Genomic DNA, 57,671 nt, shown 5'->3' on the forward strand with positions numbered 1-57,671 from the left:
CCGTAAACGGTTGTTTATTGCCATAAGTGTTTTCCATTTTAATTTTATAGAGTAACTTTGCGTTTTTCCCGAGTTCTTTGGTTAACGCTACTTTCAATAATTTAACATAATGCTCTTCCAGCCATTCGTAGAAAAATTTGCTTGGAACCTGAATGTAAAGTGCATTGTCAGTAAGTTCGACTGATTTAATCGGTTCAAACCAAGTTTTAAAGGCTTGCTCTTGAATGTTGTCCTTTATAAATAAAAGACAGTTTTCCCATACCGATTGCGCAGTTTTACTCATATTTTGTTTTAAATTATTGTAATTAGTTATAGGTTTTTAAACAAGAAAATTGATGAAAATATTCATGTTTTACGGGTCAACAAATATGTGAATAAAATTCGTTAAAAAAAATTTATATCATATTGATTTTTTAAAAATATTATTGTATAAAGAAGTATCTAATATAGATTAACAGCAAAAAAAACAGATGAAAGAACATCAGATTCAAGTTAGAGTTCGGTACTCCGAAACCGATCAAATGAGTGTAGTTTATCATGGTAATTATGTGCCTTATTTTGAGATGGGACGCGTGGAATGGCTTAGAAACAAAGGGATTTCGTATAAATCACTTGAAGAGAACGGAATTGCCCTGCCAATAGTTTCTATGACGATAAATTACAAAAAGCCAGCACGTTATGATGACTTACTTACAGTCGTAACCAAGTTCAAAAGTCAGAGCTCTGTGAAGATAGAATTTGATTGTGAAATTCGCAATGAAAACGAAGAGTTGTTAACAACTGCACATTTTTTGCTAGTTTTTGTGGATATAAATTTAGGAAAGCCTATTGCGCCTCCGGAATACATTTTGGAAATTTTAAAAGACTAAAAATTTTATACTTTTTCGATTTCAACTTCAAACATACCTTTAAAAATGTCGAACAGTATTTCGGCATTTTTTTTTCGGGTAGCAATTTCAATTTGACAACTTTCGTCCATTTGTTGTGATATGATTTCCACATTTTTCTCTTTGATTACCCGCATTACTTTATTCATGTTTTTATAATCAAAAGCAATTAAGAAATGAATATTGATGGTTTTTTCAATGATTTCAGCTTCTTCCAATGCCATTTGAGCTGCGGTTCGGTATGCCGAAATTAATCCACCAACCCCCAATTTTACACCGCCAAAAAACCGAACAACCACAATTAAAATATTAGTCAGTTCAAAGGATTGGATTTGTCCGTAGATGGGCATTCCTGCAGAATTACTGGGTTCGCCATCATCATTAGCACGATACTGAATCGTGTCAGTCCCGAGCTGAAAAGCATAACAAAAGTGTACCGCTCCAAAATGCTCTTTTCGTAATTTCTCTAAATGCAATTTGATTTCCTCTTCGGTGGTTACCGGAAAAGCATAGCCAAAGAACTTGCTGTTTTTTTCTTTATAAAGAATTTCAGGAGAAGGATTTGCTAAAGTTTTATAAGTATCGCTAACAGTCAAAACTTAAAAAGGCAGGTGTTTTTGGTCAAACATATTCACAACATCATCAGTGCCAACCTGTAAATTCCAGACGTGCAGTCCTAAACTCTCGGCAACGTCAGTGTTACTTTTTTTATCATCCACAAACAAAGTCCGTTTCGGAGACAAATCATGCTTGCGGAGCAAAGTAGTGAAGATTTCCGGGTCAGGCTTGCGCATACCCATTTCATAGGAATAATATACTTTTTCAAAACAACGATAAAAATCACTGTAAAAAGACATGCCCACCATGTGTTCAAAACGGCTGATGTGTATAGAATCGGTATTGGTCAGAAGGAATAGGCGATAGCGGCTGGATAGCATTTGTAGAAACTCCAATCGGTGCAACGGAAAATCGCCAATCGAGGCATTCCAAGCTTTGCGAATGTCATGAACAGTGGCGTTGGGAATAAATTTAAAGAAAGTTTCTATGAATTCTAATTCCGAAATTTTACCTTTTTCAAACAAATCATTACAGGCCAGTAAATCTTCATTTGGACCATCCAAACCTAATTTTTTAAATTCCGCAATGGATGCTTCTTTTTCAAGATTGATGAATACATCTCCAAAATCAAAAATTATAGTATTAATCATGGTTCAAAAAAAGTTTAAGTTGATCGTCTTTTATCTTTTCTGTTTTGGAAATCCCATTCATAACAGGGGCTTTAACACCTTCTTTAAATGAAATGGCACCACTAAAAACTCTAGCTTCATCCCAAAGATTACTATCAATAAAACTCTCTAAGGTTTGTTTACCACCTTCGATTATTACAGACTGGAGTCCATATTTGTATAAAATACCGACAATTTTTTTGGTTAGCTGGATATCAAAGATAACACTTTCATATATAAGATTCTCACTAAATGTTAAATTTTCTTGCTCTGTGATGACGATGGTTTTGGTTTTTTTGTCTTTGAGATTGTAGTCTTCAGAGATTTTTCCGGTTCGGTCTACAACCACTCGAATAGGATTATTACCTGACCACTCGCGAACGTCTAATTTTGGATTGTCTTCTAAAACGGTGTTGGTTCCTACCAAAATGGCCTGCTCTTCGCTTCTCCATTTATGCACCAATTGTCTCGAGAATTCATTGGAAATCCAAACGGGCTCTTTTTTTTCTTTCGTTAAAGGCGCTATAAAACCATCTGAACTTTCCGCCCATTTCAGAATGATATAGGGACGTTGCTGGTTATGAAAAGTAAAAAAACGCTTGTTCAGTTCGTGGCATTCGTCTTCTAAAACACCCACGGTAACAGTTACGCCATTTTCAATTAATCGTTTGATGCCGGTTCCGGCCACCTTGCTGTTAGGATCAACAGTTCCCACCACCACAGTTGGAATTTTATGAGCAATAATCAAATCACAACAAGGCGGTGTTTTGCCAAAATGACTGCAAGGTTCCAACGAAACATAGATAGTAGCTTTGGATAAAAGAGACTTGTCTTTTACTGAATTTACGGCATTGACTTCGGCATGGGGTTCACCGGCTTTTCGGTGCCAGCCTTCGCCAATAATCTTGCCGTCATGCACAATCACGCTTCCCACCAATGGATTGGGATAGGTGGTTCCCAGCCCGTTTTTGGCCAATTGGATGCAGCGTTTTATGTAAATTTCGTGTATCTTCACAGCACAAAAATAAGACATTACTTTTAGAATGAATAGCATACGAATCAGAGAAATCCAAAAGGAAGACAACGCTCCAATGGCTGCGGTTATCCGGGAAGTTTTTATTTCCGATGATTATCCGAAAACAGGAACTGCATTTGCCGATTCCCAATTGGATTTTATGTTTGAGACCTATGATAAACCGCGAGCCATTTATTTTGTGGTAGAAGAGAATGGTGAAATCATCGGTGGAGCAGGGGTGAGCCAATTGGAAAATACTACTGAAAATATCTGCGAGTTGCAAAAAATGTATTTCCTAAAAGCCGCTCGTGGCAAAGGAATTGGTTTGCAAATGATTGAAAAATGTTTGGCCAAAGCCACCGAATTCGGATATGAAAAATGCTATCTAGAAACACTGCCCGAAATGGTAGTAGCACAAAGCTTATACAAAAAAGTTGGTTTTGAATACCTTTGCGAACCATTAGGAAACACTGGGCATACGACTTGTCCGGTTTGGATGTTAAAGAATTTATAGATGCTGCTCAAAAACTACAAAGCTATTTTCCTTCAGGAACTTTCTTCTTTATATGATGAAAAGGAAAGCGAGAGTTTTTACTATCTCATATTGGAAAAACTACATGGGTTAAAGCGAATAGATTTGGCACTGAATCCAGAAATCGTAATGGATGGCAATCATTTAAAACAATGGAAAAGTATCGTTTCCGATTTGAAAGTTCACAAACCAATTCAATATATTCTGGGCGAAACCGAGTTTTTTGGTTTGCCATTTTTAGTCAATGAAAATGTTTTAATTCCGAGACCGGAAACGGAAGAATTGGTCGAGTTGATTGTATCAAATAACCGAATAACCGAATTAACAAATCCACTAAAAATCCTTGACATCGGAACGGGTAGTGGCTGTATTCCTATTGCTTTGAAAAAGAATTTGGCGAATGCTGCAGTGTATGCGATTGATGTTTCCGAAGGTGCTTTGGCTACAGCCAAAAAAAATGCGGAACTCAACCAAGTAGAAGTCACTTTTCTGCTTAAGAATATTCTGGAAACCGACGGTTTAGAACAGCAATTTGATGTTATCGTTTCCAATCCGCCTTATGTTCGGAATTTGGAAAAAGCCGAAATCAATCCCAATGTTTTAGAATACGAACCGCACTTAGCTCTGTTTGTAGAGGATGATGATGCGTTACTTTTTTATAGAAAAATTGCTCAATTGGCGAAGAAAAATTTGAACCCAAATGGTCAATTGTATTTCGAAATCAATCAATATCTAGGAAATGAAACCGTTGCATTGCTTCATGAGTTAGGTTTCAAAAACATCCAACTCATCAAGGATATTTACGGTAATGATAGAATGATTAGTTGTAATTATTCGTAGCGAAGGGCTTCAATAGGGTCAAGCTGTGAAGCTTTTATCGCCGGATAGGAACCGGAAACTACAGCCACTATAAAAGTCGTAATCACCGCCGCCATGATGGCCAACCATGGAATCACAAAACTAAAATCAATCGCCACAGCAATTAGGTATCCGGTAATGATTCCGAGAATAATTCCAACCAAACCGCCCAGCTGACCAATGATTAAAGTCTCAACAAAAAACTGAAAGGCAATAGTGCTTTTCTTGGCGCCTAGCGCTTTTCGAACACCAATTTCACGGGTTCTTTCGGTTACCGAAACCAGCATGATATTCATCAAGGCAATCGAAGAGCCAAAAATGGTAATGATACCGATAATCCAGGCAGACCAACTTAAAACGCCGGTGATTTCAGCAATTTTATTAATCAAATCATCGCTTCGGGAAATTCCGAAATTATTGTCTTCTACCGGATTCAGTTTTCGCACTTTTCGCATGGTGATGATGGCATGATCAACCGCTTCGTCCAGCAATTCGTTTTTGTCAATCATCGTGCTGATGGTGTAATTGATATTGGGTGCCGAAAACATTGAACGTGCCACCTGAATCGGAATCAGCATACGCAAATCCTGACGGTTTCCAAAGGAAGAGCCTTTCTCTTTTAATACGCCGATGACTTTGAACTTGGCGCCTCGAACCGAAATGATTTTACCAATCGGATTAACATCTTTCAGCAATCCTTTGGTAGCAAAATCAGAACCTACAATACAAGAATAAGTGTTGTTTTGAATGTCGAAATTATTGAAATTTCTACCTTGAGTTACTTCTAATCCTGAGTTCGTAAGGAAATAATCATCTACGCCCATCACCGAAATTTCGGGATCGGTTTTTTGATTTTCATATTTTACTTCGGCCGTTGAGGTAGCTGTAAATGATAAGGAAGTATGTGTAAACGGATAGTCATAGGTTTCTTTGAAAGCCCGTGCTTGCGGATAAGAAATAATCGGATTGATTTTTTCCACTTCGCCGCCGCCATGACGTCGGTTGGTGTTTTCGTATTGATTGATGTTGAATGTATTGGAACCCATCGAAGCAAAATTGGTTGACAGCGTATTTTGCAAAGCAGAAACCACGGTAAGAATACCAACCAAGGCCCAAATTCCCAAGGCAATAATTAAAATCGTAAGAATGGTGCGCAACAATTGTGTTCGTATCGAACTGGTGGCAATTTTTATGTTTTCTCTGAATAATCCAATCATGATGGTAATTTGACACGAAATTACGGTTTTTGTTACAAGAATATTGCTTGGGTTGTAGAAATTAGTTTTAAAAAATAAGATATTTGCAAAGCGAATTTCTAATTCATAATTTCAAAATGGCACAAAAACCAAGTATTCCAAAAGGCACCCGAGATTTTTCACCTGCAGAGGTTTCTAAGCGTAACTATATTATTTCGATTATGCGTTCGCATTTCGAGAAATATGGTTACCAACCTATAGAAACGCCTTCGTTTGAAAACTCAGATACTTTGATGGGGAAATATGGGGAAGAAGGGGATCGTTTGATTTTTAAGATATTGAATTCGGGAGATTTTTTAGATAAAGTTACTGCGGAGGAATTACAAACTATAAACTATAAAAAGCTTACCGGGAAAATCTCCGAAAAAGCCTTGCGATACGATTTAACTGTACCGTTTGCCCGTTATGTAGTACAACACCAAAGTGAAATTGAGTTTCCGTTTAAGCGCTACCAAATTCAACCAGTGTGGCGTGCGGATCGTCCGCAAAAAGGGCGTTTCAGAGAGTTTTACCAATGTGATGCCGATGTGGTGGGTTCTACCTCCTTGTGGCAGGAAGTGGAACTGGTGCAATTGTACGACTCGGTTTTTGCAGATTTAGGATTGAACGGTGTGACCATCAAAATCAACAATAGAAAAGTGCTTTCCGGCATTGCGGAAGTGATTGGCGCTTCGGATAAACTGATTGATTTTACGGTGGCTTTGGACAAACTCGACAAGATAGGAGAGGAGGGCGTTAAAAAAGAAATGCTCGAAAAAGGCATTTCGGAAGCGGCTTTAATCAAAGTACAACCGTTGTTCAATTTTACCGGAACGATTCAGGAAAAATTAGAAAAACTTTCAGGATTACTGGCTACCTCCGAGGAAGGAAAGAAAGGCATCGAAGAGTTGCGTTTCATTTGTGATAACGTGACTAAACTGGGTTTGCAAAAAGCCCATTTAGACTTGGATGTGACTTTAGCCCGTGGGTTAAATTACTATACCGGCGCTATTTTTGAAGTTACAGCTCCAGAAGGTGTTGCTATGGGTTCCATCGGTGGTGGTGGAAGATATGATGATTTGACTGGTATTTTTGGTTTGAAAAATATGAGTGGCGTGGGGATTTCTTTTGGTTTAGACCGAATTTATTTGGTGTTAGAAGAATTGGATCTTTTCCCGAAAACCGTTACTACAGCTACTAAAGTGTTGTTTTTGAATTTTGGCGAAAGCCAGGAATTTGAAGCGATGAAAGCCGTTACCACGTTACGCAATCACAACATCAAAGCTGAAATGTATCCGGATGCTGTTAAGATTGACAAACAGTTCAAGCATGCGGAGCGCAGAGGTATTCCGTTTGTGGTTAAAGAAATTGCTAATGGTATTTTTACACTAAAAGATATTATCGGCGGTGAACAACTGCAGTTAGACTACTCCCAATTAGCACAAAAGCTGCAATAAACAAGCAACCGTATATTTTTTATTAAATAATTATATCCTGACTATAAGATTAGTATAATCCGTAAGAAATAATTGTGTCCTGACTATAAGATTAGTATAATCCGTAATAAAAAATTATACCATGACTATAAGGTTGGTATAATCTATAAGAAATAATTGTGTCCTGACTATAGGGTGGTATAATCCGTAAGAAATAATTATATAAATACTATAATAATTGTATAATTATTTATAATTTTGAATTATAACTTACTATTTTTCAAACGTATGGAAACTTCTATCCACATTGGCAACCTGATTAAGCACTATATTGACCAAAATAATTTGGTTCGAACCACTATTGCCAAGCAGATGGCTACGCCTAACACGGCTATTTATGCTTATGAGAAGCGCAAGTATATTCATTGTCAAACGTTGATGCGTCTTTGTGGAGCCATGCGCTATAATTTTTTTATGGATATTGCTAATTCAATGCCTAAAGACTTTGGGTATGACCCTAAATTGGTTTCGGATAAAGATGCTTTGATTGCCCAACAGGCCACCGAAATTAATAAATTGACATTGGAAAATAATTTGTTAAAGGAATTGATAATGGGTCGAAAATAAAAAAAGCTCCTTTTGGGGAGCTTTTTTTGGGTGTCAAATAAAAAAATGAAGGGGATTATCTAACTAAGATTTTCTTAGTTATTTCTCCTTTATCGGTAATTACCTTGATGATGTAAGTTCCTGTACTTAATCCAGAAACCGGTAATTGAATGTTAGCTTGGTTTTGGTTTTCAATGGTCCAGTTGGTTACATTTTGTCCCAATAAATTAAACAACGATACTGATTTTACAGTAGCATCCTGTAACTCATTTTGGATGTTAATCATGTTATCCGCTTGAGAATGTGATACCACTATGCCATTATTGATTTGGTTATCAACTACGCCAAGCGCGTTGCTTACGAATCGCAATGAGAATCGGTCTTCGTAAGTTCCTGCCGGTAAGTTGATTTCAAAACTTTGTGATTTAATGCTATTGTACTGTGCCGTTACATTATCATAGATGTAGATTTCCTGATTTGGATTAAAGTTTTCTTGCCCATCAATAACAAATTTCACATTTCCGGCGGCGGCTGTTTTTACGCCCAAAGGATAAATATTGGCAGTATTAAAGTAACCGTCACCATTGATGTTCAATTTTGAAGTACCATTGATGAAGTACATGTCGCTAGGTTGAATTTCAATTTGTTCTGCATCGTATTTAGGATCGATTCCAGCAGTAGCATACTGATTCATGAAACCTAATAAGATTTGACGGTGATAATTATCGGTTGAGTTAAATCCTAATCGTAGTTTTGTAAATTGCTCTTCTGAGAAAGCGTCTTCTGTATTGTTGAAAGCAGGATCGTTAGGGGATGCCACAGTATTATTGATGTGTCTGAACATGGTGTTTGAAGTCACATCGTCTTCTTTTACAAAAAGCCTTTGACCGTTATTGAAAGTAATAGTACCTCCTGTTGCAGAACCTTTCACAAAAAATCCTTGCCCAACCGGGATAAATCTTTCCGGTGTTTTGCTGCTGGTACCTATGCCACTTACTCCTGATGGAGCTACCGGAGGTGTTCCGCCAACCAATGTTCGGGTAGCATAACCCCCTTGGTACTGAATTGTATTGTGAGAAGTATTAGTACTGTAATGTTCCCAGAAATATAATGTACCGGTGATAGAAGCGCTATTGTCATTAATAAACTGAGAAGCATCAATAGCAGAAGCATATGGATTTCCACAAAGATTTAAATTGTTAGCCGCTACAGTTGATGTAATAGTTCCATTATTAGGTTTGCCGGCAAAAGTATAATTTTGAGTTGCTGTTCCTGCGGCACTTCCTTTCAAAGTATACCCTTGACCAGCCAATAAAGTTCCGTTAGGACCTACCGAAGACCAGTTAGCATAACTGTTGCTGGCATTTTGGAATTTAAAAATCCAATAGCTGCTCAAAGTGATAGGTGTAGTAGCTGAACCATTTACACTACTTGTCCATTGAAGGTTTTGAATGTTATTTGGATCCGTACCATCTCTCATCACACCAGCTACTGTGTAACCGTGATTGATGGTTGTACTGTTGATAGTACTTACCGGCGATGACCAATAGTTATAGTTGAATTTGTTAGATTGTCCTTGTTGGTCTCTTTCTATAGAGCCAGAGCTAGTCACATCTAAATCACTGTTAGTGGTTTGTACCAATTGCGATTTTCCAACTAAATCAATTTTTCCGTTTAATTGTAAGTACCAATCGTTTTGAATTTTGGTATCATTAGTCATGCTTACCGTTACACCCGGATCAACAAACATCGCTAAGTCAGTATTGTTGGCTGTTTCGGTAATGTTGTGTTTTACCTGAACGATTGACCAATCCTGATCCATAACATCCTGACCTCTAACATCATTTGTAGGGCTGTTAACCGCTGTTGCAAAAGTGCCGGTTCTTTCAGTTACGAAAGGCATTGGGGCTTGTTGCACATAGATATTTTTGTGGTTGTACATTTTCATTCCGGTTCCGGTATCCGTAGATGTAGTTGTTAAATCATCAATAATGTCATCTTTAAAGGCATCCATTCTGTAATAGCGTAACAAATTAGAAAAAGGCAATGCACTTACATCTTTTGGTACAATAGTACCTCTAACTTGTGAACTGGTGTTTTGAATTTCCTGGTAAACCATTCTTTGTACCTGCGCATCAGTAAGTGCTACATTGAATATTCTAACTTCATCAATTTTTCCTTTGAAATATTTATCATAAGGAGTGTTAGGGTTTCTACCAATCGTTAGTTTTGTAGCATCGGCAGCGATACTTCCTGAATTAGCTTGTGTGGCTACTAATCTTCCGTTTAAGTATAGTTTTAATGTTGATCCATCAAAAGTGGCAGCCACATGATACCATTGCGAAGTGCTTAACACCACATTATAAGTTAAAGTGTTCCCGTTAACATAAGCTTCTACCTTTCTGGCCGCAGAAACTCTAATATGGAATCGGTCTTGACCTACTACCACACCATCGGCGCTATAGGCACTGTTCATATCTATCCATGCCATTAAGGATGCTTTTGGTAAACCTCCTAAAACTGAAGCGGCTTCTGCGTAATCATTTCTTCCGTCAAAATCCAATAATAGTTTTCTGTTTAAATCTCTTGGAGAACCAATAACAGCAGTATTGGTATCAAAAGAGTCTAATATTCCGTCTTTGTCAATATCCGTTGAACCATCTATTTTCCCGTCATTATTTGCATCTAAGCTGCTGTATAGTCCTGTTTGTATATCTTTAATGCCATCATTGTTAGCATCTAATTGTAAATAATCTGCAACTCCGTTAGCATCCGTATCTTGAGCATAAGATCTTGAGATGGTTCCGAAATTGGTTGAGTTATCATATAAATCTAATATTCCGTCTTTATCGGTATCTACTAAATCTCCTTTCCCATCGCCATTGATGTCACCATCACCGTTTAAAGTTCCTGCTTCATCCACATCAAAAAAGGAATCATTATCACTATCTAAATCTAAATAATTTGGAACACCATCCCCATCGGTATCAGCTACTGAAAAAGTTCCGGCCGCGATTTGTGCGTCTATAGCGTCAAGAACACCGTTTCCGTTTGCATCAACCCATGTGCTTGAATCTAATTTAGAAGAGCCATTGCTATACGATCTTAATCCTGCTTCTTCAACATCTGCTATACCATCGTTTTCGTCATCTAAATCAAAGATGTTGGCAATTCCATCTCCATCAGAATCCACATAAGTTTGTGTAATTAGAATGTCATCCATGGCAAAGTCATTTCCACCTCCACCCGGAGCATTGTTTCTGATTTTGATCATGAAATCAGTGATGTTGCCCAAATTAACACTTGTAGCATAATTTAACCAATTGGATAAAGAAGGACCACAACTATTGTCTAAAGAGTTTGATGCCGAACATCTGCCGATATTTCCAGTGTTGTAGCTTGCGATTAAAGTTGCGCCGGTAATGTCTCTGAACTCAATGGTTATGTTAGGCAAAATGGTTGTGCCCAAATTTCCTTGTCTCATTAGGTTCATTACCCAAAAGCTAAAAGAGGTTGGAGTGTTAGGAAGAATTCCATTAATAATAGCCTGATAAAAATAAGTTCCGGCTGTATTATCAGCATTAAAGATGGCCATTCTACCATTTACATCACCCGAAGTGTGATCAAGTTGATCAGTCCAGGCTAAGTCATGGTGAATGTTTTCCGGATCTGCTGCTACGCCATTAGAATTGGTTACGATATAATTTACGCAATATTCACCATCATCTAATACGCCTGAAGAGTTAGTTCCACAACTGTTTGTGTTTGTGGTGATATTGTCCTCATAACAAGAAGTCGTTGAAGCTCCGGGAATATTAATGTTTATTTGGCCTTTTGTAGTTCCTGCTCCAAAAGTTTCATTTAAGAAAGTATACTGAATTAAATTATTTAATGGATAACTAAGCGCATCAGTTTGTTCTTGAATATCAGATATTCCATCATTATCATCGTCTGAATCTTTGTTGTCAGTTACTCCATCTCCATCTGTATCTAAATAAGTCTGAACTCCTAATCCAGTGATGTCAAAATTAAATGGATTCATTCCGGTAGCATTGGTTACTATTGAAAAAGTAGCTGTTTTGGTTCCTTTAGTTGTTGGGTTAAACGCAATTTGGAATGTTGAAGTTCCTCCAGGAATAATAGATGTGCTTGGTGCAGCCGACATGTTAAAATCACTGGCGTTAGTACCTGTAAATGTTGCAGTTCCAATAGATATAGCCCCTGTACCCGTATTTGTGATGGTATAAGTTACGGTTACTGAACCACTGTCAATTGATACACTTCCAAAATCTGTTTGTTTAGTTTGAGTAGGAGTGGTGTCTCCATCAGTAATAGCTAATCCGTTTGGATTGGTTACTGTAATAGTCATTGTACCTCCAGTTCCTTTAACGGCATAAGTATAAGGGTTTTTAGTACTATCACCATTAACGATACTAATTGTTGCATTTCTAGTTCCGGAAGCACCTGGTGTAAATAAAACGGTAAAAGTTGTGCTTCCAAAAGCAGCAACAGTAGCACTTGGTGCGGTTTGGATGCTGAAATCAGTAGCATTGGTTCCGGAGAAAGTAATGGCTCCAACGGTTAACGGCATGTTACCGCTATTAAATATTGTAAAAGTTCGGGTGTTGGTTGAAGTACTAAAATCAGTCCAGTTGGTGGTTACTGCCGGTGTAGCACCATTGGCAATGGTTGTTGCATTACCTTGTATAGAGATTCCTTGAACTACGCCTGTTCCTTGTACTTTGAAAGTAAAAGGGTTTTTGGTGCTGTCACCATTAACAATGTTTACGATTGCGGATCTGGTTCCAGTAGCGCCTGGTGTAAATAATACTGTAAAAGTAGAACTTCCAAGAGAAGGAATACTAGAACTCGGTGCTGTTTGAACAGAAAAATCAGTAGGGTTTGTTCCGGTAAATGTAATAGCTCCAATGCTTAAAGGGAGCGTACCCGAATTATAAATAGTATAAGTTCTGGTAACAGTAACGGTGCTGAAATCTGTCCAGTTGGTAGTTGAAACAGTAGTGGAACCATGCGTGATAGCAGTGGCATTTCCTTGTAAACTGATTAATTGTGTTGAACCAGTTCCTTTAATAGCAAAGGTATAAGGGTTTTTGGTACTGTCATTATTAACTAAACTAAGGGTGGCATTTCTTGTTCCGGAAGCACTTGGTGAGAATAAAACGGTAAACGTTGTACTTCCATAAGCAGCAACAGTAGCACTTGGTGAAGTTTGAATGGTAAAATCAGAAGCATTAGTTCCAGAAAAAGAAATAGCACCAATTGTTAAAACAACATTTCCACTATTAGTTATGGTAAAAGTTCTGGTACTGGTTACTGTACTAAAGTCAGTCCAGTTGGCAGTAGTTGGAGTTGCCGCACCATTTGCAATGGTTGTAGCATTACCTTGTATCGTAATTCCTTGTACAACCCCGGTTCCTTTTATCGCGAACACATAAGGATTATTACTGGTGTCATTATTTGCTATCGAAATAGTAGCATTTCTGGTTCCCGCTGCTGATGGGTTAAAAGTTACCACGAAAGTAGTACTTGAACTAGGACCAACAGAACTGCTTGGAGAAGTTGTTACAGTGAAATCACTTGCGTTAGCTCCAGAAATTGAAATGGTTCCGATGCTTAATATACCTGCTCCGGTATCATTGATAGTGAAAGTTCGGGTTGAATTGGTTGAACCAAAATCAGTCCAGTTTGTTGTTGAAGCGGTTACACTTCCATTTGTAATGGCTGTTGCATTTCCGGTAACATTCATGGCCGAATAGTTTACGGTTGCTACCACACCTGTTCTAGGAGTTGATGAGCAAGAACCATTAACCGCTTCTGCATAAAATGTTGTTGTAGATGAAATAGATGGAGTTGTAAAACTGGTCCCAAAACCTAAAGAACTTCCTCCGGTCAATGCTGAATACCAATAAAGAGTTCCTGCCGATGGAGTAGCTCCTATAATCACTGTTCCGGTACCGGTTCTTGAACCAGGAACTGTAGCTGTTATAGTTGGAGTTGCATAAATAGTCAATGTTTTTGTTGAAGTGTCATTACTACACCCTGATTGTGAAGAGGTAAGTGTTAATGTTACATTCCCAGCAGAAATATCTGCAGCACTAGGGGTATAAGTACAGGTTGTTAACGAGTTGGCATTGGCAAAAGTACCGGTTCCACTAGATGACCAGGTTACACTTGTATAATTTGTTGCACTCGAACCCGCAGTAATATTAACGGCGCCAGCAGTTGAACATGTTGTAATAGCAGTTCCTGCTGTTGCTGTTGGACCATAGATGGTTATTAATTTTGTAGCCGTTACGTTGTTGCAAGGAGTTAGTCCTGTAGCTGTTAAGGTTAATGTAACCCCGCCGCCTAAATTATCAGCAGCACTAGGAGTATAGGTACAGGCTGTTAATGAATTAGCATTGGCAAAGGTTCCAGTTCCGCTAGATGTCCATGTAATGGCTGAATAATTGGTGGCGCTCGCACCAGCAGTAATGTTTACAGTTCCCGAAGCATTACACATGTTAATATCTGTTCCGGCAACGGCAGTTGCTGAAGAAGCAATTGTTAACGTTTTGGTTGTCGTAGCATTACAAACAGGATTTGTGGCCGTCAGTGTTAAAGTTACGCTACCAGCTGTTATATCAGCAGTACTAGGAGAATAAGTACAAGTTGTTAATGAATTAGCATTTGTAAAAGTACCGGTTCCGCTGCTGGTCCATACTATACTAGTTTGATTTGTAGCACTTGAACCCGCAGTGATGTTAACTGATGGATATACAGAACACATAGCGATAGCAGTTCCGGCAACCGCTGTTGAGGTTTGAACGATTGTCAGTGTTTTAGTTGCAGTAGTATTACCACATGGAGAGTTTCCAAATGCAGTCAAAGTTAAGGTTACATTACCAGCAGTAATGTCAGCTGCGCTAGGAGTATAAGTGCAAGTTGTTAATGAATTAGCATTAGTAAAAGTACCGGTTCCATTTGAAGTCCAGGTGACAGACGCATAATTTGTAGCACTAGATCCAGTTGTGATATTCACGGCTCCTGCGGTAGAACAAGTACTGATAGCTGTTCCTGCATTGGCAGTTGCTGAACCATTAATCACCACATTAGCAGTATTGAATAAACTAATAGCACTACTGCAGCTACTGCCAGAGGATAAGTTGGTTATTGTAACGGTTGTGGTTCCAATATTTAGTGAAGGTGTTGTAAAAGTTCCTGTTCCCGGAATTCCGGCAGTAAAACTCATGCTAGCGGTATTGCCAGTTGCTGTTGTCGCTCCAGAAAGATTGTATGTTACAGTATACGTTCCAGTTGTTAGAGTCGTAGAACTAAGAGTAACCACAGAGGTTGATGATCCGCAAAAAGGGCCAGTTGCAGAGGTAGCTGATGTTAAAGCATATGCTGGACAAGTCCAAGTTATTTTTATTTGACCATTTGCACCATCACCACCTTTATTTGCAGCAGCATCATTACCACCACCACCACCACCACCAGGTGGATTTCCGGCATTACCATCAGAAGTTGAAGCGGTACCTCCATTACCTCCATTTGCGCCAGCACCACCGGCACCACCGGCAGCTGAGGTACCGCCGTTACCAGTTGTTCCAGAGGTTACAGTAGTATTTCCTAAGGATGCTGCAGCTGTTCCTCCATTATTTGGACTCGTTGTAGAATTATTGTTTCCTTTACCACCACCTACAGCTAAAGTTCCAGTTGCATTGGTTATAGGTGTTGAGTTTGTTGAGGCAGTTGCATTAAACCATGAATTTCCTCCAGCTGTTGCTAGAGTTGTGCTATTAGCGGGTCCACCAGTACCTTTTGATCCTACAGTATAATAATATGTACTGCCTGGTGTAACTGTGTGGATTCCTTTGGCATAAGCACCACCACCACCACCGGTTCCACCGTTAGATGTGGTATTGTTACTGTTTCCTCCACCTCCACCTGCTCCCCATGTTTCAACGGTTACAGTTGTTACCCCAGCAGGAATAACAATTGTGCTTGTCCCTGGCGTTGTAAAGGTTTGAGTTGTTTGCGCATGTCCATAATTAACTGCCATTAGCAGTGTAATTAGTAAGATGCCTTTTTTTTCTAATTTAAGTAATAAACTTTTCATAACTCGGGGGTTTATGATTTATTATTTAAATGAAGTTTGACTGCTTCATTTGTTTTATTTGACAAACCAAAAGTAGGAAGTATTTTTAATTAATCGACAAAATGCAATAAATAATCGATGAAATGCATATTATTGAAATAATAACAAATAAAAAACCTACAAAATATATCAAAAACTTACAAAACACTCTTGTTAAAAATAGTTTTTGGGTTGATTACAAATCAGAACAATTAGGAAAGGAAGGAAATAAGAGAAAAGGGAGAAATAAAAAAGGCTTGGAAATTTCCAAGCCTTTTAATTTTTGTAGCGAGAGGGAGATTTGAACTCCCGACCTCAGGGTTATGAATCCTGCGCTCTAACCGACTGAGCTACCTCGCCAATATGTGACATTCCCTGAATGCGGGTGCAAATATAAAATTTAAATTTAGGGTTACAAACTTAAAACACTTATTTTTTTTATTTTTAAAAAACGCTTTTTTATTGATTTTATATTCTATATATTTCCAAAAAATTTGTTCTGATTATGGATAATAAAATTCGCTATGAGCTTGAGTTTCCTTTGAATTCGTCACCTCAATTGCTTTACCAATATATTTCAACACCTTCAGGGTTACAAGAATGGTTTGCTGACAATGTGAACTCTAGAGGTGAATTTTTTACTTTTATATGGAATGACATCGAAGAAAATGCTCGTTTGGCTTCCAAAAAAACTGGTGAAAAAGTAAAATTTAAATGGGTAGATGATGCTAAAAAGGATACGGAATATTATTTCGAATTAAGAATACTTGAAGATGAAATTACCAAAGATGTCTCTTTAATGGTGGTTGACTTTGCCATAGAAGATGAAGTAGATGAAGCTAAGTTATTGTGGGAAAATCAAATTTCCGACTTAAAACACGTCATAGGTTCCATATAAATATTTTTAATTACAGTATATTTGTCCCGCTAAAAACGGGACTTTTTTTATGGTAAATTTTAATGGTGTTCTCCAAGATTCTGAATTACAGTTAACAGTGGCTAATCGTTCATTTCTTTATGGCGACGGTGTTTTTGAAACCTTGAAAATTGTAAATAATAAAATTCTTTTTTTTGAAGATCATTACTTTCGATTGATGGCATCGATGCGAATTGTGAGAATGGAAATCCCAATGGCATTTACCATGGAATATCTGGAAGAACAGGTTTTGAATTTGGTAACAGCCAATAGATTGCAAGATTTGGCTCGTGTGCGACTTACTGTATTCAGAAATGAAGGTGGATTTTATACCCCAACGGACAACTCGATTTCCTTTGTTGTTGTGGCTACTGAGCTTGAAAACAAGCAATACCTATTCTCCAATAACAAATTTGAAGTTGATTTGTACAAAGACTTTACGGTTTCCAAACAATTACTGTCCACTTTAAAAACGAATAATAAAATCATTCAGGTTACGGCCAGCATTTTTGCCAAAGAAAATCAATTGGATTCCTGTTTGCTAATCAATGAAGATAAAAATGTAATTGAAGCGACCAATGGCAATTTGTTTATGCTGATGGGAAACAAATTAATCACACCACCGATTTCTGAAGGTTGTCTCAACGGAATTATGAGAAAGCAGATCATCGCTTTGGCTAAAAAAATAGACAATATAACCTTAGTTGAAGAGCCAATCTCTCCTTTTGATTTGCAGAAAGCCGATGAATTGTTTGTCACGAATGTCATTACAGGAATTCAGCCTATAACAAAATATCGTAAAAAAGAATTTGAAGTTTCGCTTGCTAAACAATTGTTAGAAAGGCTAAATGAAGTAATTGAAGCTTAATTCAGTATAGGATTTTCTGGTGCATTAGACCAAATCAAATATTCGCCACCCAATTCAATGATTTTTTCTTTCCAAAAATGCACGGAAGCTTTACCTAAAATGTTATTCTCATAAATGTTTTTGGACAAAATCCAAGAACTGGCCTGCATCTCGTTTTCCAGTTGTTCGGCGTCCCAACCGGTGTAGCCTAAAAAGAATCGAATATTTTTTTTCTTAATAATGCCAGTGTTGATTAATTCTTTAGTCAATTCAAAATCACCGCCCCAAAATATACCGTTGGATATTTCAACACTATTCGGAATCAAATGAGGTACATTATGGATGAAGTATAAATTATCTTGTTCAACCGGACCGCCATTGTATATTTTAAATTTGGAATCTATCTCCGGGAGTAAATCTCTGATTGCGTATTTCAGTGGTTTGTTTAGAATAAAACCTACTGAACCTTCTTTGTTATGATCCGCCAATAAAATTACAGATCTGTTAAAAGACAAATCACCAATAATAGATGGTTCAGCTATTAATAATTGACCTTTTTGTAATTTTTCTGAAATCATTACTACCAATTTTTTATTAAAACTAAGAAAAAGGATTTAAAAAAGCTAATTTTTTGGTCTAAAAACAAAAAAACCACATCAAATGATGTGGTTTTTGTATATCAGAAGAACTAATTATTAGTTTACTGCTCCGTCTAATTCAGCACCAGCTTTGAATTTAACTACATTTTTAGCAGCAATTTTGATAGTCTTACCAGTTTGTGGATTTCTTCCGTCTCTTGCAGCTCTTTTAGATACTGACCAAGATCCGAAACCTACTAAAGATACTCTTCCACCTTTTTTCAAGGTACCGCCTACATTTCCTAAAAATGATTCTAAAGCTAATTTCGCAGCAGCTTTTGTAATTCCTGCGTCAGCTGCAATTGCATCGATTAATTCTGATTTGTTCATAATGTTAGTTATTAATTGTTGGTTAAACATTTTGTTAATGATAACAAATTTAATAGGAATTCCTTACTACACAAGCGTTTTGGCGTTTTTTTCAAATATTTGTTGATAACTTAATTTATTTGTTGATAAACCGATGCTATTCATCGATTTTTTAACTCTAAAATGCCTTGAGACCTTACTCTGCTTGTGCTTTTTCGGAAAAGGCCACTCCATTAAGTAGTTCATGAGCCTGCATTTTTTTCTTTCCGGGAAGTTGTAGACTTAGAATTTGAATAAAACCATCTTTGACGGCTATTTTAATTTCTTTTTTGGTAGTGATGATTTGACCAGTTTCAAAGGAATGTTTTTCCGAAATGATTTTGGCTTCATAGATTTTCACATTCCATTCTTCGCCGTTATCTTTAAAGAAGCACCAAGCTGTTGGATAAGGTGATAATCCTCGAATTAAGTTATGAATTTCAACAGCCGATTTTGTCCAATCGATTTTACAATTTTCCCGGTTGAGTTTATAGGCGGTTTTTATTTCGGCATTATCTTGCTGTATTGTGGTGGTGATATTTTCTTTTTCAATCAAAGCCAAAGTTTCTACAACGGCGTCACTTCCTATAACCATAAGTTTATCATGAAGCACGCCGGCATTTTCCTCAGAAGTAATTTCGATTTCTTTACTCAAAATCATGGCGCCGGTATCAATTTTGTCATCTATAAAGAAAGTGGTGACCCCAGTTTTAGTTTCTCCATTAATAATTGCCCAATTGATAGGTGCCGCTCCACGATAATTCGGTAACAAAGAAGCGTGTAGATTGAAGGTTCCCAATTTAGGCATGCGCCAAACCGCTTCAGGCAACATTCTAAAAGCAACTACAACTTGTAAATTGGCATTCAGACTCTGTAATTCCGCTAAAAAAGTTTCGTCTTTTAGATTCGCTGGCTGCAATAACCTTAAGTTGTGTTCCAAGGCATATTCTTTTACCGCCGAATATTTAATCTTTTGGCCACGACCGGCCGGCTTATCTACGGCAGTGATAACGCCAACAACTTCGTAATTGTTTTGGATTATTGTATCTAAAATACCCACGGCAAACTCAGGAGTTCCCATGAAAACGATGCGTAATTTTTCCATTCTTAGTGTAAGGAATATAAATTATTCGATTTGATGCTGATGGTTTCGTCTTCCAACAGCTTTTGCAGGGCAAAGATAACATCGTCTTTCGGAAATTTGGTCAACTTTTGAATATCTCTGGAATTGAAATCCTGTATTTTCAATAATTCAATGATTTTGGCTGTCACCGTTTCCGGATTTTGTTGCTTCTTATTTTTGGTAATACAGTAAGAACAAATGCCGCAATCTTCTTTTAGGCTTTCGCCAAAATACTCCATTAGTATTTTATTCTTGCACCTTTTGCTGTCTTTACTATACTGCAAAACTGCTTGTAATTGTTCAATTTTTAGTTTGTTTTGCGCTTCCAGATATTTCGAAACGCGGTTAATGGTGCGCTCGTCCTCTCTGACTTCATTAAAGGTAATAGTCGCATCATTGTTTTTGGCAATCCAGTCAATAATATTTTTTTCTTTTAATTTTTGCAAAAGCGAAAGCACTGCTGTGTCTGTACTGTTTGATTTTTTAGCAATTAACGACGGATTAAAAGCAGTTTGAAGATCGTAAATTCCGGGATAGGTTCGCAAAATGGTCAGCATGATTTCCTCGTCATTCGGATTCAGACTCATGTATCGAATCACTTCTTTAGACGGAATGATAAACTGTATGCTGATTTTCTCTGAGAATTCCTGTGACAATGTAATGATGCCTTGCCGGTCTAAAAACTGTAAGCTATTATACGTTTTCAATATTGGAAAATTATATTTAGCACAAAACTGATTCAGGTTAAACCCAAACTGCTCATCAATGCCCTCGCCATAAGCAATTTGAAAATAATTACACAATTTGGAAAACACTAAATTCAAAAAAGCTTTATTGGGCAATATGCTGATGAACTGCGCTTCCGCATGCAACACATCAGACGGATTATTGAGCATAACGGCAAATGCTTTCTCGCCATCACGCCCGGCACGCCCCGATTCCTGATAATAGTTCTCCAGATTTTGCGGCAAATGCAAATGAATAATGGTTTTGACATTAGACTTGTCAATGCCCATTCCAAAAGCATTAGTAGCCACTATGACCTGGACTTTTTCCTCCATCCAAAGTTTCATGTGCTTTTCCTTGTCTTTATTGGATAAACCACCGTGGTAAAATGTAGCCGTAAAACCCAGATTCTCCAATTGATAAACAGTTTCCAAACACGATTTTCGATTCGTTACATAAATAATAGAAGGTTGTGGATTCTTCTTTAGTATTTGTTGCAGTAAATGCAGTTTGTCTTCGGTTTCAAAAACCATATAAGCGATGTTATCCCGGAAAAATGATTTGGAGAAAATTTGCGGGTTATCCAGTTTTAATTGTGTGATGATGTCTTCTTTCACTCGTGGTGTAGCCGAAGCGGTCAAAGCCAAAAAAGGCACTTTCGGAAAGAACTCCTTAAGCTGCACAATCTTCAGATACGCCGGACGAAAATCATGTCCCCATTGCGATACACAATGTGCTTCGTCAATCGCAATTAAGTTAATTGGAAGGTTTTTGATGCGTTCCAAAATCCAATCGTTTTGCAACCGTTCGGGAGAGAGATATAGGAATTTATAATTTCCAAACTGGCAATTGTCCAGTAAATCAATAATCTCATCGGGATGAATGCCACCAGTCAATGCAATGGCTTTTATGCCTTTGTTTTGTAAATTCTGAACCTGATCCCGCATTAAAGCAATCAGCGGAGAAATCACCAGGCAAATTCCTTCCTGCAGCATAGCGGGAACCTGAAAACAAATCGACTTTCCGCCGCCCGTGGGCATCAGGGCAAATGTATCTTTGCCTTCCAAAACCGAAGCAATAATAGCTTCCTGCGGTTCGCGAAAAGCGTCGTGTTTCCAGTATTTTTGAAGGATTTCTAATGCTTTCGACATTAATTTAATTATGAGTTGATTCAGTTGTTTGGTATAAATGTATAAAGAAACTATGGAAAACAAAAAATCAGCTATGAAAGCTGATTTAAAATATAGTTTACACGTTCTTCCACGGTTCCTCTCGGCACTTCAATCAATTCGTAACCGTAGTTTAGATAGGTTTCTTTCAGATGGTCGAAAATCAATTTGGCTTGCTCAAAGTTTTCATAACGCGCTTCATCACTTTCATAGATTTCTTCCCATGGTGGTAATACAAAAACTTTGGAATACCCGTGCTCTTTGCTGGCCTGATCAAAAAAAGCAGGATAACTATCGCCGATATAATGCATGTAAGCTAAAATATCCGGAATGCCACGATCCAAAAACACTATTTCAGATTGGTCGTTACTAGCCAAACGATGTTGTTTTTTTCTGCCTTCTAATAACAGTTCGCTAAAGAGTAATGGTTTTTCCAGAAATATCTGTTCGATTCCCTGTTTTTTGGCTTCTAGGGTTATCTCTCTTGAAATTTCGGGGAAACACGCATAGCCCTGCTCGATGAGTGCATCGATTATTGTGGTTTTTCCTGTACCCGGACCACCCGTTATAACTATGAGTTCCTTTTTCAAGTTTTTAGAAATAAGGCGCAAATTTATTGAAACAAATTAGAATACCGAAAGTGTTTCGGGTTTTTATTTTTAACCCAAAATGCGGATTTTTTTTAAATCACAGAATCCTAATTCTGAAATCTGAAATCAATACTGTATATTTGCTTTTATTTTGTTTGGAATGGATAAGAAGACCCAAGAATTTTACACGAGATTGCGCGAAGAGTTGAATAACACTTCAACATGGCCCAGCGAATATTTATACAAATTTATTGTACCTACCGATGCTAAAAAAATCGAAGAGGTAGAGAATGCTTTTGATAATATGGGTGCCGTTATTCAAACCACCCAATCTAAAACAGGGAAATACACCAGTCTTTCTGTTAATGTGATGATGGAAAGCCCGGAACACGTGGTGGAAAAATACATCGAAGTTTCTAACATCGAAGGAATAATATCATTATAATGGTAGAGAAATATATAAAAGAAAATGCCAATGATGTGGTACATCATTTGGAATACAATGCCGAAAGAGTACATTTAATTATTCCGGAGTATGGTCGTCATTTGCAAAAGTTGATTGACCAGGCTACTTTAATTGAAGACAAAGAAGAGCGCAACAAAGCCGCCAAATATATCATTCAGGTAATGGGAAGTTTAAATCCACATTTGCGTGATGTGCCTGATTTTCAGCACAAACTATGGGATCAGATTTTTATCATGTCTGATTTTAAATTGGAGGTAGATTCTCCCTATCCAATTCCGACCAAAGATGTGATTCATCTAAAACCGGAGCGATTGGCCTATCCTCAAAAAAATCCAAAGTATCGTTTTTATGGCAACAATATCAAGTATATGATTGATGTGGCCAACAGTTGGGAAGATGGTGAAATGAAAAATGCCTTGGTCAAAGTCATTGCCAACCACATGAAAAAATCCTACTTGAGTTGGAATAAAGACACCGTTACCGATACGGTTATTTTTGAGCATCTTTATGAATTGTCAGACGGGAAACTAAACTTATTGCAAAGCACCGAAGAATTGTTGAACACCAACGATTTGATGCGTACCAATAAAAAAATATCCAACAAAAACATGCCTCCTCAAAATGCTAAGATTAAAAGCAACAAAACAGGCAAGAAACCTTTTCAGAAAAACAATAATAACAATAATCCTAAATAAAGGTGCTAAGGCACTTAGGTGCTAAGGTGCTAAGAACAGTAACCTCAGAACCTCAGAGCCTCAGTCCCTCAGAACCTTAAAACAAAATATGGGAACTTTTAAAATAGAAGGTGGCATTCAACTAAAAGGAGATGTACAACCACAAGGCGCAAAAAATGAAGCATTACAAGTTTTGTGTCCGGCATTATTAACTTCAGAAAAAGTTAGAATTACCAATATTCCAGATATTATTGATGTTAATAAACTAATCGTTTTACTTGGGAATTTGGGAGTTAAAATCCAAAAAAACGGAGTTGGAGATTACACCTTTCAAGCCGATGAAGTCAATATTGATTATTTAAAAACCGAAGCCTTTAAAAAAGAAGGTGGCAGTTTAAGAGGTTCCATTATGATTGTCGGGCCGCTTTTAGCCCGATTTGGTTGTGGTTATATTCCAAAACCGGGTGGTGATAAAATCGGTCGTCGTCGTTTGGATACCCACTTTGAAGGCTTTATTAATCTGGGTGCTAAATTCCGTTACGAAAGAGAAGACCATTTTTATGGCGTAGAAACCAAAACCCGTTTGAAAGGCGCACACATGTTATTGGACGAAGCATCCGTAACCGGAACAGCCAATATCGTAATGGCTGCCGTTTTAGCCGAAGGAACCACTACTATTTATAACGCAGCCTGCGAACCTTATTTGCAACAATTGTGTAAAATGTTGAACTCGATGGGTGCCAAAATCACCGGTGTGGGTTCTAACTTATTGACGATTGAAGGAGTAGAAAAATTAGGCGGTTGCGAACACAGAATCCTTCCGGATATGATCGAAATCGGTTCCTGGATTGGATTAGCTGCCATGACTCGCAGTGAAATCACCATTAAAAATGTTAGCTGGGAAAATCTGGGAGTAATTCCAAGTGTGTTTCGAAAACTGGGTATTACTTTAGAGAAAAAAGGAGACGATATTTACATTCCGGCTCATACCAAAGGCTACACTGTGAAAACCGATATTGACGGTTCTATCTTAACCATTGCCGATGCGCCGTGGCCGGGCTTTACGCCTGACTTGTTGAGTATCGTTTTGGTAGTAGCAACGCAAGCCAATGGCGATGTATTAATTCACCAAAAAATGTTTGAAAGCCGTTTGTTCTTTGTGGACAAACTGATTGATATGGGTGCCAAAATTATGCTATGCGATCCGCACAGAGCCGTAGTGATGGGACACAATTTCCAATCACAGTTGAAAGCTACCGTAATGTCTTCGCCAGATATTCGTGCCGGAATCTCGTTGTTGATTGCAGCGCTTTCGGCCAAAGGAACTTCAACCATTCAAAATATTGAACAAATTGACCGAGGGTACGAACGCATTGACGAGAGACTTCGTGCGCTAGGCGCTAACATTGTTAGGGTTTAATCCAAAAACACTATAGAAATCAGAGGCGCTTATTGTGCCTCTTTTTCATTTTACCACCATGGAAACATACATAATAGTACTGCTTTGTATTGCTGCTTTTTTTGCAGGTTTTGTCGATGCGATTGTGGGCGGTGGCGGATTAATACAAACCCCGGTAGCTTTAATACTGCTGCCAAATTATGCTGTGGCTTCTATTATTGGCTCGTTAAAAATTCCGGCATTTAGCGGAACTAGTTTTGCCGCGTATCAGTATCTGAAAAAAGTACGGATGAATTGGAAGTTGCTTTTCGTTATGGCTGTTGTTGCTTTCTGCGCCGCTTTTTTGGGTTCCAATTTATTGACCTTGGTGCATAACGATTTTATGAAACCATTGCTCTTAGTAGTGTTGACTTTAATTGCTATTTATACGTTTACCAAAAAAGATTTTGGACAACACAAAATCAAAAATAGTACTGCCAATAAACAACTCATGTTTGCTGTTCTGTTGAGCATTTGTCTTGGCTTTTATGATGGTTTTATCGGTCCCGGAACCGGAAGCTTTTTAGTGCTGGGGTTTGTTTCCATTCTCGGGTTCGATTTTCTTCATGCTTCAGCGAATGCCAAAATGGTAAACCTGGCCACTAATTTTGGTTCGATTTGTCTTTTTGTGTTGAAAGGAAAAATTATCTGGGCTATCGCTATTCCCATGGCACTTTGTAATGCTTTTGGCGGTTGGGTAGGAGCCAAGTTGGCCATCAAAAAGGGAAACGGCTTTATCCGGATTTTCTTTTTGATAGTGGTTATTGGAACCTTAATCCGTTTTGGGTATGATGTGTTTTTTAAATGAAAAATTAAAAAATAGCCTTGAGAAGCCAACTTGAAAGATGCGGAAGCCAATTTGGAGGATACGGAAAAGAAATTGCCGCCTACGGAAAACTAAAAGCCGCTCACGGATGTCTTTTTGAAGCACACGGAAGCTCGTTTGTAAGACACGGAAGCCTCTTTGAAGGCTGCGAGGGCTTGGAAATGCTGAAAAGTTTATTTTTCGAATAGTTTTTGGGTATGATGTGTTTGTGAAATAGTTATTCCAACACATTCAAGAATTTCAAACCAAAAATAATTCCATCACCCTGATAGCCATTCTGGTAGGAGCGAAGGTAATCCACTCTCAACAATCGGTATTTGCCAAAACCCAGATTATCCAAACCAACGGAGAATTCCTGATATGGTTTTCTGTCCGGAATCGCCAAGTTGTGAAAGCCTAAAACCAATTGCGATTGCAGGTATTTCAGCAACGGAATCTTATTCATAAAATAGCCTTTGTCATTGTGCTCGATATGGGTTTCGAAAAAACTATCGTTGGTGCTGGCCACATAATAAGGCAAAAGATTAAAGACATTGGTATAATTTTCCGATTGCCCAATGTGCGTTTGATTTCCGTTGAAATGGCGGTAATCCGCAAACGAAATGTTATCGGCCTGGAAGAATTTTCCACCCTTTACATTCAGCTGCAGAAAGCCTTTGTTGCCAAGCGTCACATCATAGCCCACTTTTCCGGAAACAAAATCATATTCGTAGTTTTTATCGGTGGCGGCAAAAGTTTTCTCATACCCCAATGTCAGCGTTGGATAAGCATCATTTGGAATGTTGTATTTGCCATCGGGTCTTGATAAGTATTTTTGACCAAAATTAAAGCGAAGGGCAACATTGGTTTTAACCAAATTGTGTTTGCTTATTGCCGCTGAGGTTTCATCATTAGGCGAAAGCGGATTGTTGGAAGTGTATAAGTCATCACTCTTAATAACCGTGAAATCGGTGGTGTTGTACAGTGGCTTTCGTTCGGAATATTCCACGTTGCTATATAAATGAATGCCATTCACCACTTCTCTTTCGAAACAAAGGGCGGCAAAATTCTTTTCATACAACTTCATGAAATTGTTTTTAAAGAACAAGGTGCTCACCGAATTGACCAGGTTAGAAATAGGATTGTTGCTGTTGAATTGGCTCACCATACTTCCGCCGTTTATAGATAATAAACTTTTGTTGGTGTTGTTGAATTTATGGGCGAAATTGAAAGTGGCTCTTATCTTTTCTTCCGAAAAACCGTAGTCAAATCGGGTGCCGATGCTGGTGAAGCTTCTTTTTTCTTCGTTGCGCTTGAAGTACGACAAACCGGCATTGATTCTCCAGCCCTGAACCGTGTTAAACGAAGTTGATAAAAGCGGACCGTCATAATTGACAGACCATTTTTTAAATGAATTTTTATAACTGTAGCCACTGATAACATCCATTGGTTTAAATTTATTGTGCTTGGCATCGATGGAATCCAGATAGTGTTGCGATTTCTTTTTGGTTTGCAACACGTCTTTCTTTTGGTAATCGGTTGTTTCTTCCTCGGTCAATGGCACTGGGCGAATGGTGTTCCAAAAGGCATCTTCCTTTTTATTGGCATTGTCTTCAAACGACAGCACCTGATTGGTGAAAGTTTTTTTGGCAAACTCCTTTTCAAATTCAAAATTAGAATAGACATAAGTAAAACGGCCGTTTACTTTAATGCTTAACATGCCGGCTACAAAGTCGAGCGTCTGAGTATTTTTGACCCAAATTTTATTGGTGGCATTATAACTGAAGCTTTGTTTTAAGGTTAAGTTGTCAATAACCGGAGTCTGCATCTGATTGCCTTTGATGGATAAATCGGTGGCATAAATGGCATAAGAATCATCAACTATATAAATGTAACCTTCCATCACGGGTTCGTTGTCGCGTTTCGGTATGACCTTTATTTTGTTAATCTGCTGGCGGTTTTCGGTAAAGAAGGAGCCTTCAAATTGATACTTATAATAATTGAAAGCATTGTCAGCAATAGGAGAGACAACATTAATCTCAAACGGCAGGTAATTTTCATAGAAATCAAAATTTACCGAAGCCGCGTTGTTGAAACTAAAACCGTTGTCATTGCCACTCACTTTGGAAGCCACGATGACTTCTTTCATCTTATCCGGTTTTTGGAAGGTGATTCGGGAAACCGTTTCCGACAGATAAATAATGCCGCTTCGGGTAGAGTCTAATATTTCATCAAAGAAATCAAACTTCTGCCCCATGATTTTTTTGGGAGCGTCTTTTAATCTAATGATGCCTCTAGAATAGAAGTCGGCTTTGTAGTGTGCTGTTTTTTCAGAGTTGTCTTTTTTGTTTCTGATGGCGTTTCTGATGATTTCATTCGCCGGATTGTCTTTCGGATTAATGACTACTTCATTCAGGGTAATGTTTTCTTCCTGCATGACTATGTCCAATACAACGGGTGTTTTATCCAGCTCCACTATTCGCTTGATGGTTTTGTATCCCAGGTATTGAAAAATAATACTATGCGTTCCGGGGATTTTGATATTCAATTCAAATTTTCCCTGATCGTTTGTTGTGGTGCCTCTATAGGTATTCTCTTCGAAGATATTTACAAAGGGTAATGGTTTTCCATTGGCGTCAGCAACAGTTCCTTTTATTTGAGCATAAGAACTAATGGTTACTACTAAACATAGAAGAGCGAGTATTTTTTTTTGAAACATATACTAAGGATGAATTTTTATAAAAAGGATTGTAAGGCCAATTCGTAGCTTTTTAAGCCAAAGCCAATGATGATACCTCTGGCATTTGGGGAAATAAAAGACTGGTGGCGAAATGTTTCCCGGGAAAATGTATTTGATATGTGCACTTCAATAACAGGCGTGGTGATGGCTTTTACGGCATCGCCTATACCAACAGAGGTGTGTGTGTAAGCGGCGGCATTAAGTATGATGCCATCGTATGAAAAACCAACTTCCTGTAATTTGTCAATCAGTTCACCCTCTATATTGCTTTGAAAATAGCTGATGTCTATGGTGGAATATTTTCTTTTCAAATCTTTGATAAAAGAGTCAAACGACAGACTGCCATATATTTCCGGTTCCCTTTTGCCCAATAAGTTGAGGTTTGGGCCGTTTAGTATTATAATTTTCATACATTTTTAGGTTTATGTAAATGTATAAATAATCTTTGAGAGTTGAATATGCTGCCAAATATTGATTGTTTATAGGAAATCAACTTCAAATAGTGTGATTATTTGGGTTTTCTGAGGAAGCCCTATTTAGGTGTTGTTGTGGATAATTTATTATTCTTTTGTTTTTGAGTAAGTTACAGAATTATTTTGTTAATAAAATTGTTGACAACTCAACTGAGCCCTTTAAAACCGTAAATACTATTAAATATACTTTTGTTGTATTAATTTTAAAATTAAACAAACATGAAAAAAATTATTTTAACACTTGCAGCAGTATTCGCTTTATCGTTTGCTAATGCACAAGACAAAAAAGAAGGTTCTGAAGGTTTTTCTAAAGGAGATGTATTTGCAACTGGTTCATTCAGTTTGAGCTCGTCTAAATACACTTCAGCTGGAAACTACAAAGAAGATGGTTTTACATTTTCTCCTGCTGTTGGTTACTTCGTATCTGAAAACATTGCTTTAGGTTTAGGTTTAACTATCTCTAATGCAAGTGTACAAGCTACTGAAGCTTCTAGCAAATCTAAAGTAAACACTTTTGGTTTTCAAGCAATGGGTAGATACTACTTCACTCCATCTTCTAAATTTTCTGCATTCGGTCAAGCTGTAGTAGGTTATTCATCTACTAAATATGATGCGGCTGATGTAAAAGTTAATGGATTTGGAATTGCAGTTGGACCTGGTTTCCACTACTTCGTTTCTAATCACTTCGCTTTAGAAACTACTTGGGGAATGTTAAGCTATGCTTCAGCTAAAGCTGATTCTACTGGTGCTGAAACTTCAACAGATTTCAAATTGGGTGTAGATTTATCTGATATCAACTTCGGATTGGTTTACAAATTCTAATTTTAAGCCTTAAATAAAATTAAACCACGCCATTGGCGTGGTTTTTTTTGCTATTTAACGAAAAATACCGATATAATTTGTAAGATAACTTATAAATGATACTTTTGTCTTACTAATTTTAAAAGTAAACAAAACATGAAAAAAATTATTTTAACAATTGCGGTAGTAATGGCTGCAACTTTTGCCAATGCACAAGACAAAAAAGGCGGGTCAAGCAGTGACATGAAATTTGGTGTAAAAGCGGGTTATACTAACTCAACTTTCACAGGAGATACTCCTAGTGGATTAAAAGCAAACGGAGGATTTTACATTGGAGGTTTAGTTGACTTTTCAGTTTCTGAAACTTTCCACGTACAACCAGAATTGTTGTACTCTATTGAAGGAGCTAAAGACAACAAATTGAACTATTTAAGAATTCCTATCATGGCTAAGTATTACATCATGGAAGGTTTGAACTTGCAAGCTGGCCCAGAATTGGCTTTCAAAGCTGGTGGTGATGATATTAAAGATCAAGCAAAATCACTAGACTATGGTTTAGGTATTGGTGCTGCTTATGAGTTAGAATCAGGTCTAATGTTTGATGCTAGATACAACTTAGGTTTAGCAAACATTGATGATAGTGGTTCTGGTGGTAATGTGAAAAATGTTTCTTTCAACATCGGTTTAGGATACAGATTCTAATCTAAAAAAAAATCATATTGATAAAACCACGCTATTGGCGTGGTTTTTTTATTGCCAATCATTTCGTTTCTTTGTGGTATGAGCTGGAAAAATTATATAACAAGTTTTCAATCCTATTTAAAAATTGAACGTGGTTTGTCAAAAAATACCGTTGATAACTACACTTTTGATTTAGAACGCCTGTGTGGTTTTTTGGATGAAAATAATATAACTGTTACTCCGGAAAAAATAAATGAAGAAACGATTCAACAGTTTATTTATGGTGTGTCCAAAGAGCTCAATGCCCGTTCGCAAGCCAGGATTATTTCGGGTTTAAAGAGTTTTTTTTCCTATATGATTTTTGAAGATTACCGCTCTGATAATCCTATGGAATTAATAGAGGCACCAAAAATTGGCAGAAAACTTCCGGATACTCTTTCGGTAGACGATATTGATAATTTGATAGCAGCTATTGATTTATCAACTCCTGAAGGAGAGCGAAATAAAGCATTGCTGGAAACCTTGTATGGCTGTGGTCTTCGGGTTTCGGAAATCATCACGTTAAAAATATCAGATTTGTTTTTTGACGAAGGCTTTATTAAAATTACAGGAAAAGGCAATAAGCAACGTTTTGTTCCCATAGCCAAAGCTACTCAAAAGTATATCGAAAGCTATAAAAATACCATTCGAACCCATCTCATTATTGCTAAAGGATTTGAAGACACCTTGTTTTTAAACCGAAGAGGGAAACAACTTACCAGAGCTATGATTTTTACCATTATCAAAACATTAGCCGTAAAAATTAATTTAGCCAAGAATATAAGCCCGCATACCCTACGCCATTCTTTTGCTACGCACTTATTAGAAAACGGTGCTGATTTGCGCTCTATTCAAATGATGCTTGGGCATGAGTCAATTACCACCACGGAAATCTATGTGCACTTAGATAGAAAATATTTAACACAAGTCATGGCTACTTTTCATCCGAGAAAAAAGTAGTTTGTCGGTTTTTTTTGGTAATTTGCGCTCACAAAAAAAACAATAATCCCCAAATCTGTTTTTAAAATGAAGTTCAACAACCTATTAGTTGTAGATGATGATAAAGTGCACCACTTTATTATCAAAAAGTTACTTGAAAAAAATGATATCCAGGTAAATATGTCTTTTTTCGAGAATGGGCATGATGCTTTGCATCATTTAAAATCAAAACTCAAAAAAAAGAGTAATAGTACCGATTTAATTTTGTTGGATATTAACATGCCGGTTCTTGATGGTTGGCAATTTTTGGAGGAATTCAAAGAGATACAAAAAGATATTTCCAGTGAAATCATTATCTATGTTGTAAGTTCTTCCGATAGTTCTATTAATGAAGACAGGATTGAAGAATTTAAAGATGTTATTGAAAATTACTTCGTTAAACCAATGACTAGCGAAATGATTAAAACTATATTTCTAACATAAAAAAGGCGACCATTTGGTCGCCTTTTTTATATAGTAGTAGAGAGTTACTTAGCAATATTTACTGCTCTGGTTTCTCGGATTACTGTAATTTTCACTTGACCCGGATAAGTCATTTCGGTTTGAATTTTTTGTGAAATCTCAAACGAAAGATTAGCAGCGTTTTCATCACTTACTTTTTCGCTTTCTACAATCACACGCAATTCACGACCAGCTTGGATGGCGTAAGCATTTTTAACACCATTAAAGCCAAAAGCAATGTTTTCTAAATCTTTCAAACGTTGGATGTAAGAATCTAACACTTGACGTCTGGCACCAGGTCTAGCGCCTGAAATAGCATCACAAACCTGAATGATTGGAGAAATTAAATATTTCATTTCAATCTCGTCGTGGTGCGCTCCGATAGCGTTACAAACTTCTTCTTTTTCACCATATTTTTCAGCCCATTGCATTCCCAATAAAGCGTGCGGTAAATCACTTTCCGTGTCCGGCACTTTACCAATATCGTGTAGTAAACCGGCGCGTTTGGCCAATTTCACATTCAAGCCTAATTCGGCGGCCATAATACCACAAAGTTTAGAAACTTCGCGCGAGTGCTGTAGTAAGTTTTGACCATATGAAGAACGGTATTTCATTCTTCCCACGACTTTAATCAATTCCGGATGTAAACCGTGAATTCCTAAGTCGATTACCGTACGTTTTCCTACTTCAATGATTTCGTCATCTATTTGCTTGGTAGTTTTAGCAACTACTTCTTCAATTCTGGCTGGGTGGATTCTACCGTCAGTTACTAACTTGTGCAATGACAAACGGGCAATTTCTCTTCGCACCGGATCAAAACAAGATAGGATGATAGCTTCCGGAGTATCGTCCACAATGATTTCAACCCCAGTTGCTGCTTCCAGCGCACGGATATTTCTTCCTTCACGACCAATGATTCTTCCTTTTACATCATCCGATTCAATGTTGAACACAGATACGCAATTCTCCACAGCTTCTTCCGTTCCGACACGTTGGATGGTGTTGATGATGACTTTCTTAGCTTCTTGTTGTGCGGTTAATTTAGCTTCCTCAATCGTGTCTTGGATATGCGACATCGCTTTGGTTTTGGCTTCTGCTTTTAAGCTTTCTACCAATTGCTCTTTAGCATCTTCAGCCGAAAGTCCGGAGATAACCTCCAATTGCTCCACCTGGCTTTTGTGTAACTTTTCAAGCTCTTGTTGCTTCTTGTCTAACAACTCAATTTTTGAAGCATACTCATTGGTTTTGGCTTCGTAATCGTCGTTTACTTTTTTCGCTTTCGCCAATTCGTTTGAAACCTGAGATTCTTTGTCTCTGGTTCTTTTCTCTACTTCGGCTATCTTTTTGTCTTTGTTTAAAATCTCTTTTTCATGTTCCGATTTTAGTTCCAAAAACTTCTCTTTGGCCTGAAGTAATTTGTCTTTTTTAATGTTTTCTGCTTCCACATTCGCATCTCTCAAGATGGAAGAAGCTTCCTTTTTGGCGTTTTTAACCATGTTGGAGACATTGCTTTTTTCAAGGAATTTTGCAACTCCAAAACCTCCGGCAATACCTGCGATTAACGCAATTATAATTAATGTAGTTCCCATTTTTTTGTTAGTGTTTATATATAAAAAAAGCCTACATTAGGTGAATGCATAAACTCGTAAGGACAAGTTTTGAGCTAACTCGCTGGTCAAGGATCCACGATAAAAGTGGCATGCTTTAGTAACGATGACTGGCTCATTCTAAATTGTTAGTGTTGAGTTTACCAATTAAAATCTAATGTAGGCGGTATTGTAATCTATGCTAAGAACGTTATTTCTTTTCGAGATATTCGAATAATAAATCATTGATTTTTTTTAATCTTTCCAGAGTTTCTGTCCCATCAATGGAATTGTCGACTTGCTTTTGTTCTACTTGCGAAGCAAACTGTAAAGCGCACATGGCCAATACATCCTGTTTGTCGCGAACCGCATAGTTTTCTTCGAATTGCTTAATCATCGCATCAATTTTTTTTGAAGCGCTTCGCAGCCCTTCTTCCTGTGATAGGTCTACCGTTAACGGATACACTCTGTCAGCAATTGATAATTTTATTTTAAGCTTTTCATCCATGTTTTTAGTCTGATAACTGCGCAATGCAGTAATCTATCTCTCGAATTAATGAATTTATTTTAAGCTTGGTATCTCGTTTGTTTTCTTCACCGCCTAATAATGAATTCGCCATTTTGAGTGATTCGCATTCAGATTTCAAAGTGACAATCTCATCAGATTGTTTTTGAATCGTTGTCATTGCCTTTTCTAATTCCGCTTTTAATCCAATAGAATTTTTTTCTAAACTCTCTATTTTTGTAAAAAGTTTTTCAATTCTATTTTCAAGAGAATCAATTATTTCGGCAATTTCACTCATGAAATGTTTTGTTCATTACTTACTTCACAAAGTTAGGATTCTATTTTGTTTGCACAATAGTTTTGTCAATTATTTATTTCTTTTTTAAACGAAATTATAATATTTTGTTTTTTAATGAGTTAGGAAAAAAAGCAGCGCTTGTAATTTTTTACGCACTTTTTTGTATCTTAGCTAAAACAATCTTTTATGAGATATTTTTGGCTTATATTTTTTCTGACAACCACCGGATTTGGGCAAAATCAATACCCGAAAGACTATTTTCGCTCTCCTCTTGATATACCGCTGCAGCTTGCCGGAAATTTCGGTGAATTGCGTCCCAATCACATTCATTCCGGTTTTGATTTTAAAACACAACAGAAAGAAGGTTTCAATGTCTATGCCGCTGCCGATGGCTATGTTTCCCGAATAAAAATTTCACAAGTTGGTTACGGAAAAGCCATTTACATTACCCATCCCAACGGCTATACTTCGGTTTACGGGCATTTGCAATCCGGCTTTGGCGAAGTTGAAAAACTTATTAAAAAAGAGCAATACAAAGCTAAATCGTATGAAATTGATGTTGCTTTTAATCCGACGGATTTGATGATAAAAAAAGGAGATGTCATCGGAATTTCAGGAAATACAGGAGGTTCGGATGGGCCGCATTTGCATTTTGAAATTAGGGACACTCAATCCGAAAAAATCATCAATCCCATGTATTTTGGCTTTGACGCTGTTATCACTGATGAAAAACGCCCCTTGGTCACCAGCTTATTGGTTTATCCTTTGGATGAAAATTCGGTGGTGAATCAATCCAAAAGACCCATCAGCGTCAATTTAGCGTTGCAGGATGACGGAAGTTACATAGCCGAAAGTGTCTTGGCCAGCGGCAAAATTGGCTTTGGCATCACGGCAGTTGATTATGATAATGTTTCCTGGAATGCTAACGGGATTTACAGAGTGCAGACTTTTTTAAACGGGAAATACGATTTCAGTTATCAATTCGATACGTTTGCTTTTGATGAAACCCGTTATGTGAATGCTTTGATTGATTATACTCGCTATAAAAAACAAGGACAAAGAGTGCAGAAATTATTCATGAAAAATACTTATCCGCTCAGTATTATAAAACCGGGCATCGATAACGGAATGATAACAGTGGCTTCTAATTTTTTTCAAACCTATCGCATTGAAGTGGCCGATTTTAATGAAAATATCACCAAAATATTCATCCCGATTCAGTATTCAAATTTACCTGCCAAAGTGCAGGAAGAACCCATTACTTCAAAATATTTGGTCAAAGCCCAAAAGGATAATATTTTTGCTCTGGAAAATGTAACGGTTTCCATGCCGGCCAATACTTTTTTGGATGATTTCTACATGAATTTTGAGGTCAAAAACGGAATGGCTAAAATTCATGACGATTTAGTGCCAGCTTTTACCAATTTTTCAGTCACTTTTGAAGACAGCCTTACACCTCAAAAAGACAGAGAAAAAATGTTTATTGGTTTGGTTGACGGTAAAAAAATAAACTTCTACAATACTAAAAGAACGAAAAATTCGTTTACTATTTATACCAAATATTTGGGAGATTATAAGTTAGTAAGAGATGGGATGCCACCCAAAATAAAAATCGACAAAAAAATCGGTGGCAAATGGATTAGCAATCAAAACGAACTGCAATTCACCATTTCCGATGATTTGTCAGGAATCAAAAGTTACGATGGTTATCTGAACGGCCAATGGATTTTGTTGGAATACGAAAGCAAAACCAAAAAACTCATCCACCGCTTTGCCGATGGCATTGTAGCCGAAGGGAAAAACGATTTAAAAGTCGTCGTTACGGATAATGTTGGAAATTCTACTATCTTTGAAACACAATTTTTTAGAAGTCAAAAACCTTAATCATACAGTTTGAGAACAAATAAATACCTTTTCACGCTCCTTTTTTTTACTATAAGTATCATCGCATTTGCTCAAAACCAAACCGCCAAAGTGGCCGGAGTGGTGCTCGATGAAAACAACAAACCGGTTGCAGATGTCAACGTTAGCTATCAAACCAAATCCGTTACAACCGATGCCAATGGATTCTACGAAATTACGGTGCCGGCTAATCAAAAAGTGGTATTGGTCTTCACACATACTTCCTTAAAAAAGATTACCGCTACTTTTCAGCTAAAGCCAAATGAAAATTTAGAATGGCATGTGGTAATGACTGATAAAGCAGAGCAATTGAGTGATGTGGTAATCACCAGCAATAAGAGGCGTGTTCAGGGAATCACTTCTATAGAGCCCGAAACGATTCGCAAAAACCCTAGTGCCATGCCCGGTGTCGAAAGTGTTTTAAAAACGTTTGCCGGTGTCAATGCCAACAACGAGTTGAGTTCTGGTTACAACGTTCGCGGCGGAAATTACGATGAAAACTTAGTTTATGTTAATGAAATAGAAGTCTATCGTCCGTTCTTAATTCGTTCCGGACAACAGGAAGGATTGAGTTTTACCAATACCGATATGGTGCAGAATGTCGACTTTTCTGCTGGTGGATTTCAAGCAAAGTATGGCGATAAATTATCTTCGGTTTTGGATATTACGTACAGAAAACCAACCAAATATGGCATCACTGCCGAAGCGAGTTTCCTAGGCGGAAGTTTAACCGGAGAAGGCATTTCCAAAAACAAAAAATGGTCTGCCATTACCGGAGTTCGTTTCAGAGACAATTCACTTTTAGTAAACAGCCAGGAAACATCCACCAATTACCATCCGACGTTTATTGATGTGCAAACCAATGTGAATTTCACTCCCAATAAAAGATGGCAGTATAGTTTCTTAGGAAATGCTTCTCAAAACAAATACAGCTACCAGCCCTTAACCCGTCAAACTAATTTTGGAACCATTGACGAACCAATTGCATTGCAGGTTTTCTACGAAGGGCAGGAAAATGACAAATACCAGACCCTTTTCGGAGCATTTAAAACTACTTTTTCAGCCAATGATAACAATACATATAAGCTAATCACTTCTGTTTATCACACTCAGGAACAAGAATATTTCGATATTTTGGCGGCTTATTATTTGGGCGATGTGGATACCAATATCGGTTCGGAAACACTGGGACAAGTAACCTACAATCGCGGTATTGGCGAGCAACTCAACCACGCTCGTAACGACTTAGATGCTTTGATTTTCAATGCCGAAGTGAAAGGCGTACACCAAATCAACAACAAAAAACAACAAATAGAGTGGGGATTCAAATACACCCGTGAAAACATCCGCGATCGTATAGTGGAATGGGAAGTTATTGATTCTGCCGGATTCTCTATCAATCCACCGATTATCAATTTGCCACACAATGACCAGCCGTACAATCCTTATGTAGGACCATTGGTTCCGTATCAAAATGTGAGAGCTACCAATTTTGTTGATATCAACCGATTTTCGGGGTATGCTCAATGGAGTACCAAAACGAAATTAGGTGAAAATCAACTGTGGATTACCGCAGGTTCGCGTTTTCACAGTTGGGTAGTATCAGGCGATGGCATTGCTACCGGTAAAACCCAAACTGTTTTCAGTCCGAGAGTACAATTATCTTTAAAACCCGATTGGGAAAAAGACATGGTTTTCCGATTTGCTGCCGGTTTTTACCACCAACCACCGTTTTATCGTGAGCTAAGAGATATGGATGGCGTTGTCAATCCAAACGTAAAAGCACAGCAATCCATTCATTTTGTATTGAGCAATGACTACAATTTCAAAATGAATAATCGTCCGTTCAAATTGGTGACGGAAGCCTATTATAAGACCATGACGGATGTCAATACGTATACGCTTGAGAACGTTAGGATTCGTTATCGCGCCAATAATGATGCGACAGCTTATGCTTACGGATTGGATATGCGACTGAATGGAGAATTCGTTCCGGGAACGGAATCCTGGCTGAGTTTTGGTTATATGAAAACCGAAGAAAATCAAAACGACAGAGGCTACATTGCCCGCCCAACGGATCAACGCTTGAAATTCGGAATCCTGTTCCAAGACTATATGCCAAACATTCCGAATATGAAATTGTATTTGAACTTAGTTTATAATACAGGGCTTCCGGGAGGTTCGCCTTCTTATGCCGATTCCTATGATTACCAAACGCGTTTGCGCGATTACCGTCGTGCCGATGTGGGATTCTCTTATGTTTTGACCGAAAAAAACAACGAAAGACCGAATGGTCATTGGTTAAAGAAATTCCAGGATTTGTCTGTTGGATTTGAGATTTTCAACTTGTTCAACAATCAAAATGCGATTACCAATACTTGGGTGCGCGATGTGTATACCAAAAACCAATACGGAATTCCAAACTACATGACTACACGAGTTTTTAATATAAAACTGACTGCGAAGTTGTAGAAATAATTCACTATTTTTGAGAGTCCAATTTTAGTAAAATGAAAAAAAACCTTCCTTATATAGCAGTGATTCTTGTGGTGTTTTTTGCCAGTTGCAAAAAGCAGGAAGAAGAAAAACCTAAAGTTACTTACGATGCCACTTCTAAAACGAAACCAGTCGTTCCGGTGGATACATCACAGGTGGAAGTGGCTGATTTGCCTATCAACATGGAGGGAACGAATTATTTAATTCATCCGATTGGCGATTTGAATTACTACAAAAAAAATGGAAAATCGGCCAATGAATTCAGAAATACTGACGAAGAAACGAGTTTTACCGTTTCCAATTATGGCGAATACCAAATCACAGGATATTTGAAAAACCTGAAGTTTCAGGAAATAGGGAAGGACACCATTTACGCTCTGACTGACAAACCGATTTTGATTGAAACCGCTACTTATCTGAAGACTTTTGCCGATAAAACCAAGCAGCAATTGTTAGTCTATTCGCTGGCTGATATGGATACCAACAAAGACGGGAAATTAGACAACAGCGATATCAAATCGTTGTACATCAGTACCATTTCCGGACAAAAATTCACCAAACTTTCAGCTGATTTTCACGAGTTAATCGATTGGAAAATGGTAGAAGCTAAACACCTGTTGTATTTCAGAACTATTGAAGATACCAATAAAAACGGGGAATTTGATGCCGAAGATAACTTGCAGTATCACTTCGTAAACCTGCTGGATAAAGACTGGAAAGTACAGGAATACAAACCGATTTAAATCAGGATATCACTTTCTAAATCCGATTTTTCGATTTCAAAATCAAAGCCGAGTTTTGAAACCAATTCTATCACCAAACGTTTATACCAGTTTTCTGATTTGGGATGAATGTAGATTTTTTCAATCAGTTGGCAAATGTTTACATCAATTTTCAAACCGTCATTTATTTTAATGTTTTCCGAAGAAAGGTCAGCAATGATGCGCACTTCACGCTCGTACTGAAAGCTTTTTCGCTTAAACAAAAAAGGGAAAAACATATCGTCAAACGGAATGTACTCCTTTTTGTAATCGATATAATTCACCTCGCCGATGTATTGCTTGAAATTCTTTTCGGCTTCCAACGCTTTCTGCAAACGACCGATGGTGGATTGAATGGCTAAGCCTTCGCTGTTTTGTGTAAAAATCTGCCACATGGCAAACGATTCGTATTCGTTGATATGCCAACTACTCACCACGACTTTCTCGCGATGCGTTTTATAATACGCTAAAAATTCAGGATTGTTTTCGGAGAGTTTTTTGATTTCCTCATACGTAGGTTCGCTGAAAGTGCCTTCGTATTGGTCTTCAAATTTATCGGAGCGCGACAGGAACAATTGCTGCGAAAGCAGTAAGTCCAGAAATTTTGACAAGTCCAAATATTTCCAAACTACCGTATCAGGATCTTCAGGTAATTTAATATTTGGATTGTTTTTATACATTTTGTTTACTCAAATGATTGCATCGAAACCAATTTAGAATACATGCCATTTTTGGCTAAAAGTTCGTCATGGGTACCTTGTTCAACAATTTCCCCTTTTTGCATTACCACAATAACATCTGCTTTTTGAATGGTGGAAAGTCTATGCGCAATCACCACCGAAGTTCTGTTCTGCATCATGTTTTCCAAAGCTTGTTGCACTAGTCTCTCGCTTTCGGTGTCTAAAGCCGAAGTAGCTTCGTCCAAAATCATAATCGGTGGATTTTTCAATACGGCACGGGCAATGGATAATCTTTGTTTTTGGCCGCCGGATAGTTTGTTTCCGCTATCGCCAACATTGGTATAGATGCCTTCCGGTAAATCTTTCACAAATTCAAATGCATTGGCAATTTTTAACGCTTCAATAATTTCTTTATCTGTAGCATCTTGTTTGCCAAGCGCAACATTGGCTTTTATGGTGTCGTTAAACAAAATAGAGTCTTGCGTAACTAATCCCATCAAATCTCTTAATGACTTCATGTCTATCGCTTTGATGTCGATGTTGTCAATGGTTATTTTGCCTTCATTTACATCGTAAAAACGCATTAGTAAGTTGGCAATCGTACTTTTGCCGCTACCGGATTGTCCTACCAAAGCCACTGTTTTTCCTTTAGGAACGTGAAGCGAAAAGTGCTTTAAAACATTTTCTTCTTCATATTTAAAGTTGATGTTTTCTATGGAAATGCCACTGTCAAAACTGTCTTTTTGAACGGCGTCTTTGCTGTTTACAATTGGGTTTTCCTGTTCCAGGATTTCCATAATTCTGTCGGCTGCTGCTGTACCGCGTTTGACACTGTAAGAAGCTTTAGAAATGGATTTGGCAGGCGTAAGGATGTTGTAGGCCAGTCCCATGTAGGCAATGAAAGCGGCGCCGTTAAGCGTCTTTTCAATTAAAACCATATTACCACCATACCAAAGTAAAATAGCAATGACCATGATCCCCATAAACTCACTCACGGGAGAAGCCAAGTTCTGACGATTGCCGATGTTTACGGATAGATTGAAAAATCGGTTAGTAGAATTTTGAAACATTTTGTTGAAATACCCTTCCGCATTGTATCCTTTCACCACTTTAAGTCCGCCAAGCGTCTCTTCTATAGTGGAAAGGAATACTCCTTGTTCTTCCTGCATACGGGTTGATTTTCGTTTCAGTTGTTTCCCAATCAAGGAAATAATATAACCGGAAACCGGAATAAAAATAAAAACAAAAAATGTCAGTTTGGTACTGATGGTAAACATCATGATAATGGTAAACAGTATCGTTAAAGGTTCTTTAACAATCAGCTCCAGCATGGCTAACATCGAGGTTTGTACTTCGTTGGCATCACTCGAAATACGGGAAATCAAATCGCCTTTTCTTTTTTCTGAGAAAAAGGCATGTGGTAACTCCAGTGTTTTTTGGTAAATAGCATTACGCAGGTCACGCATAATACCGTTTCGTAAAAAGTTAATAAAAAACATAGCGAAATAATCACTCAGGTTTTTTAGTAAAAAGATCGAAATGATAATGGCTACCATTATGGCAAGAGTAAAACTTACTCCTCTTTCATCGGTGGTAGTTGTGATATAGTAGCTAAGAAAATCTTCCAGGTAATGCTTAAAATGAGCAATGTCTTCAAAGACCGGTTTTTCCGTGTTTCTTTTGGTTTGATCAAATAATACCTGCATCATAGGTATCAAGGCCATAAAGGAAAGTGTACTGAACAAAGCATACAAAATATTGAAGAAGATGTTCAGATAAGCGTACTTTTTATACGGCTTGAGGTAAGGGATTATTTTGGTAAAACTACTCATTAGTTCAACTGCATTTCAGAAATTATAGTTTTGATTTTGGCATCCAAATGGGCTTCGGCTGCCGGAATTTCGTCCAAACTTTCAATCGCAGTATTCACACTGAAATAGAATTTGATTTTAGGTTCGGTACCGCTTGGACGGGCACAAATTTTAGAACCGTCTTCTAAATAATAAATCAACACGTCTGATTTAGGAACGGATAACGTTTCCATTTCATTGGTCAACAGATTTCTGGCAGTAGAATTTTCATAATCTTCTACCATAATCACGCGTTGTCCGTTGATTTCAGAAACCGGTTTTTCGCGCATGTCAATCATCATTTGCTTGATTTGGTTAGCGCCTTCGATGCCTTTTTTGGTAATCGAAATCAAATGTTCTTTATAGAAACCGAAATCGACAAACATCTGCTGTAATTCTTTATACACCGAACTGCCTTTTTCTTTGGCTTGAGCGGCAATTTCGCACATCAGTAAAATAGCACCCACGGCGTCTTTATCGCGAACGGCATCACCCACCATAAAACCAAAACTTTCTTCGCCACCGCCAATGAATTTCAGTTCCGGGAAATCTTTGATAAACTTGGCAATCCATTTGAATCCGGTCAAACCCACTTTGCATTCCACATTATAAGCCGAAGCCAATTCCAACATCATTGGAGTGGAAACGATAGTGGAACCAATGAATTCTTTTCCTTGAATTTTCCCGGCTTTGCGCCATTGTTCCAAAAGATAATGCGTCATCACGGTCATCGTTTGATTGCCGTTGAGTAAAATCATTTTGCCATGGTTGTCTCTAACGGCAACACCAAGACGGTCGCTGTCGGGATCAGTACCGAAAACAATATCGGCATTAATTTTATCAGCCAGTGCCAGTGCCATAGTCAACGCTTCCGGTTCTTCCGGATTGGGGGAAACTACGGTTGGGAAGTTTCCGTTCGGTTCTGCTTGTTCCGGAACGATGTTTACATCGGTATAACCAGCTTTTTCCAGTACTTTCGGAACCATTTTAATGGAAGTTCCGTGCAGTGAGGTATAAGCGATTTTTAAATTTTTACGGGCTTCCGCCGAAGTATTGAAACTGGCATTAGCAACAGTGGAATCAATAAAAGCATTGTCCACAGCCACATCTATATATTCGATTAAACTTTCGTTGGCTTCGAATTGAATTTCACTGTATTTTAAGTCTTCAATCACTTTGATAATCTCGCCGTCCTGAGGCGGAACCAATTGCCCACCATCTTGCCAATAAACTTTATAACCATTGTATTCCGGTGGATTGTGAGAGGCTGTTAATACAATTCCGGCATGACAGTTTAAGTGTTTGACGGCAAAGGATAATTCCGGTGTCGGACGCATTTCTGAAAACAAAAAGACTTTAATGCCATTGGCCGAAAAAACATTGGCTACCACTTTTGCCAAAGTATCACTGTTGTGGCGGCAATCATAAGCAATAGCTACTTTTAGTTGTTCTCCGGGAAATGATTTTTTTAAATAATCAGATAAGCCCTGAGTGTTTTTGCCCAAAGTATATTTGTTAATACGATTGGTACCAACGCCCATAATACCGCGCATACCGCCGGTTCCGAATTCCAAATTCTTATAAAAACTTTCCTCCAGATTCTTTGGAGAAGTAGTCATCATTTCCTTGATTTGGTTTTGGGTGTCAACGTCAAAAGCTGGTGTAAGCCATTCGTTTACTTTGTCTAATATGTTTTGTTCGATATGCATTTTTAAAAATAATTTAACTTGTGGGAAGCTTACTTTGAATTACAAATTCACTTCATTGGAAATTTTATAACGTTCTTCATTGTTTTTGGTGCGAAGAATAATTTCACCTAAAAATCCGGCTAAGAATAATTGAGAACCAATGATCATGGCGGTTAAGGCAATATAGAAAAGTGGATTTTGTGCCACTAAAATGGTCGCTTCATGGAATACAAACAATTTCAACAGTTTGATTGCGATGATTAAAAAAGTGGAAATGAATCCGATGATAAACATGACTACGCCAAGCGCACCAAATAGGTGCATAGGACGTTTGCCGTATTTGGATAAAAACCAAATGGTAATCAAATCGAGGAAACCATTGATGAAACGGCTCATGCCAAACTTGGATTCTCCATATTTTCGGGCTTGGTGGATGACTACTTTCTCGCCAATTTTACCAAAACCGGCATTCTTGGCCAGTACAGGAATATAGCGATGCATTTCTCCCGAAACCTCTATGTTTTTGATGACTACGCTTTTGTAGGCTTTTAATCCGCAATTGAAATCGTTCAAGTGTACGCCGGATGTTTTTCGGGCGGCCCAATTGAATAATTTGGAAGGCAGGTTTTTGGAAACCACAGAGTCATAACGCTTCTTTTTCCAACCGGAAACCAAATCGAAATTCTGATTCAGGACCATGTTATATAAATCCGGAATTTCGTCAGGACTGTCCTGTAAATCGGCATCCATAGTGATGACAACATCGCCTTGGGCTTTGGCAAAACCAGCATGCAAAGCTTGTGATTTCCCATAGTTTCTCAGGAAATGTATGCCTTTAACATTGGGGTTTTCTTTGGAAAGATTTTCAATAATTTGCCAAGAATCATCGGTACTCCCATCATCAATGAAAATGACTTCATAGGAATAGTTGTTGGCTGTCATGACTTTGACAATCCATTGGTGTAATTCGGGTAAAGATTCCTGCTCGTTCAGAAGCGGAATTATTATGGATAAATTCATCTATAATCCTTGATTCGATTTTGTTTTGAAAATGGCTGCCAAAATTAGTCCAAAAACAGCACTAAATGCAATACTGAAAATAGAACCTTTTAACAATTGACCGATAGAAAATTGGTCGTTGGCCTGCATGTCTTTAATGGCTTGGTTAATGGCTTCCGTTGGTGCATTGAATTTCTGCATCATTTCAACGGCAAATTTTATGGTTAGTTCCTTAATGGTGTCTTTTGCAGCAGGATCAATAAAATTAAACAAAACAATATTGAATGCTACCCCGATCAATATAGCAATTACCGCCGATATAAAATACGTGGTAAACGCATCTTTAAAAGAGAATAGACCGTTTATTTCCTTTTTTGTTTTTATCAAAAGATAAACTCCGATTGCGATATAGATAGCTATATTTAACACGCCAACCCACCAAGAAGTGAAAAGTTTTAAATCAATAGTGTAAATTAAAGTAGTGATGAGTACTGAAACTAATCCTGTAACCACTCCGAATGTGATTCCGTTTTTCTTAATAATAGAGTTCATGATTTTTGGTTTTAATTATTTAACAAATATAAGTAATTCCGTTATTACTCAATATTAAGTGCGAAACATTTAAAAAAAGTTACATATTGATTTGATTTTTGAAAAAAAGTTGTATTTTTGCACACTCAAATTAAAAAAAGAATTAATTAAAAGTCGTAGCCAGTTTATACCTTCTAGAGTGGAAGCTTCAAAACGAACTACTTCATAACAATAACAAAGATTTATCATGAAAAAAGGAATTCACCCGGAAAATTACAGATTAGTTGCTTTCAAAGACATGTCGAATGACGATGTTTTTATCACTAAATCTACAGTAGAAACTAAAGAAACCATTACACACGAAGGTGTTGAATACCCAGTATTCAAAATGGAGATTTCTAGAACGTCTCACCCTTTTTACACAGGTAAGTCTAAACTTATCGATACAGCAGGACGTATTGATAAATTCAAAACTAAATACGCGAAACACGCAAAATAGTAGTTTCAGTGTTCAAATTTTAGGAAGACCATTCATGAAAATGAGTGGTTTTTTTATGCCATAAACTTTGTAACTTTGGCACACATCTTATAACAAGCTACTAAAATGAACTACATACTTTTTGACGGAACAGTTCGCAATGCTTTACTTCCGTTTACTTTTACCAGACCAGTTGCCGAAATTCGCGTCGGTATTTTGACCATACGCGAAAAATGGGAAAAGCATTTAGGTTATACCACCACAACACTAACAGAAGAATACCTGTCTGAAAAATTTCCGATGGTGGAAATGGAAGATAATGTCATGATTAACGCTTCTTTTTTGCCCAATGATGTTTTGGCTGAAATGGTAATCAGTTTAGAAAAAAATCAAGCCATTTTCAAAGGAGAAGAAGTCATTGCTTTTTATACCAATGATACACAAGATGAAATAGATTTCGATAGTTATGAAATCATAGAGTATCAGGAAGACTGCCTGAAAATTGAACATACGTGGGACATATTTGCCAAAAATGATGCTGCTTTGCGCGAAGATTTTGAATTAATCACAGAAGGCAGACACTCGCAGCCCATACCCAAAAGCGTAAACGTAATTGCTCCCGAAAACATTTTCATAGAAGAAGGAGCCAAGCTGGAATTCGTCACTTTAAACGCCTCAACCGGACCCATCTACATCGGTAAAAATGCTGAAATCATGGAAGGTTCCGTAATTCGTGGCCCGTTTGCCTTATGCGAGTTCGGAAGAGTGAAACTGGCGTCAAAAGTGTATGGTGCGACTACAGTTGGACCGCATTCGGTGATTGGCGGCGAAGTGAGCAACTCGGTTTTGATGGGCTATTCCAATAAAGGCCATGATGGATTTCTTGGCAATTCCGTTTTGGGCGAATGGTGTAATATTGGTGCGGACAGTAATAACTCCAATCTGAAAAATAATTACGAAGAAGTGCGTTTGTGGAGCTATGAAACCGAAGGTTTTGCCCGAACCGGTTTGCAATTCTGCGGGCTCATGATGGGAGACCACAGTAAATGTGGAATCAATACCATGTTCAATACGGGGACTGTGGTTGGGGTTTCGGCCAATATTTTCGGTGCCGGATTTCCACGCAACTTTGTGCCGAGTTTTTCCTGGGGTGGCGCTTCCGGGTTTACCACTTATTTAACTTCCAAAGCATTCCAAACTGCCAAAATAGTAAAGGCGCGCCGTCAAGTAGACTTTACAGAGACAGATGCTAGACTTTAGGCGCACGTTTTTGAAGAAAACAAAAAGTAAAGAAAAGAATAATTATTTTGAAATACAATATTTTAAAAGCCACAATTGCGAAAACAGTTGTGGTTTTTTTAATGGAAATATTGTGTAAATTTGCGCACTCAATTTTTGACAACGATTTCATTACTTGAGCTTATTTATGGAAAACAGAAAAAAAGTAGCGTTCTACACGCTGGGTTGTAAACTGAACTTTTCAGAAACATCTACCATCAGCCGAAACTTCCAGGACGAAGGATTTGACAGAGTCGATTTTGAAGAAATCGCAGATATCTATGTAATCAATACGTGTTCGGTTACCGAGAATGCCGACAAACAATTCAAACAAATAGTAAAAAAAGCCATGAAGCTCAACGACAAAGCGTTCGTTGCAGCCGTGGGTTGTTATGCCCAATTAAAACCGGAAGAATTAGCGGCCGTTGACGGAGTGGATTTGGTTTTAGGAGCGACAGAAAAATTCAAAATCACCGATTACATCAATGATTTGTCCAAAAACGATATGGGCGAAGTGCATTCCTGCGAAATTGAAGAAGCCGATTTCTACGTGGGCAGTTATTCTATTGGCGACAGAACCCGTGCCTTCCTGAAGGTGCAGGACGGTTGTGATTATAAATGTACTTACTGTACGATTCCATTGGCACGTGGCATTTCGAGAAGTGATGCTTTGGAAAATGTACTGAAAAATGCCTCCGATATTTCCAAACAAGGAATTAAAGAAATTGTACTGACCGGTGTCAACATAGGCGATTATGGGAAAGGTGAATTCGGAAACAAGAAACATGAGCATACTTTCTTAGATTTAGTGAAAGCCTTAGACGAAGTAGAAGGAATCGAAAGATTGCGTATTTCTTCCATCGAACCGAATCTTTTGAAAAACGAAACCATAGAATTTGTGTCACAAAGCAGAACGTTTGTGCCGCATTTCCATATTCCGTTGCAAAGTGGAAGCAACGAGGTTTTAAAGAAAATGAAACGCCGCTATTTGCGCGAAGTGTATACGGATAGAGTGGCGACCATTCGCGAAGTGATGCCGCATGCCTGTATTGGTGTCGATGTGATTGTTGGTTTTCCGGGCGAAACTGAGGAACATTTCCTGGAAACCTATAATTTCTTAAACGAGATGGATATTTCCTATTTACACGTTTTCACCTATTCCGAAAGAGATAACACTGAAGCTGCCGCAATGACTGATGTGGTGCCAATGAATGTGCGAAACAAAAGAAGCAAAATGCTCCGTGGATTATCAGTAAAAAAGCGTCGTGCGTTTTATGAAAACCAAATCGGAACCAATAGAACGGTTTTGTTTGAAAGCGAAAATAAAGAAGGTTACATCCATGGGTTTACCGAAAATTACGTAAAAGTTAAAACCCCTTGGAATCCGGAATTGGTCAATACTTTACACGAAATCAATTTGACTAAAATTGATGAAGATGGTTCTGTTCGTATGGAGTTTCTGAATGTAGAAGCTTAATAGTTGTAGTGAAACCGGATTTTGGTGATTCGAAAAACAGTGGCGCTGTATTGCTCAATAAATTCAAATTGATTTCGACCCAATTGTTTGAAATTGGCAATTCTGTCTGCTGAAATTTCATAATACATATTGGCGCCTTCCATCATAAATTTTTCTCCGTTTTTTCGATAGGCCGAACGAATCAGTTCAAATTCGGATAAATTCCAAGTAGTGAGATTGGCATCCAGGGCTTCCATATCAGTGCACAAACCTTCGGTAATCTCGGTTTTGGAGCCGTAATATTTATCGATGTGTTCAAAAAAAGCAATAATCTCTTGGCGAAAGGCGTCTGTGTTCATTTTATAAATATAGAAAAAATAATAAAAAAATCGCCCTGATTACTCGGGGCGATTTTTTATGCAGTAGGACTGCTTAGATTTTAATTCCCGGAGGAAGTAAATCTCTGTAGGCAGTGTTTTTTCTGAAGAAAAGCGCAATTTTCGGTAAAATCGGTACTACTTTTAGCTTCCTTTCGTACGCAATTTCCATGATGTTTTTCAATAAATCAGTGATGAATTCTTCATTTTCAAAGCCATCGAAAGTGTTTATTCTTGTTAGGAATATTTTCTTTTCTTGAAATGAATATTCTACAGAAATCAGTTTGCCATCTACCAATGTCTCAAATTGCCTGGCGAAGGTATTGTCCTTAATTTCCATTTTTTCCGAAAAAACAGTTGTGTTCATAATCAAGTAAAATAAAAGGATTATTTTTATGCAAATTTACTAATAAATAACGAGCTTCCAGTTAAATAATGTCTAAAATTCATGTTTATTTTATGCCCGGAATGGCGGCTAGTTCCACTATTTTTGAGCGGATTAAGTTGCCTGAGGATACCTTTGAAACGCATTTACTCGAATGGGTTTTACCCGAAAAGAATGAGACTTTAAAAAGGTATGCCAAACGGATGGCAGAGAACGTCAAACACGACAATGCCATTTTGGTAGGGGTTTCCTTTGGCGGAATATTGGTTCAGGAAATGAAATCCTTTTTAAATTCAAGAAAAGTTATCATTATTTCCAGTGTAAAATCGAATGTGGAACTGCCAAGAAAAATGAAAATTGCCAAAACTACCAAGGCTTATAAACTCATTCCAACCCAATTAGTCGAAAATATTGATCACTTGGCTATGTTTGCTTTCGGTTCTTCTGTTTTAAAGCAACGATTGAAATTGTATGAAAAATTTCTGTCGGTGCGCGATAAGGGCTATTTAGATTGGTCTATCGAGCAAATTATCAACTGGGAACGAACAGACGTTGATGCTGAAATTATCCACATACATGGCGATGCCGATGATGTTTTTCCAATAAAATATATTAAAAATTGTACGGTTGTCAAAGGCGGAACACACATCATGATTCTGACAAAATACCGCTGGCTGAACGATAATTTACCTAAAATTATGTTAGAAAACGAGTAATTGCGGCTCGATTTTTGTAGTTTTACAAGATAAAATAAAGGATTATGAAAACGAATAAAGCCCTATTATCGACACTTGCCGTTGTTTTAATTTCGGGATTACTGGTTTTCGGAATTGCCGGCGACAATAAAGACAAAGTTATGCACGAAGGCACTTCGATGTACTTTCCAACGGCAGTTGACTTTGCAGGAGAAACCACTCCCTTAAAAATTACCGATGTTCGCGAACGATTAGACAGAGAGTTGCTTATCAATGCCAATTTGGATGCGACTACTGCTTTGATTATCAAAAGAGCCAATCGTGCTTTCCCCATTATTGAGCCGATTTTAAAACAATATGGTGTGCCTGACGATTTTAAATATCTGGCCGTTATAGAAAGTGGGTTGATTAATGCTGTTTCTCCTTCGGGAGCCAAAGGCGTTTGGCAGTTTATGCCCGATACCGCCAAAGAAAGAGGCATGGAGGTGAACGATGTGGTTGATGAACGCTATCATTTAGAGAAATCTACCGAAGCGGCCTGTAAATATTTTTTGGCTGCCAAAGATAAATTCGGTTCCTGGACGTTGGCCGCCGCTTCTTATAACGGAGGGATGAACGGTTTGAGCAAAAAACTGGAAGAGCAAAAAGTCACCGATTATTACGATTTAGGTTTGACTGAAGAGACTTCTCGTTATGTTTTCCGAATTCTCGCTTTGAAACAAATCATGCAAAACCCGGCCTTATACGGATTCAGTATTTACGCCACCGATTTATATCCGCCAATTCCAACCAAAAGCGTGGAAGTGGATAGCACCATCAACGATTTGACCAGTTTTGCACAATCGCAAGGCATCAACTATAAAGTGTTGAAAATCCACAATCCTTGGTTAAGAGATAAAAAATTGTTGAATCCAAGCAAGAAAAAATACGAAATCAAGATTCCTTTAGAAGGCTATTAAAAAAGGCTTCAGTTAACAGTCACAGTCGACTTATAAATAAAAAACGTCCCGAAATTCTCGGGACGTTTTTTAATTTAATTTATTACTGCCAACTGCTACTGCAGACAGGTCACTAGATTTTCTTCATCTGTTCTTTCATCATCGTAATCTGATCTTTCAGCATATTTTGTTTGTCTAGTTTCTTGGCTTCGTTTAACAAAGCGGTAGCTTCCATTTTGCGTCTTCTTGACATGGCGATTCCGGCTAAGTTTAACTTGGCCACTGCCAAATCCATATCCATGCTCAAGCCCAATTCAATCGCTTTTTTGAAAAACTTCTCGGATTGGTGCAGGTTGGTTTGCGATAACATCAAACCGTGTAAATAGTTAAAATACCCTTGTTGCTTTCTAACCAACGCCGTTTCCGGATTTTTGATTTTATCCAACCAAACTTTTGCTCCGGCAAAATCCTGTTTCCGCAATTTTAAAAACGCCAATAGGATAAATTCATTTTTGTAGTAAAGAAAAATGGGAATAGCAGTCAGTAAAATCAAGAAAATCCCATTCCCGATATTGCCTTCCGTAAATTGCCAAATGGCGGTTGCTACCAGTAAGGCAGCTATAATTAATTTAATAAACCTGTGAAACATAATTTTGTATTTTTGTGGTCGCAAAGGTAATAAAAGGAATTGAAAATATTTTTATAAAACTACTTGCCAGAAAAAAAAAGGTTTGTATATTTGCACTCGGTTTAAAAAGAGCCGTTTTACCAAAGAAATTAATACACGATTTTAAAGATACAAAGCAATGAGCAAAAGAACGTTTCAACCATCGAAAAGAAAAAGAAGAAATAAACACGGATTTATGGACAGAATGGCTTCTGCAAATGGAAGAAAAGTCCTTGCGCGTCGTAGAGCAAAAGGAAGACATAAATTGACTGTATCTTCTGAACCAAGACACAAAAAATAATGATTACAATTAATCAATATCAAGCCGTTACTATTTACCAGTAACGGCTTTTTTTATACCATGTTCATAAATATTAATAACATTTAGGAGCTATTTCCCGCTGTTCGCTGCAATCTTTTTATTTTTAAAAAGAAAAGTAAAAAGGATTTCCACTACCATCGGGGCTAGGGTTTATCGGAAACAACAACATACAACTCATAACACACAACTTACAACACTAACTACACAATGCCAAAAGACACTTCCATCAAATCGGTTTTAATTATTGGTTCCGGACCTATCGTTATCGGACAAGCCTGCGAATTTGATTATGCCGGTTCCCAATCCGCGCGCTCTCTAAGAGAAGAAGGAATAGAAGTCATTCTAATCAATTCCAATCCGGCCACCATCATGACCGATCCTTCCATGGCGGACCATGTATATTTATTGCCGTTAACCACCAAATCCATCATCCAAATCCTAAAAAATCATCCGCAGATTGATGCCGTATTGCCTACCATGGGAGGACAAACCGCGTTAAATCTTTGCTTAGAAGCCGATGAAAAAGGAATCTGGAAAGATTTCAATGTCCGCTTAATCGGTGTCGATATCAATGCCATTAACATCACGGAAGACCGAGAGCAATTCAAACAATTACTCGAAAGAATAAATGTGCCCACTGCACCGGCCAAAACCGCCACTTCTTTCCTAAAAGGAAAAGAAATTGCCCAGGAATTCGGTTTCCCATTAGTAATTCGGCCATCATTCACCTTGGGTGGAACCGGAGCCGCTTTCGTGCACAAAAAAGAAGACTTTGACGATTTGCTAACCCGTGGTTTAGAAGCATCACCCATACACGAAGTCTTAATCGACAAGGCTTTGCTAGGCTGGAAAGAATACGAATTGGAATTACTTCGAGATAAAAACGACAACGTCGTGATCATCTGTTCCATCGAAAATATGGATCCTATGGGTATTCACACCGGAGATTCCATCACTGTAGCGCCAGCGATGACATTATCCGACACCACTTTTCAAAGAATGAGAGATTATGCCATTTTGATGATGCGTTCCATAGGGAATTTTGCCGGAGGCTGTAACGTACAATTTGCGGTGTCTCCTGATGAGAAAGAAGACATCGTCGCCATCGAAATCAATCCGCGTGTGTCGCGTTCTTCAGCTTTAGCATCCAAAGCCACCGGTTATCCGATTGCTAAAATTGCCACCAAGCTGGCATTGGGCTATCATTTAGATGAACTGCAAAACCAAATCACCAAATCCACTTCGGCTTTATTCGAACCAACTTTGGATTATGTGATTGTAAAAATCCCGCGTTGGAACTTCGACAAATTCGAAGGCTCAGACCGTACGTTAGGATTGCAAATGAAATCGGTCGGAGAAGTCATGGGAATTGGGCGTTCGTTCCAGGAAGCACTGCACAAAGCAACACAATCCCTAGAAATCAAAAGAAACGGAATCGGAGCAGACGGGAAAGGCTATAAAAACTACGAACAAATTATTGAGAAACTAACTTTTGCCAGTTGGGATAGAGTTTTCGTTATTTATGATGCGATTGCGATGGGAATTCCATTGAGCCGTATCCACGAAATCACTAAAATTGACATGTGGTTTTTGAAACAATACGAAGAACTCTATTTCTTAGAAAGAGAAATTTCACTATATAAAGTCGATACGTTACCAAAAGAATTATTACTCGAAGCCAAACAAAAAGGTTATGGTGACCGCCAGATTGCACACATGATGGGATGTTTGGAAAGTCAGGTGTACAAGCTTCGCGATGAAATGAACATCAAACGCGTGTACAAATTAGTGGATACGTGTGCGGCCGAGTTTAAAGCACAAACCCCATACTATTATTCTACATTCGAAGCAGAAATTCAAACGGCTACCGGAGAAAAATACGTTCACAACGAAAGTATCGTAACCAATAAAAAGAAAGTAGTTGTGTTAGGTTCGGGACCCAATCGTATTGGGCAGGGAATTGAGTTTGATTATTCCTGCGTGCACGGGGTTTTAGCTGCTAAAGAATGCGGTTACGAAACCATCATGATCAACTGTAATCCGGAAACGGTTTCCACCGATTTTGATACGGCTGACAAGTTGTACTTTGAACCGGTATTTTGGGAACACATTTATGACATCATTCGCCATGAAAAACCGGAAGGGGTGATTGTACAGCTAGGCGGACAAACTGCTTTAAAACTTGCCGAGAAATTAGACCGTTACGGAATCAAAATATTAGGAACTTCCTTTGATGCTTTGGATTTAGCCGAAGACAGAGGCCGATTCTCAGAGTTATTGGAAGAATTAAAAATACCATTTCCAAAATTTGGCGTAGCCGAAAATGCCGACCAGGCTTCAGCCTTGGCGGATGTGTTAGATTTTCCGTTGCTGGTGCGTCCATCGTATGTGTTGGGTGGACAAGGCATGAAGATTGTCATCAACAAACAGGAATTGGAAGAACACGTTATCGACTTGCTGAAAAACATTCCGGGGAATAAATTGCTTTTGGATAATTATTTAGACGGAGCGATAGAAGCCGAAGCGGATGCCATTTGCGATGGAGAAAACGTGTACATCATCGGAATCATGGAACACATTGAACCATGCGGCGTGCATTCTGGGGATTCTAATGCAACATTGCCACCGTTTAATTTGGGCGAGTTTGTCATGCAGCAAATCAAAGACCATACGAAGAAAATTGCATTGGCTCTGAGAACCGTTGGTTTAATCAACATCCAATTTGCCATCAAAGACGATATCGTTTACATTATTGAAGCCAATCCGAGAGCGTCGAGAACGGTACCTTTTATTGCGAAAGCCTATGGCGAACCGTATGTAAATTATGCTACCAAAGTGATGTTAGGTGAAAATAAAGTAACCGACTTTAACTTCAATCCACAACTGAAAGGATACGCGATTAAACAACCGGTTTTCTCTTTTAATAAATTCCCGAATGTAAATAAAGCATTAGGGCCTGAGATGAAATCAACCGGGGAAAGCATCTTGTTTATTGATGATTTGAAAGACGACCAGTTCTACGAATTGTATTCGAGACGTAAGATGTATTTGAGCAAGTAATATCGAAAGCCGCAACTCTGTTGCGGCTTTTTTTAACGCTTTTTCACATACTTTAATTCTTGCAGCATCTGCTTTAGTTTTTTACCGGGGCGGAAGGTCAAAGCGGCCTTTTTAACCAAGGCAGGGGTAACTCCTTCCGGAGTGGGTGCCCCTTCACCGCGGACACTCACCTGAAGCGAACCTAAATGTCCCAAGCGAACAATGTTGCCCTTTTCGAGTTGCCCGGAAACACTGTGTACTAAAGCCAGAATGACCCCATAGCAATCAGCCGGAGTAAGCGAGGTGCTGGCCGAAATCTCTTCTGCCAATTCATCCAAATCCACTTCACCGTTTTTGACGGCTGTAGGATAATAGATTATAGGGGCAGCAGGATTACGCGGATTGGTTTTGGCGGAGGCTACTATGGATACGGACATAATAAAAAGCTTTAAGGTGGTTCTTTAGTAATAGTCAGGATGAAAGTACAAAATAGTCCGAAACTTTCCAAAAAAAGACCATGGGGATTCAATCAAAAGACCATGGCCTTTTATGTAAATCACCATGGGGATTTAATTGCTCCGTCGTGATGAAATGAAATAAAGAATAGGTGAACCAGATTATATGATGCGGATTATCGTTTTATTTCCTATCATTGTAATCTTAAACCTAAAAACAAACCCATGAAAAAACTATTTTGCTTGCTTGGATTTTCGGCCTTACTGCTAACGTCTTGTTCTTCGAGTGACAGTTCTTCTTCTTCAACAATGACCGAAAGCGATGTTTTGGTTCAAAAAACAGTTGAACACTATGCACTTGATGGTTCTACTGTGACCACAAATTATACTTATAATGGAAAAAAATTGGTTAAATCAACCGATTCAGATGGTTATCATGACGACTATACTTATACAGGAGATTTGATTACAAAAATGGAAACCATTGATGATAGCAATGGTGCCATGATGCAGCAACAAACTTTTACCTACAACAGTAACAATCAATTGGTAACGTATGTTGTAAAAGATTTTGATAGTGGCGATGGTAATAGAGAGACTTATGTTTATAACAGTGACGGAACGGTTTCTATTACAACATACTCAGGTGATACAACTACACAAACTACTCTTTTGAGTACAGGAACTATCTATTTTACCGGTGGTTTGGTTTCCCAGGTTATTCTTGCTGTAACTGATGAATCATCCTATAATTCGTCGCGTACGTATACCTATGATACTAAAAATAGTCCGTTTAAAAATGTGACCGGTATGAATAAGATTAGTTTTATTGGAGGAGAATCAGGTGATGTTGGGCATAATGTTTTGACGGATCATTACACGTCTTCGCTTTCGTCATCTTTAAATGTAGATGTAACTACAACCTATACCTACAACAGTTTGAATTTTCCAACCACTGACTCGGAAATTATGGGAACTGATGCCACATCCATAATTACAACACAGTACACTTATAACTAATATTGTTATCTTAAATAAATAAAAACTCCCAAGTGAAAGCTTGGGAGTTTTTTGTTGGTAAATGTGCTTTATTTTCTTCTCACATAAATGTGCTTGATGTTGTTTTTACCACTGTCGCGCTCGTCAATTTCAAAGCGGTTCATGCTTTTGATGAGGGCTAATAATTTGGTAAAGCCATAATTTCTTGGATCAAAATCGGGTTTCTTTTTGAGCATTAAATTCCCGAGTTCCCCTAAGAAAGCCCAACCGTTTTCGTCTTCTATATCATCAATACTATCAGCAAAAAGTTTGATGATTTTCGGATCAATCTTGCTAATTGGAATGCTGGTGGGTGCTTTGGTGTTTTTAGTTGGTTTCTTGTTTTTAGAATCAGCGATAGGTTCTGCATCGTGTTTTTTCAGAATTTCAATATAGATGAATTTATCACAGGCCGTGATGAACGGTGTTAAGGTTTTCTTTTCGCCTATACCAATAACTTTCATGCCGGCTTCGCGTAATCGTGTGGCCAATCGGGTAAAATCGGAATCACTGGAAACGATGCAAAAGCCGTCAACTTTACCCGTGTAAAGAATGTCCATCGCATCTATAATCAGGGCACTGTCGCTGGCGTTTTTCCCGGTAGAATAACTGTATTGCTGAATGGGGGTGATGGCATTTTCCAAGAGTACATTTTTCCAGCCGGAAACCGTTGGTTTGGTCCAATCGGCATAGATTCGTTTGAAGGTTGGGGTTCCGTATTTGGCAATTTCCTCAAACATTTCTTTGACATTGGCATAAGGCACATTGTCAGCATCAATTAATACGGCAAGTTTTAAGTCTTTTTTGATTTCCATGATTGAAGTTTGTTTAGCAACTCAAAGGTAAGTATTATTTCTAGGCTTTCTCTTCTTCCAATAAATCGCTTAAATGAAGTCGCAAAGCGGTTACTGATATACTAATTTCCCAAAAGGAAATGCCTAGAGAGGTTAGCAAACACAATAAACTTGCTGCAAAAAGATAAATGGCTATCAGTTCCTGCTCCAGAAACAGGCACAACATGGCAAACACGGAAAGAAACAGGCACAACACGCCAAAGAGCTGCATGTATCGAATCAGCGAAAGCCTCAGGTTGAGGTTCTTGATTTGCAGTAAAGTGCTTTTGGTGTGCATTTCGTCATAATGTTTTTTCAAACTGCGGATGATTTGCGCAATGGTCAAAAACCGATTGGTATAGGCTAATAATATTAACGATGTTGCTGAGAATAAGAGGGCCGGAGTTTCGATGTGGAGGGTCATGAGAGTTAGGTATTAAGGATTTAGGGATTGTTTTAGCGGTCGGTTTTTTTAAATACCCAATAGATGCTGTCTTTTCCTTCTTTGCCTTTTATGATTAAACTGTCTTTATGGAAAATTTGATAGTTTCCGATGAGTTGGTTT

The 57,671-nt window shown here is 38.0% G+C and carries 56 protein-coding genes, 1 tRNA gene and 1 other RNA gene (1 of these 58 running past the window's edge); 28 read left to right on the forward strand and 30 right to left on the reverse strand.

Going from position 1 to position 57,671, the window contains the following annotated elements; all coding sequences use genetic code 11:
* A partial coding sequence (locus V7D82_RS05255) for a DnaA N-terminal domain-containing protein (protein ID WP_333599927.1) occupies window positions 1–283 on the reverse strand: 283 nt, incomplete at its 3' end.
* A 187-nt stretch (window positions 284–470) separates the two neighbouring features.
* Here V7D82_RS05255 and V7D82_RS05260 point away from each other — a divergent pair.
* The gene (locus V7D82_RS05260) at window positions 471–869 is read left to right on the forward strand and encodes an acyl-CoA thioesterase (protein ID WP_333599928.1); all 399 of its coding nucleotides are present in this window, start codon (window positions 471–473) and stop codon (window positions 867–869) included.
* Window positions 870–874: 5 nt separating this feature from the next.
* Here V7D82_RS05260 and V7D82_RS05265 read toward each other — a convergent pair whose 3' ends face one another.
* From V7D82_RS05265 to ribD, 3 genes are read right to left on the reverse strand one after another with little or no spacing between them, the layout of a single operon-like run.
* Complete coding sequence (locus V7D82_RS05265) at window positions 875–1,483, reverse strand: IMPACT family protein (RefSeq protein WP_333599929.1); 609 nt, start codon at window positions 1,481–1,483, stop codon at window positions 875–877.
* A 3-nt stretch (window positions 1,484–1,486) separates the two neighbouring features.
* Window positions 1,487–2,095, reverse strand: a complete 609-nt coding sequence (locus V7D82_RS05270; protein ID WP_333599930.1) for an HAD family hydrolase — start codon at window positions 2,093–2,095, stop codon at window positions 1,487–1,489.
* Complete coding sequence (gene ribD, locus V7D82_RS05275) at window positions 2,088–3,128, reverse strand: bifunctional diaminohydroxyphosphoribosylaminopyrimidine deaminase/5-amino-6-(5-phosphoribosylamino)uracil reductase RibD (RefSeq protein WP_333599983.1); 1,041 nt, start codon at window positions 3,126–3,128, stop codon at window positions 2,088–2,090. Before ribD ends, V7D82_RS05270 begins: the two co-directional genes overlap by 8 nt.
* A gap of 28 nt (window positions 3,129–3,156) precedes the next feature.
* Between ribD and V7D82_RS05280 the strand changes: the two genes are divergently transcribed.
* Together V7D82_RS05280 and prmC are read left to right on the forward strand one after the other, a co-directional pair.
* Window positions 3,157–3,642 (forward strand): GNAT family N-acetyltransferase, encoded by a 486-nt coding sequence (locus V7D82_RS05280; protein WP_333599931.1) that lies wholly within the window; start codon window positions 3,157–3,159, stop codon window positions 3,640–3,642.
* Window positions 3,643–4,500, forward strand: a complete 858-nt coding sequence (prmC, locus tag V7D82_RS05285) for a peptide chain release factor N(5)-glutamine methyltransferase (RefSeq protein WP_333599932.1) — start codon at window positions 3,643–3,645, stop codon at window positions 4,498–4,500.
* Here prmC and V7D82_RS05290 read toward each other — a convergent pair.
* Window positions 4,491–5,735, reverse strand: coding sequence for an ABC transporter permease (locus V7D82_RS05290; protein WP_333599933.1), 1,245 nt, complete (start codon window positions 5,733–5,735; stop codon window positions 4,491–4,493). The genes prmC and V7D82_RS05290 overlap by 10 nt on opposite strands.
* Window positions 5,736–5,851: 116 nt before the next feature.
* On the opposite strand from V7D82_RS05290, the gene hisS reads away from it, so the two are divergent.
* The gene (gene hisS, locus V7D82_RS05295) at window positions 5,852–7,210 is read left to right on the forward strand and encodes a histidine--tRNA ligase (protein WP_333599984.1); all 1,359 of its coding nucleotides are present in this window, start codon (window positions 5,852–5,854) and stop codon (window positions 7,208–7,210) included.
* A gap of 267 nt (window positions 7,211–7,477) precedes the next feature.
* Window positions 7,478–7,816 (forward strand): hypothetical protein, encoded by a 339-nt coding sequence (locus tag V7D82_RS05300; RefSeq protein WP_333599934.1) that lies wholly within the window; start codon window positions 7,478–7,480, stop codon window positions 7,814–7,816.
* A gap of 55 nt (window positions 7,817–7,871) precedes the next feature.
* Here V7D82_RS05300 and V7D82_RS05305 read toward each other — a convergent pair whose 3' ends face one another.
* On the reverse strand, window positions 7,872–15,917 hold the full coding sequence (locus tag V7D82_RS05305; protein WP_333599935.1) for a T9SS type A sorting domain-containing protein: 8,046 nt from the start codon (window positions 15,915–15,917) through the stop codon (window positions 7,872–7,874).
* 122 nt (window positions 15,918–16,039) lie between these two features.
* Between V7D82_RS05305 and V7D82_RS05310 the strand changes: the two genes are divergently transcribed.
* Window positions 16,040–16,240: a hypothetical protein gene (locus V7D82_RS05310; RefSeq protein ID WP_333599936.1), complete on the forward strand. Its 201-nt coding sequence runs from the start codon at window positions 16,040–16,042 to the stop codon at window positions 16,238–16,240.
* Here the strand turns inward: V7D82_RS05310 and V7D82_RS05315 are convergent.
* Window positions 16,222–16,295: transfer RNA gene (locus V7D82_RS05315), tRNA-Met, on the reverse strand. The genes V7D82_RS05310 and V7D82_RS05315 overlap by 19 nt on opposite strands.
* Before the next feature lie 145 nt (window positions 16,296–16,440).
* Between V7D82_RS05315 and V7D82_RS05320 the strand changes: the two genes are divergently transcribed.
* Window positions 16,441–16,833 (forward strand): START-like domain-containing protein, encoded by a 393-nt coding sequence (locus V7D82_RS05320; protein WP_333599937.1) that lies wholly within the window; start codon window positions 16,441–16,443, stop codon window positions 16,831–16,833.
* Window positions 16,834–16,882: 49 nt separating this feature from the next.
* Window positions 16,883–17,719, forward strand: a complete 837-nt coding sequence (locus tag V7D82_RS05325; protein ID WP_333599938.1) for an aminotransferase class IV — start codon at window positions 16,883–16,885, stop codon at window positions 17,717–17,719.
* Here V7D82_RS05325 and V7D82_RS05330 read toward each other — a convergent pair.
* From V7D82_RS05330 to V7D82_RS05350, 5 genes are all read right to left on the reverse strand, one after another.
* On the reverse strand, window positions 17,716–18,276 hold the full coding sequence (locus V7D82_RS05330) for a YqgE/AlgH family protein (protein ID WP_333599939.1): 561 nt from the start codon (window positions 18,274–18,276) through the stop codon (window positions 17,716–17,718). The genes V7D82_RS05325 and V7D82_RS05330 overlap by 4 nt on opposite strands.
* 117 nt (window positions 18,277–18,393) lie before the next feature.
* A complete protein-coding gene (locus V7D82_RS05335; protein ID WP_158592531.1) occupies window positions 18,394–18,696 on the reverse strand; it encodes an HU family DNA-binding protein in 303 nt (100 codons plus the stop codon).
* 145 nt (window positions 18,697–18,841) lie between these two features.
* The gene (fmt, locus tag V7D82_RS05340) at window positions 18,842–19,789 is read right to left on the reverse strand and encodes a methionyl-tRNA formyltransferase (RefSeq protein WP_333599940.1); all 948 of its coding nucleotides are present in this window, start codon (window positions 19,787–19,789) and stop codon (window positions 18,842–18,844) included.
* A gap of 2 nt (window positions 19,790–19,791) precedes the next feature.
* Window positions 19,792–21,684, reverse strand: coding sequence for a RecQ family ATP-dependent DNA helicase (locus tag V7D82_RS05345; RefSeq protein ID WP_333599941.1), 1,893 nt, complete (start codon window positions 21,682–21,684; stop codon window positions 19,792–19,794).
* 71 nt (window positions 21,685–21,755) lie between these two features.
* A complete protein-coding gene (locus V7D82_RS05350) occupies window positions 21,756–22,292 on the reverse strand; it encodes an ATP-binding protein (protein ID WP_333599942.1) in 537 nt (178 codons plus the stop codon).
* 160 nt (window positions 22,293–22,452) lie between these two features.
* On the opposite strand from V7D82_RS05350, the gene V7D82_RS05355 reads away from it, so the two are divergent.
* The 5 genes from V7D82_RS05355 to V7D82_RS05375 all read left to right on the forward strand — a co-directional run bounded on the left by V7D82_RS05355 (window position 22,453) and on the right by V7D82_RS05375 (window position 25,884).
* Entirely contained in the window at window positions 22,453–22,737 is a 285-nt protein-coding gene (locus V7D82_RS05355) for a DUF493 family protein (RefSeq protein WP_333599943.1), read from the forward strand.
* The gene (locus tag V7D82_RS05360; RefSeq protein WP_333599944.1) at window positions 22,737–23,453 is read left to right on the forward strand and encodes a DUF4290 domain-containing protein; all 717 of its coding nucleotides are present in this window, start codon (window positions 22,737–22,739) and stop codon (window positions 23,451–23,453) included. The genes V7D82_RS05355 and V7D82_RS05360 overlap by 1 nt, the downstream gene beginning before the upstream one ends.
* Before the next feature lie 88 nt (window positions 23,454–23,541).
* Complete coding sequence (gene murA / locus V7D82_RS05365) at window positions 23,542–24,852, forward strand: UDP-N-acetylglucosamine 1-carboxyvinyltransferase (protein ID WP_333599945.1); 1,311 nt, start codon at window positions 23,542–23,544, stop codon at window positions 24,850–24,852.
* Window positions 24,853–24,910: 58 nt separating this feature from the next.
* Window positions 24,911–25,678: a sulfite exporter TauE/SafE family protein gene (locus V7D82_RS05370; protein WP_333599946.1), complete on the forward strand. Its 768-nt coding sequence runs from the start codon at window positions 24,911–24,913 to the stop codon at window positions 25,676–25,678.
* Window positions 25,679–25,695: 17 nt separating this feature from the next.
* Window positions 25,696–25,884 (forward strand): hypothetical protein, encoded by a 189-nt coding sequence (locus tag V7D82_RS05375; protein WP_333599947.1) that lies wholly within the window; start codon window positions 25,696–25,698, stop codon window positions 25,882–25,884.
* 29 nt (window positions 25,885–25,913) lie between these two features.
* On the opposite strand, the gene V7D82_RS05380 is transcribed toward V7D82_RS05375, so the two are convergent.
* On the reverse strand, window positions 25,914–28,394 hold the full coding sequence (locus tag V7D82_RS05380; RefSeq protein ID WP_333599948.1) for a DUF5686 and carboxypeptidase regulatory-like domain-containing protein: 2,481 nt from the start codon (window positions 28,392–28,394) through the stop codon (window positions 25,914–25,916).
* A 17-nt stretch (window positions 28,395–28,411) separates the two neighbouring features.
* The gene (gene aroQ, locus V7D82_RS05385; RefSeq protein WP_333599949.1) at window positions 28,412–28,825 is read right to left on the reverse strand and encodes a type II 3-dehydroquinate dehydratase; all 414 of its coding nucleotides are present in this window, start codon (window positions 28,823–28,825) and stop codon (window positions 28,412–28,414) included.
* Window positions 28,826–29,107: 282 nt separating this feature from the next.
* Between aroQ and V7D82_RS05390 the strand changes: the two genes are divergently transcribed.
* The 4 genes from V7D82_RS05390 (at window position 29,108) to V7D82_RS05405 (ending at window position 31,831) form a co-directional block, all read left to right on the forward strand.
* Window positions 29,108–29,710 carry an outer membrane beta-barrel protein gene (locus V7D82_RS05390; RefSeq protein WP_333599950.1) on the forward strand — a complete coding sequence of 201 codons (603 nt, stop codon included), beginning with the start codon at window positions 29,108–29,110 and terminating at the stop codon, window positions 29,708–29,710.
* A 135-nt stretch (window positions 29,711–29,845) separates the two neighbouring features.
* Complete coding sequence (locus V7D82_RS05395; RefSeq protein ID WP_333599951.1) at window positions 29,846–30,391, forward strand: porin family protein; 546 nt, start codon at window positions 29,846–29,848, stop codon at window positions 30,389–30,391.
* 78 nt (window positions 30,392–30,469) lie between these two features.
* Window positions 30,470–31,369 (forward strand): site-specific tyrosine recombinase XerD, encoded by a 900-nt coding sequence (gene xerD, locus V7D82_RS05400; protein WP_333599952.1) that lies wholly within the window; start codon window positions 30,470–30,472, stop codon window positions 31,367–31,369.
* 66 nt (window positions 31,370–31,435) lie between these two features.
* Window positions 31,436–31,831: a response regulator gene (locus V7D82_RS05405; RefSeq protein ID WP_333599953.1), complete on the forward strand. Its 396-nt coding sequence runs from the start codon at window positions 31,436–31,438 to the stop codon at window positions 31,829–31,831.
* Between the two features lie 44 nt (window positions 31,832–31,875).
* Here the strand turns inward: V7D82_RS05405 and rny are convergent, their stop codons facing one another.
* The 4 genes from rny to V7D82_RS05425 form a co-directional block, all read right to left on the reverse strand.
* On the reverse strand, window positions 31,876–33,438 hold the full coding sequence (rny, locus tag V7D82_RS05410) for a ribonuclease Y (protein WP_333599954.1): 1,563 nt from the start codon (window positions 33,436–33,438) through the stop codon (window positions 31,876–31,878).
* 50 nt (window positions 33,439–33,488) lie between these two features.
* Window positions 33,489–33,596, reverse strand: a non-coding RNA gene (ssrS, locus tag V7D82_RS05415) — 6S RNA.
* Window positions 33,597–33,646: 50 nt separating this feature from the next.
* Complete coding sequence (locus V7D82_RS05420; RefSeq protein WP_333599955.1) at window positions 33,647–33,943, reverse strand: cell division protein ZapA; 297 nt, start codon at window positions 33,941–33,943, stop codon at window positions 33,647–33,649.
* Between the two features lie 4 nt (window positions 33,944–33,947).
* A complete protein-coding gene (locus V7D82_RS05425; RefSeq protein WP_333599956.1) occupies window positions 33,948–34,238 on the reverse strand; it encodes a hypothetical protein in 291 nt (96 codons plus the stop codon).
* Window positions 34,239–34,424: 186 nt separating this feature from the next.
* On the opposite strand from V7D82_RS05425, the gene V7D82_RS05430 reads away from it, so the two are divergent.
* From V7D82_RS05430 to V7D82_RS05440, 3 genes are read left to right on the forward strand one after another with little or no spacing between them, the layout of a single operon-like run.
* The gene (locus V7D82_RS05430; protein ID WP_333599957.1) at window positions 34,425–36,122 is read left to right on the forward strand and encodes a M23 family metallopeptidase; all 1,698 of its coding nucleotides are present in this window, start codon (window positions 34,425–34,427) and stop codon (window positions 36,120–36,122) included.
* 9 nt (window positions 36,123–36,131) lie between these two features.
* On the forward strand, window positions 36,132–38,612 hold the full coding sequence (locus V7D82_RS05435; RefSeq protein ID WP_333599958.1) for a TonB-dependent receptor: 2,481 nt from the start codon (window positions 36,132–36,134) through the stop codon (window positions 38,610–38,612).
* 38 nt (window positions 38,613–38,650) lie between these two features.
* Window positions 38,651–39,379 (forward strand): hypothetical protein, encoded by a 729-nt coding sequence (locus V7D82_RS05440; protein ID WP_333599959.1) that lies wholly within the window; start codon window positions 38,651–38,653, stop codon window positions 39,377–39,379.
* Here the strand turns inward: V7D82_RS05440 and V7D82_RS05445 are convergent.
* Genes V7D82_RS05445 through V7D82_RS05465 form a run of 5 tightly spaced genes read right to left on the reverse strand, consistent with a single transcriptional unit; the run spans window position 39,376 to window position 45,166 of the window.
* Window positions 39,376–40,077 (reverse strand): hypothetical protein, encoded by a 702-nt coding sequence (locus V7D82_RS05445; RefSeq protein ID WP_333599960.1) that lies wholly within the window; start codon window positions 40,075–40,077, stop codon window positions 39,376–39,378. The genes V7D82_RS05440 and V7D82_RS05445 overlap by 4 nt on opposite strands.
* Before the next feature lie 5 nt (window positions 40,078–40,082).
* Window positions 40,083–41,909 carry an ABC transporter ATP-binding protein gene (locus V7D82_RS05450; protein ID WP_333599961.1) on the reverse strand — a complete coding sequence of 609 codons (1,827 nt, stop codon included), beginning with the start codon at window positions 41,907–41,909 and terminating at the stop codon, window positions 40,083–40,085.
* The gene (locus V7D82_RS05455; RefSeq protein ID WP_333599962.1) at window positions 41,909–43,636 is read right to left on the reverse strand and encodes a phospho-sugar mutase; all 1,728 of its coding nucleotides are present in this window, start codon (window positions 43,634–43,636) and stop codon (window positions 41,909–41,911) included. Before V7D82_RS05455 ends, V7D82_RS05450 begins: the two co-directional genes overlap by 1 nt.
* Before the next feature lie 39 nt (window positions 43,637–43,675).
* Window positions 43,676–44,635, reverse strand: a complete 960-nt coding sequence (locus tag V7D82_RS05460; RefSeq protein ID WP_333599963.1) for a glycosyltransferase family 2 protein — start codon at window positions 44,633–44,635, stop codon at window positions 43,676–43,678.
* A complete protein-coding gene (locus tag V7D82_RS05465; protein ID WP_333599964.1) occupies window positions 44,636–45,166 on the reverse strand; it encodes a DUF4199 domain-containing protein in 531 nt (176 codons plus the stop codon).
* A gap of 226 nt (window positions 45,167–45,392) precedes the next feature.
* Between V7D82_RS05465 and V7D82_RS05470 the strand changes: the two genes are divergently transcribed.
* The 3 genes from V7D82_RS05470 (at window position 45,393) to mtaB (ending at window position 48,378) form a co-directional block, all read left to right on the forward strand.
* A complete protein-coding gene (locus tag V7D82_RS05470) occupies window positions 45,393–45,644 on the forward strand; it encodes a type B 50S ribosomal protein L31 (RefSeq protein ID WP_333599965.1) in 252 nt (83 codons plus the stop codon).
* Between the two features lie 105 nt (window positions 45,645–45,749).
* The gene (locus V7D82_RS05475) at window positions 45,750–46,883 is read left to right on the forward strand and encodes a GlmU family protein (protein WP_333599966.1); all 1,134 of its coding nucleotides are present in this window, start codon (window positions 45,750–45,752) and stop codon (window positions 46,881–46,883) included.
* Window positions 46,884–47,049: 166 nt separating this feature from the next.
* Window positions 47,050–48,378, forward strand: coding sequence for a tRNA (N(6)-L-threonylcarbamoyladenosine(37)-C(2))-methylthiotransferase MtaB (gene mtaB, locus V7D82_RS05480; RefSeq protein WP_333599967.1), 1,329 nt, complete (start codon window positions 47,050–47,052; stop codon window positions 48,376–48,378).
* Here mtaB and V7D82_RS05485 read toward each other — a convergent pair.
* Together V7D82_RS05485 and V7D82_RS05490 are read right to left on the reverse strand one after the other, a co-directional pair.
* On the reverse strand, window positions 48,375–48,716 hold the full coding sequence (locus V7D82_RS05485; RefSeq protein WP_333599968.1) for a hypothetical protein: 342 nt from the start codon (window positions 48,714–48,716) through the stop codon (window positions 48,375–48,377). The two genes, mtaB and V7D82_RS05485, sit on opposite strands and share 4 nt — an antisense overlap.
* 73 nt (window positions 48,717–48,789) lie before the next feature.
* The gene (locus V7D82_RS05490; RefSeq protein WP_333666232.1) at window positions 48,790–49,074 is read right to left on the reverse strand and encodes a GNAT family N-acetyltransferase; all 285 of its coding nucleotides are present in this window, start codon (window positions 49,072–49,074) and stop codon (window positions 48,790–48,792) included.
* A gap of 95 nt (window positions 49,075–49,169) precedes the next feature.
* On the opposite strand from V7D82_RS05490, the gene V7D82_RS05495 reads away from it, so the two are divergent.
* Together V7D82_RS05495 and V7D82_RS05500 are read left to right on the forward strand one after the other, a co-directional pair.
* Entirely contained in the window at window positions 49,170–49,835 is a 666-nt protein-coding gene (locus V7D82_RS05495) for an alpha/beta hydrolase (protein WP_333599970.1), read from the forward strand.
* Window positions 49,836–49,879: 44 nt separating this feature from the next.
* Entirely contained in the window at window positions 49,880–50,773 is an 894-nt protein-coding gene (locus V7D82_RS05500; RefSeq protein WP_333599971.1) for a lytic transglycosylase domain-containing protein, read from the forward strand.
* Between the two features lie 112 nt (window positions 50,774–50,885).
* Here V7D82_RS05500 and V7D82_RS05505 read toward each other — a convergent pair whose 3' ends face one another.
* Entirely contained in the window at window positions 50,886–51,401 is a 516-nt protein-coding gene (locus tag V7D82_RS05505; protein WP_333599972.1) for a DUF2892 domain-containing protein, read from the reverse strand.
* A gap of 157 nt (window positions 51,402–51,558) precedes the next feature.
* Between V7D82_RS05505 and rpmH the strand changes: the two genes are divergently transcribed.
* Together rpmH and carB are read left to right on the forward strand one after the other, a co-directional pair.
* Complete coding sequence (gene rpmH / locus V7D82_RS05510) at window positions 51,559–51,720, forward strand: 50S ribosomal protein L34 (protein WP_008464848.1); 162 nt, start codon at window positions 51,559–51,561, stop codon at window positions 51,718–51,720.
* A gap of 228 nt (window positions 51,721–51,948) precedes the next feature.
* Window positions 51,949–54,801, forward strand: a complete 2,853-nt coding sequence (gene carB, locus V7D82_RS05515) for a carbamoyl-phosphate synthase large subunit (protein ID WP_333599973.1) — start codon at window positions 51,949–51,951, stop codon at window positions 54,799–54,801.
* A 32-nt stretch (window positions 54,802–54,833) separates the two neighbouring features.
* On the opposite strand, the gene V7D82_RS05520 is transcribed toward carB, so the two are convergent.
* Complete coding sequence (locus V7D82_RS05520) at window positions 54,834–55,217, reverse strand: HU family DNA-binding protein (RefSeq protein WP_333599974.1); 384 nt, start codon at window positions 55,215–55,217, stop codon at window positions 54,834–54,836.
* 243 nt (window positions 55,218–55,460) lie between these two features.
* Here V7D82_RS05520 and V7D82_RS05525 point away from each other — a divergent pair, with 243 nt between their 5' ends.
* A complete protein-coding gene (locus tag V7D82_RS05525) occupies window positions 55,461–56,255 on the forward strand; it encodes a hypothetical protein (RefSeq protein WP_333599975.1) in 795 nt (264 codons plus the stop codon).
* Between the two features lie 68 nt (window positions 56,256–56,323).
* Here V7D82_RS05525 and V7D82_RS05530 read toward each other — a convergent pair whose 3' ends face one another.
* The 3 genes in view from V7D82_RS05530 to V7D82_RS05540 are tightly spaced (at most 40 nt apart) and all read right to left on the reverse strand, a layout consistent with a single transcriptional unit that may run on beyond the window.
* Window positions 56,324–57,088 (reverse strand): NYN domain-containing protein, encoded by a 765-nt coding sequence (locus tag V7D82_RS05530; protein ID WP_333599976.1) that lies wholly within the window; start codon window positions 57,086–57,088, stop codon window positions 56,324–56,326.
* Between the two features lie 40 nt (window positions 57,089–57,128).
* On the reverse strand, window positions 57,129–57,530 hold the full coding sequence (locus V7D82_RS05535) for a DUF2721 domain-containing protein (RefSeq protein ID WP_333599977.1): 402 nt from the start codon (window positions 57,528–57,530) through the stop codon (window positions 57,129–57,131).
* Between the two features lie 32 nt (window positions 57,531–57,562).
* Window positions 57,563–57,671: the end of a hypothetical protein gene (locus V7D82_RS05540; RefSeq protein ID WP_333599978.1), read on the reverse strand. Its footprint extends 1,028 nt past the window's final position; the window shows 109 of its 1,137 coding nt (coding positions 1,029–1,137); the start codon falls outside the window, past its right edge; it ends in the stop codon at window positions 57,563–57,565.

This window comes from Flavobacterium sp. (genome assembly GCF_036741995.1).
GTDB lineage: Bacteria > Bacteroidota > Bacteroidia > Flavobacteriales > Flavobacteriaceae > Flavobacterium.

Coding starts and splice junctions, on each gene's coding strand:
- V7D82_RS05465 (WP_333599964.1), bottom strand. CDS start 45,166: ATGAACTCTATTATTAAGAAAAACGGAATCACATTCGGAGTGGTTACA.
- V7D82_RS05445 (WP_333599960.1), bottom strand. CDS start 40,077: ATGTATAAAAACAATCCAAATATTAAATTACCTGAAGATCCTGATACG.
- V7D82_RS05440 (WP_333599959.1), top strand. CDS start 38,651: ATGAAAAAAAACCTTCCTTATATAGCAGTGATTCTTGTGGTGTTTTTT.
- V7D82_RS05280 (WP_333599931.1), top strand. CDS start 3,157: ATGAATAGCATACGAATCAGAGAAATCCAAAAGGAAGACAACGCTCCA.
- prmC (WP_333599932.1), top strand. CDS start 3,643: ATGCTGCTCAAAAACTACAAAGCTATTTTCCTTCAGGAACTTTCTTCT.
- V7D82_RS05310 (WP_333599936.1), top strand. CDS start 16,040: ATGCATATTATTGAAATAATAACAAATAAAAAACCTACAAAATATATC.
- V7D82_RS05530 (WP_333599976.1), bottom strand. CDS start 57,088: ATGGAAATCAAAAAAGACTTAAAACTTGCCGTATTAATTGATGCTGAC.
- fmt (WP_333599940.1), bottom strand. CDS start 19,789: ATGGAAAAATTACGCATCGTTTTCATGGGAACTCCTGAGTTTGCCGTG.
- V7D82_RS05305 (WP_333599935.1), bottom strand. CDS start 15,917: ATGAAAAGTTTATTACTTAAATTAGAAAAAAAAGGCATCTTACTAATT.
- xerD (WP_333599952.1), top strand. CDS start 30,470: ATGAGCTGGAAAAATTATATAACAAGTTTTCAATCCTATTTAAAAATT.
- V7D82_RS05395 (WP_333599951.1), top strand. CDS start 29,846: ATGAAAAAAATTATTTTAACAATTGCGGTAGTAATGGCTGCAACTTTT.
- V7D82_RS05535 (WP_333599977.1), bottom strand. CDS start 57,530: ATGACCCTCCACATCGAAACTCCGGCCCTCTTATTCTCAGCAACATCG.
- V7D82_RS05460 (WP_333599963.1), bottom strand. CDS start 44,635: ATGAATTTATCCATAATAATTCCGCTTCTGAACGAGCAGGAATCTTTA.
- V7D82_RS05345 (WP_333599941.1), bottom strand. CDS start 21,684: ATGTCGAAAGCATTAGAAATCCTTCAAAAATACTGGAAACACGACGCT.
- V7D82_RS05260 (WP_333599928.1), top strand. CDS start 471: ATGAAAGAACATCAGATTCAAGTTAGAGTTCGGTACTCCGAAACCGAT.
- V7D82_RS05450 (WP_333599961.1), bottom strand. CDS start 41,909: ATGAGTAGTTTTACCAAAATAATCCCTTACCTCAAGCCGTATAAAAAG.
- rpmH (WP_008464848.1), top strand. CDS start 51,559: ATGAGCAAAAGAACGTTTCAACCATCGAAAAGAAAAAGAAGAAATAAA.
- V7D82_RS05525 (WP_333599975.1), top strand. CDS start 55,461: ATGAAAAAACTATTTTGCTTGCTTGGATTTTCGGCCTTACTGCTAACG.
- V7D82_RS05495 (WP_333599970.1), top strand. CDS start 49,170: ATGTCTAAAATTCATGTTTATTTTATGCCCGGAATGGCGGCTAGTTCC.
- V7D82_RS05290 (WP_333599933.1), bottom strand. CDS start 5,735: ATGATTGGATTATTCAGAGAAAACATAAAAATTGCCACCAGTTCGATA.
- V7D82_RS05420 (WP_333599955.1), bottom strand. CDS start 33,943: ATGGATGAAAAGCTTAAAATAAAATTATCAATTGCTGACAGAGTGTAT.
- carB (WP_333599973.1), top strand. CDS start 51,949: ATGCCAAAAGACACTTCCATCAAATCGGTTTTAATTATTGGTTCCGGA.
- rny (WP_333599954.1), bottom strand. CDS start 33,438: ATGGGAACTACATTAATTATAATTGCGTTAATCGCAGGTATTGCCGGA.
- hisS (WP_333599984.1), top strand. CDS start 5,852: ATGGCACAAAAACCAAGTATTCCAAAAGGCACCCGAGATTTTTCACCT.
- V7D82_RS05505 (WP_333599972.1), bottom strand. CDS start 51,401: ATGTTTCACAGGTTTATTAAATTAATTATAGCTGCCTTACTGGTAGCA.
- V7D82_RS05455 (WP_333599962.1), bottom strand. CDS start 43,636: ATGCATATCGAACAAAACATATTAGACAAAGTAAACGAATGGCTTACA.
- V7D82_RS05370 (WP_333599946.1), top strand. CDS start 24,911: ATGGAAACATACATAATAGTACTGCTTTGTATTGCTGCTTTTTTTGCA.
- V7D82_RS05355 (WP_333599943.1), top strand. CDS start 22,453: ATGGATAAGAAGACCCAAGAATTTTACACGAGATTGCGCGAAGAGTTG.
- V7D82_RS05390 (WP_333599950.1), top strand. CDS start 29,108: ATGAAAAAAATTATTTTAACACTTGCAGCAGTATTCGCTTTATCGTTT.
- V7D82_RS05360 (WP_333599944.1), top strand. CDS start 22,737: ATGGTAGAGAAATATATAAAAGAAAATGCCAATGATGTGGTACATCAT.
- V7D82_RS05270 (WP_333599930.1), bottom strand. CDS start 2,095: ATGATTAATACTATAATTTTTGATTTTGGAGATGTATTCATCAATCTT.
- V7D82_RS05325 (WP_333599938.1), top strand. CDS start 16,883: ATGGTAAATTTTAATGGTGTTCTCCAAGATTCTGAATTACAGTTAACA.
- V7D82_RS05335 (WP_158592531.1), bottom strand. CDS start 18,696: ATGTTTAACCAACAATTAATAACTAACATTATGAACAAATCAGAATTA.
- V7D82_RS05405 (WP_333599953.1), top strand. CDS start 31,436: ATGAAGTTCAACAACCTATTAGTTGTAGATGATGATAAAGTGCACCAC.
- V7D82_RS05430 (WP_333599957.1), top strand. CDS start 34,425: ATGAGATATTTTTGGCTTATATTTTTTCTGACAACCACCGGATTTGGG.
- V7D82_RS05475 (WP_333599966.1), top strand. CDS start 45,750: ATGAACTACATACTTTTTGACGGAACAGTTCGCAATGCTTTACTTCCG.
- aroQ (WP_333599949.1), bottom strand. CDS start 28,825: ATGAAAATTATAATACTAAACGGCCCAAACCTCAACTTATTGGGCAAA.
- V7D82_RS05470 (WP_333599965.1), top strand. CDS start 45,393: ATGAAAAAAGGAATTCACCCGGAAAATTACAGATTAGTTGCTTTCAAA.
- mtaB (WP_333599967.1), top strand. CDS start 47,050: ATGGAAAACAGAAAAAAAGTAGCGTTCTACACGCTGGGTTGTAAACTG.
- V7D82_RS05490 (WP_333666232.1), bottom strand. CDS start 49,074: ATGGAAATTAAGGACAATACCTTCGCCAGGCAATTTGAGACATTGGTA.
- V7D82_RS05425 (WP_333599956.1), bottom strand. CDS start 34,238: ATGAGTGAAATTGCCGAAATAATTGATTCTCTTGAAAATAGAATTGAA.
- murA (WP_333599945.1), top strand. CDS start 23,542: ATGGGAACTTTTAAAATAGAAGGTGGCATTCAACTAAAAGGAGATGTA.
- V7D82_RS05520 (WP_333599974.1), bottom strand. CDS start 55,217: ATGTCCGTATCCATAGTAGCCTCCGCCAAAACCAATCCGCGTAATCCT.
- V7D82_RS05320 (WP_333599937.1), top strand. CDS start 16,441: ATGGATAATAAAATTCGCTATGAGCTTGAGTTTCCTTTGAATTCGTCA.
- V7D82_RS05485 (WP_333599968.1), bottom strand. CDS start 48,716: ATGAACACAGACGCCTTTCGCCAAGAGATTATTGCTTTTTTTGAACAC.
- V7D82_RS05300 (WP_333599934.1), top strand. CDS start 7,478: ATGGAAACTTCTATCCACATTGGCAACCTGATTAAGCACTATATTGAC.
- V7D82_RS05330 (WP_333599939.1), bottom strand. CDS start 18,276: ATGATTTCAGAAAAATTACAAAAAGGTCAATTATTAATAGCTGAACCA.
- V7D82_RS05500 (WP_333599971.1), top strand. CDS start 49,880: ATGAAAACGAATAAAGCCCTATTATCGACACTTGCCGTTGTTTTAATT.
- V7D82_RS05380 (WP_333599948.1), bottom strand. CDS start 28,394: ATGTTTCAAAAAAAAATACTCGCTCTTCTATGTTTAGTAGTAACCATT.